The following is a 57,671-nucleotide window of genomic DNA, read 5'->3' as shown; positions in this document are numbered from 1 at the left end:
GTCAGGTTGAACGCGGGCGAAACGTCCAGCCGCACCGCGGCCGACACCGCCAGGCTGCGCGAGTCGCCCCGGTCCACCCAGCCGCCGGAGCGGCCGTAGCTGGCGTTGAAGCGGTAGGAGAGGGTCTCGTTGACCGCGCCGCCGCTGTCGAACGCCGCGCGCGCTGTTTTTTGCGTGCCGCCGGTGAGCTGCAGCTCGTTGGCGATCGGCGCGCGCATCGGCTTCTTGGGAATCACGTTGACCACGCCGCCGATCGCGCCCTCGCCAACCATGACCGAGGCCGCGCCGCGCAGCACTTCGATGCGGTCCACGGACCAGGTATCGAAGGGGAATGTGACGGTGCCGGAGGCCACGTAGAGGCGCGTGCCATCGTACAGCTGCATCACCGAGCCTTGTCCTGCAAAGCCGCGTGCCGCGAGCGCCGTGCCGCCGTTGCCGGGCGCGCCATTGGCGGTGATGCCGGTGGCGCGGGTCACGGCCTCGCGCACCGACAAATCGCCGCGTTCGCGAATGGTGTCGCCGGAGAGGACTTCCACGCTAGCGGGTGTTTCCCGCGGGGTCAGGCCAAGGCGGCTGCCGGTGCTGGTGGGCTCGGACAGCGCCAGCCCGGGCGGCTGAGAGGCGCTGCTGATTACCACCGGCGGCAGCACCGTGCTGTCGCTGCGCGATGGCTGCGATTGCGCTCGCTCTGATGGCCGCGCATCTTCCGCCGCCCAGGCGGCATCGGCGCCGAGGCCGGCGAAGGCCCCCAGCGACAGCGCGAGCGCGCAATGATGCGCGAGCTGGCGCGGCGGCTTGGGCGCATGACGACGTTGGCGTGGCTTGGCGGCCGCCGGCGAGGCGGTATGGGCAATGCGAGGGCGCGCGGACATGCGTTTTCCATCATTGGCCGCGGGCGACCCCGCCCGGCGGCAATAAACGAACCAGCCGCGGACGCGCGCGCAGTGACGGCCAGGCGCGTGGCCAGCCGTCTCACGCCTGGCCGCCCGTCCGCAGCCCCGGTGATCGGTCGAAGGCCGGTATCCGGGCTTGCAGGGGGACGCCTGCCGCAGGGGGCGCGTCCGGGGTGCCGCCTTCCCGCGCGATGATGCGCAGTGGCTGCCGCGGCCTGTTGGCGCGGCGTGACACCTTTGTACCTGCTGACCGTTGCGGGGGCAGCACAGGATTAGCCGCGGCATGGCCGGCGGCGCACCTGTTTCCCGTTTAACCCCCGCCGCGCGCTGCGCGCCGGAGGCACCTTCGAACCCTTGGCAGTCCACTAGCCAGGTAATTGCAAGTCAATTGCAATTACTGAGTGGAATGCGAGGCGCATTGTAGCCGTATTTGCGCCGCTTTCGGGGGCGGATGGCAGGCGTTTTTTTGGCACCGTGCGGGTGCGCGAGCGTTTCGGCCTGGCACAACCTGTCGCCATTTTGGTGCTTCATGCGACATTTTCTGCGCTTCGTGGCCTTTCGTGCGGTCCTGTCGCGCCTTTCGCTAAAGAAGGCGAGCCCGGCTCCGATATCCGGAGATGCCGCATGCCTCCTGCATGACCGGCCATTGCCCCGAGAAGCGAATGCCATGAATCGTCTGACCCTGCGAAAAAAGCTGTGGATTCCCCTTGTGCTGGCCTGGCTCGGCCTGCTGTTGCTGACCGTGATGCACGCCTTCCAGACCCGCCAGCTGCAAATGGCCGATCGCCGCGGCGAGCTGGCTAACATTGTCGACATGTCGCTCTCGCTGGTGCGCGACTATGCCGAGCAGGCTCGCCAGGGCAAGATGTCCGAGGCCGATGCCAAGGCCCAGGCCACGGCCCGCGTTGCCGCGCAGCGTTATGGCAAGGATGGCTACATCACCATCGTCGGCGCGGATTCCGTGCTGTTGATGCACCCCATCAACCCCAAGCTCAACGGCAAGAACATGAGCGACTTCAAGGACGCCAAGGGCAACGCCTTATATGCCGATATCGCGGCCCGCGGCGCATCAGCAGAAGGCGCAGGCCACCTGGACTACTGGTGGCCCAAGCCGGGCAGCGACCAGCCGAGCCCCAAGATCGGCTACGTGGCGCGCTTCAAGCCGTGGGGCTGGGACCTGGTCGCCGGCACGTACATGGATGACGTGCAAGCGCAGTTCCGCGCCTCGCTGTATCAATCGCTGGGGCTGCTGGTGCTGCTGGGCATCGTGATTTCCGCGGTGGCCACGCTGCTGATCCGCAGCATCCAGAGCTCGGTGGGCGGCGAGCCGGCTACCGCTGCGGCCCTTGCCTTGCGCATGGCCAGCGGCGACCTCACGGCGCGCGTCGAAACCCACCCGGACGACCGTTCCAGCCTGATGTACGCCATCGGCCATATGCGCGACCAGCTCGCCGGCACGGTGGCGGGCATCCAGCAATCGGCCGATTCCATCAGCTCGGCGGCCCAGGAGATCGCCTCGGGCAATAGCGACCTGTCGAGCCGCACCGAGCAGCAGGCGGCCTCGTTGCAGCAGACCGCTGCCAGCATGGAGCAGATTACCGCGACGGTGCGCCAGAACGCCGACAACGCCAAGGAGGCCAGCCAGTATGTGGCTGACGCCTCGCAGATCGCGCAGCAGGGCGGCAGCGTGGTCAGCCAGGTGGTGGACAAGATGCGCGGCATCACCGCCAGCTCGCGCAAGATCAACGACATCATCGGGGTGATCGACGGCATTGCTTTCCAGACCAATATCCTGGCGCTTAACGCCGCGGTGGAAGCCGCGCGCGCCGGCGAGCAAGGCCGCGGGTTTGCGGTGGTGGCCGGTGAGGTGCGCAACCTGGCGCAGCGCAGCGCGGGCGCGGCCAAGGAAATCAAGACGCTGATCGTCGAGTCGGTGGGCCAGGTCGACAGCGGCTCGGCACTGGTGGAGCAGGCCGGGCAGACCATGGCCGAGATCGTCAATGCGGTCGGCCGCGTGACGTCGATCATGGACGGCATCGCCTCGGCCACCGCGGAGCAGCGCACCGGCATCGAGGAGGTCAATCGCGCGGTGGCGCAGATGGACCAGATGACGCAGCAGAACGCGGCGCTGGTGGAGCAGGCGAGCGCGGCCGCCACGTCGCTGGAAGACCAGGCCGGCGCGCTGCACCATGCCGTGTCGGCCTTCCGCCTGTCGCCCGCCTGAGCGCTCAGCGCGCCTGGCCTTACAGCAGCGATTTGCCCTGCGCGAGGATCTTGTCGCAGACCTGCTTGGTGACCTGATCCTTGAGCCCGCCGCCGCTCAGGTCGAACTGCTTGCCATCGCTGCTGCTCAGGATGCCCTTGGCGCCGCTGGTGTAGCCGGCGTCCGATGTGGGCGAGTCGCCGCCGACCTTGCCCAGCAGCTTGTCTTTGACCGAGGTGGCGCCGCTGGCGCCGCCAAGGTAGTTGTTCTTCACGCAGTACTCCAGGATCCCGGCGACATTGCCGGTGCTGCCCGAACTCAGCGATTGCAGCGAGGGCATTCCACTCATCCCGCCCAGGCTGCTGCCCAGGCCGCTCAGGCCACCGGACGAACTCTCGGTGCCGCCCTGCGTGGCGCCTTTGAGCAGATCCCCGAGCTGCGCATGCGCGGCTGCCACCGGTAGCAGCGCGGCGATCAGGATTTTCACGGCGGTGGTGCGATAGAGGCTGGCGTTCATGCTGCATCCTTCTGGCGGCGTGGAAACAGTCTTCACTATAGTGCTTGCCGCATCGGCCATCGCCTTTCGCTGCAGTGACGCTTTCTTCTCTCCGCGCTAGCCGATTTGCATGACGCGCGCATTAAGCGAGGCTTCGCGCATGCGATCAGGTATTCTGTAAGTCAGAATGTCGTCTCGATGATACGAATTTTCCCAATTGAGTGTATCGATTTACTCAAATACTGGTTTTGTCGTCTTTGCGTCACCTCTGTGTCACGAACGCCAATCACTATCTGCGCCCACAAGAGCCTTGCCAGCGCGCCCGGACGAAAGACGCGCGGACCAGCCGGGTCAATACAAAACAGTGTCATCAGGGAAATCGAATCCAATGCGCCACACCAGATCCATCCTCGGCCTAGCGGCCTCCTTGTGCATCGCCGGCGGCTTCTACGGCTGCAACGGCAACGGCGAGCAGTCCGGCAACACCGCGCCGGCCGCACCGAGCACGCCCGTCACGCCCATCACGCCCATCACGCCCGTTGCCGAAGTCACCGGCAAGTGGACCACCGGCGACCTGCACGTCCACACCACCGAATCGAACGACGCGCAGAGTCCGCTCACCACGGTGCTCGACCAGGCCTTCACCGCTAACAACCATCGACTGGATGGCCTTGTCGAACCACCTGCGCGTGTCGGATCGCGATAGTACGGGCACGGCAATCCCGGGCGGCTCGATCCCGTTCTCGAAGGGCCTGGCCAACTACGAAGTCCCGGCCGTCAAGCAGCTGCAGGCCGATGGCCGCTACCCCGGCAAGCTGATCTTCTCGACCTTCGAGTGGGACATGCCCACCCACGATCACGTCAACGTGGGCATCTTCAGCGGTTCGCCCGCACTCGCAACGGCGGTCAAGGGCGCCAACGAATTCGAGTACTTTTTCACCAGCCGCCCCGACACCATGTTCGATCCGGTGGACGTGGCGGCCTGGAACGCCAAGGCACCGCGCACCGCCGCCTCCAGCCACGCCGATGCGGTGCAGGCGTTCACCTGGCTCAAGACCAACTTCCCCGATACCAGCTACGCGCTGATCAACCATCCGTCGCGCAATCCGGGCAAGTACACGGCCGCCGACTACCGCGAGTTCAATGACCTCGCACCGAACATCGCGTTTGCGGTGGAAGGCATGGTTGGCAATCAGATGGAACCCGATCGCGGCGGCTATAGCAGCACCTACGACCCGGCGAACCTGAAGTCGCGCACCTACGGCGGCGTGGACTACGTGGTCGCGCAGGTCGGCGGGATCTGGGACGCGCTGCTGGGCGACGGCCGCCGCTTCTGGAACATCGCCAATTCGGACCACCATTTCAAGACCGCCGGCGGGCTTTTCAGCAGCGGCTACTTCCCCGGCGAGTACGCCCGCAACTACGTCTGGCTGGAGGGGACCGGCATCAAGTCGGTGTTGGATGGCTTGCGCGCGGGCAAGGCGTTCTCGGTGTTCGGCGATCTCATCAACGCGCTGGACTTCAATGTGGCCGCGAGCGGCACCAAGCGCGAGATGGGCGGTGAGCTCAAGGCCCGCGCCGGCGACAGCGTGACCGTGACCATCCGCTTCAAGAGCCCGGACCGCAATAACTTCGAGTACCCGCTGGACAGCGGCGCCAACGTCAACGTCAAGCCCACGGTGGACCACATCGACCTGATCGCCGGTGACGTCACGCCGCGCGCCTTGCCCGGCACGCCCGGCTACAGCAAGGACACCAACGACTCCACCAAGGTCATCGCCACGTTCACCAAGGCCGACTGGAAGCTGGACAAGGACGGCTACAACACGGTGACCTACACCTTCAATGCGGCCAAGAGCCAGTACTTCCGGCTGCGCGGCACCAATCTTGGCATGAACGTGCCGGGCGAGACCGCCAACGGCAACCCGCTGCCCGACCTGAAGACGGACCTGACGGAAAACACGCCGCGCTTCAATGCCATCAACGCGCGCAACTATAACGACCTGTGGTTCTATTCAAATCCCGTGTTCGTGACTGTCGCCTCCAGCACCTGAAGCAAGGGACGCGCCCGCTGGCGGGGCAACGCGCGCTGATCCGGAGGATTTCGCGCGCGGTGTTCGGATCTTTGCGCATGGCCCAGCCACGCGGCGCCGCGTCTTGACGATCCGGGGGAAACGGTTTGCACTAGCAGTCCGGTTCGCGGCCCCCACCCTCGCCATGGGCGGGAACGCGCTCCAGCACCTCCCAGAGCGCCAACAGGGTAGGGTTGCTGGCATGGGCGGCACGATACGCGCAGATATCGAATGCCGAGCACCATGTGGCGTCTCCCGCCGGCACCAGCGTGCCCGCCGCGAGCGCATCGGCCGCGGTGGTGCGCGGCAGCCAGGCCACGCCGTGGCCTTCGCTGGCCATCTTCATCAACAGGATTGCCATGTCGGCCTCATAGCAACGCGCCAGCGCACGGCGTGGCGGCGCGTCCTCGAGGATCACCTCGACGATGCGGCCGAGCGTGGTGCTGGCCGTGTAGGCCAGGTAGGGAATCGGCTTGGCGCCACTGCTGCCTAGCGAGAACAGCGGGGCGCCGCGCGCATTGGGCGCGCACAGCGGCATCAGCACGTCGTGCCCGACCGTGAGGCTGCGGAACTTGTCCGGGTCCAGCGAGACCGGCACCCGCGTGTGGTTGTAGCCCAGCATCAGGTCGCAGTTGCCCTCCGACAGCGCCACCACGGCTTCGAGCACGTTGGCGGCCACGACCCGGGCATTGAACTGGCCGTAGCGCTTCTGGCATGCCTTGAGCCAGCCCGGCAGGAAGGTCAGCGACAAGGTATGCCCGGCGGCAATCTGGATCGCCTTGCCCGGCATGCGGCTTTCCTGGCGCAGCGTGGCACGTGCCTCCATCAGCAGCGTGAGTGCCTCGCGCCCGCTGGCGCAGAAGGTTTTGCCGGCCGGGGTCAGGTCCATGGGGAAGGTGTTGCGGTCGACCAGCACCGCGCCGGCCCAATCCTCCAGCGAACGGATGCGCCGCGACAGCGCCGACTGCGTGATATGCCGCAGCTCGGCGGCGCGCGAGAAGCTGCGCGTCTTCTCCAGGACCAGCAGGTCGTCGATCCATTTCAGCTGCATGGGATGTGTCTTCGGAAGCGGTGGAACGATGAGGGAAAGCCTGCCGCCGGCCTGGCCTGGCAAGGGCGCCAGGCCGTGGCCGCAATGCGTATTCCATTTTCGCATAGCTCTATGGCCGATCCGCATTCCGGTGGCCGCCGGGCGCGCCTAAAATCTGCGCTTCCCGTCAGTCAATATCGCCCCTAGGCGAAGCCAGATCCAGCATGACAGGGGCGCGCAAGCAAGCCGGCAGCCAAAGCGGCTGCGCCCCGGAACGTTCCGACTCTACCTCGGCAGTTAACGTCTTCGACGCTATCCGGAGCTACCCTGATCATGTTTATCCAGTCGCTTTACCGTACCCGCACGTTGCAGGGGCCAGCCCGTCTTTTCCGTGGGGGCAAGCAGGCACGAGCCGGCCTGCTGCTGGCCCTGGCCGCGGGCGCCGCTACCACCACCACGCCAGCCGCTGCAGCGGACTACCCCGACCACGCGGTCCAGCTGGTGCTGTCCTTTCCGCCGTCCGGCGCCACCGATGTGCTGGCGCGCGCGGTGGGCCAGCGCTTGTCCACCGTGCTCAAGCAGCCAGTGGTGGTGGACAACCGCCCGGGCGCTGGCGGGGCCATTGGCATGAGCTTCGCGGCCAAGGCCGCGCCCGATGGCTATACGCTTTACCTGGCCGCTGTCAGCAATGCCGCCATTGCGGCTGCCACGTATAGCAACCAGCCCGCCAGCCTCGCCCGCGATTTCGTGCCCATTGCCGGCATCGGCACCGTGCCGCATATCCTGGTGGTGCCGGCCTCGTTGCCGGTGCATTCGGTGCCTGAGCTGGTCAGCCTGCTCAAGGCATCTCCGGGCAAGTACAACTTTGCCTCGCAGGGCTCCGGCACGTTGTCGCACCTGGAGTCGGAGCTGTTCAAGCTGCGTACCGGCGTGGATGTGGTGCACGTGCCGTACAAGGGCAGCGCTTTCGCGCTGCCGGACCTGATGGCAGGCCGGGCGAGCATGATGTTCGACAGCATTCCCTCGGCCCTGCCGCACGTGAAATCCGGCAAGCTGCGGTTGCTGGCGGTGGCGTCCGAGCATCGTCTGAGCTCCTTGCCCGATGCCCAGACGGTGACCGAGGCCGGCATCCGGGACTTCCGTGCCGACAACCTGTTTGGCCTGGTTGCGCCCAAGGGCACGCCGCCGCAGGTGCTCAAGCAACTCTCCGCTGCGATGAGGGACGTACTGGCCTCGCCGGAGCTGGCCGCGGCCATGGAAGCACAGGGCGTGCAGATCAAGTACACAGCACCCGAGCCATTCGGCCGCATGATCGGCGACGAGATGCGCGCGTGGGAGAAGGTGGCGCGCGCGGCCAACGTCAAGATCGAGTAGCCACCGCGCAAGAACAACACACAAACGCATCTGGCCGGCGCTGCCGTGCAAGCCGCTGGCCAGATTCCCCAACCCTCGGAGCCTCGCAAACCATGACCAATTTCTGGAATTTCCCCTATCCCTCGCAACGCGTGCCCGTGCTGGCCGACAACGTGGTGGCCACCTCGCAGCCGCTGGCGGCCGCGGCAGGCCTGCGCATGCTGGCCCGTGGCGGCAACGCCGTGGACGCGGCGCTCGCCACGGCGATCGCGCTGACCGTGGTCGAGCCGTGCATGAACGGGATCGGCGGCGATGCCTTTGCGCTGATCTGGGATGGCAAGGAACTGCATGGCCTGAACGCTAGTGGACGGGCGCCGGCGGCGTGGACGCCCGAGTATTTCTCGCGCTACGGCAGCATGCCGGCCAACGGCTGGGACACCGTGACCGTGCCTGGCGCCGTTTCCGGCTGGCGCGCCACGTGGGAAAAGTTCGGCAGCCTGCCGTTTGCCGAGCTCTTCGAGCCCGCGCTGGAATACGCGCGCAACGGGTTCCTGGTCTCGCACACCGTGCACCGCCAGTGGCAGGCGCAGGTGCCCGTGCTGATCGACAAGCCGGGCTTTGCCGACGCCTTCGCGCCGAACGGGCGCGCGCCGCTGCCGGGCGAGCGCTTCATCTGCACGGGCCAGGCGCAGACGCTGGCGCGCATCGCCGAGACCAAGGGCGACGATTTCTATCACGGTGAGCTGGCCGGCCGTATCGCCGCGCATGCGCGCGCCACCGGCGGCCTGATCACCGAGGCCGACCTCGCCGCCCATCGCGCGGACTGGGTCCAGCCGATCAGCATGTCCTATCGCGACCTGGAGTTGTTCGAGATCGGCCCGAACGGGCAGGGCATCGGCGCGCTGATGGCGCTGGGCATCCTGGAGCATTTCGATGTCGCGGCCATGGGCGTGGACTCCGCCGCTGCCATCCATGTGCAGGTGGAAGCCATGAAGCTGGCGTTTGCCGATCTGCACGCGTACGTGGGCGACCCTACGGCAATGACCGAGGTGCAGGCCGCCCACCTGCTCGATCGCGGCTACCTGGCCAGCCGCGCCAAGGCCATCGACCCGGAGCGCGCGGCGGCAGCCGGCCCGGGCAAGCCCCACAGCGGCGGCACCGTGTACCTGACCACGGCGGACAAGAGCGGCATGATGGTGTCGTACATCCAGTCCAACTTCAAAGGCTTTGGCTCCGGCGTGGTCGTGCCCGGCACCGGCATCGCGCTGCATAACCGTGGCTGGGGCTTCAATCTCAAGCCGGGCCACCCCAACCAGGTAAGCCCTGGCAAGCGGCCGTTCCACACCATCATCCCTGGCTTCCTGATGCGCAAGGGCGCGCCGCTGGCCAGCTTCGGCGTGATGGGCGGCTCGATGCAGGCGCAAGGCCACCTGCAAATGGCCAGCCGGCTCGCGGATTTCGGCCAGAACCCGCAAGCCGCGTGCGATGCGCCTCGCTGGCGCGTGCTGGACGACAACGCCACCATCGCGGTGGAGTGGAATTGCCCGGCCGCCACCGTGGAAGGCTTGCGCGCGCGCGGCCACAAGGTGGACGTGGCGCCGCAGGGCAACCTGGAATTCGGCGGCGCGCAGATCGCGATGCGCCTGGAGGATGGCTACGCGGCGGCTTCGGACCACCGCAAGGACGGCTATCCGCTGGGGTTCTGAGCCCGTTCCCTGCCTGCGGGCTGGCGGCACCGGAGTGGCTCGCGCGCCAGCCACGGCGCAAAAAATTGCGCCGGTGCGTGGTCCAGGGCACATTAAACGGCCGTACCACGGGCCTACACTGGCGCCATCCCTTCGAGGAAGGCCGCCATGAACAAGCTAAGGTCCAGCCGTCTGCTCGATCGCATCTCGCCGTCCGTGCTGGCCGACCTGCGCCGCATGCGTGCCGCCGCCGAGGCCGAGCGTGCGCTGGCCGCGCAGGCTGCGGCAAGTGGCGCGGGTGCCATGGAATGCGATAACAACCCGCTAAACGATGCTAACTACATCGAAGTAGCGCGCTACGATCCAAGGCGCGGCAGGTTCGTGATGGAGCGCCGCCGCGCCAGCCAGCGCGTTAAATAGGCGCTCGCCAGCCGATCTGTGCGCGATGCCGCACGCACCAGGCCAGCGCAAGGCCCGGTGGCGCTGGCGGTGGCCTGCACGGCACACCCCCTCCAACCCCCTTCTTCGGCTGGCGGCTGAGCCCATGGCCGGAGTTGGTATAATCGCCCACTACCCCAAACATGCCGCCTGGCGCTGCGTGCCGGGCTGTGGCGACAAGCCAGGCCCAGGCAGCAAAGCAGCACGGCGGTCCAACGCGTGACGAGGAGTTACGTGGCCGGAACAGAAATCGCAGTGCAAACCGTCCCGCAAGCGGGCCATGCCGTATCGTCCGGCAGCTCATTCCATACCGCCCTCAAGATCCTGCCCGCCGCGCAACGCGAGGCGATGTTCGAGATCTATGGCTTTTGCCGTGCGGTGGACGATATTGCCGATGGCGATGGCCCGCGCGCCACGCGCCTTGCCGGACTCGACGCCTGGCGCGCCGATCTTGCCGCCTGCTATGCCGGCACGCCGCCAGCGGCATTGCGTGGGCTGGCTGCCCAGATTCAGCGCTTCGGTTTGCAGCAAGAGGATTTCCTCGCCGTGATCGATGGCATGGCCATGGACGTGCACGCGGATATCCGCGCGCCGGACAATGCTACGCTGGATCTCTATTGCGACCGCGTGGCCAGTGCGGTGGGGCGCCTTGCCGTGCGCGTGTTCGGCATGGAGCGTGATGCTGGCGTAGCGCTGGCGCATCATCTCGGCCGTGCATTGCAACTGACCAATATCCTGCGCGATATCGACGAAGACGCGGAACTGGGCCGTGTGTACCTGCCGGCCGAAGCGCTGCTGGGCGCGGGCGTGCCGATCGGCACGCCGCATGCCATCGTGGGGCATCCCGCCGTTGGCCGCGCGTGCCTGGAAGTTGCGCAGCAGGCGCAGGCGTACTACGACCAGGCATTCGCCATCATGAACGCGGCGCCGCGCCGCACGGTCCGATCGCCGCGCATCATGGGCGAGGTTTACCACGTGATCCTGCAGCGTCTGCTGGCTCGCGGCTGGGCCAACCCGCGGGCGCGGGTGCGCGTGCCGCGCGCGCGATTGCTATGGATTTTGCTGCGGCATGGCCTCGTGTGAGGTGAATCCGCCGATTGACTGCCGCCCATGGCCGCTCACGGCCGCGTGCGGCATTGCCGTAATTGCGTTGTTGAAAAGAGGACATCGAAACCGATGAGCCAAGTTGCACTATCCCCCAATTCGAATGAGCCCGCGCAAGATGAGCTGGAGGGCACGCTTGACCGCGCGCTTGACGCTTTGCTGGCGACCCAGCGGCCGGATGGCCACTGGGTGTTCGAGCTGGAGGCCGACGCCACGATTCCGGCGGAATATGTACTGCTGGTGCACTACCTGGGCGAGACCCCGGATACCGTGCTGGAAGCCCGTATCGCGCGCTACCTGCGCCGCATCCAGAATGCCGATGGCGGCTGGCCGCTGTTCCATCAGGGCCGCTCGGACATCAGCGCCAGCGTGAAGGCATATTTCGCGCTCAAGATGATTGGCGACGACACCGAGTCGGAGCCTATGCGCCGTGCCCGCGCCGCCATCCATGGGATGGGCGGTGCCGAGGCCAGCAATGTCTTCACCCGCACGCTGCTCGCGCTGTACGGCGTGATGCCGTGGCAGGCGGTGCCGATGATGCCGGTGGAGATCATGCTGCTGCCGCTGTGGTTCCCGTTCCACCTGTCCAAGGTCGCGTACTGGGCCCGCACGGTGATCGTGCCGCTGCTGGTGCTCAACAGCCTGCGTCCCCAGGCCAGGAACCCGCGTGGCGTGGGCATCGACGAATTGTTCATCCGTCCGTGCCAGGCGGCCAGGCTGGCCCCGCGCGCGCCGCACCAGAAGCGCGTGTGGTTCGGCTTGTTCCGCGTGCTGGACGCCGGTTTGCGCGTGGCGGAGCCGTTGTTCCCCCGCAGCCTGCGCGCGCGCGCCATCGCTCGCGCCGAGAAATTCGTGCGCGAGCGCCTGAACGGCGAGGATGGCCTGGGTGCGATCTTTCCGGCCATGGCGAATGCCGTGATGATGTTCGACGTGCTTGGCGTGCCGCGCACCGATCCCGATGTGGCGGTGGCCCGCGCCTCCATCGAGAAGCTGCTGGTGGTGCACGGCGACGAGGCCTATTGCCAGCCGTGCCTGTCGCCGGTGTGGGACACCTCGCTGGCCAGCCATGCCTTGCTGGAAGTGGGCGGCCCGCGAGCCGAGGCGGCCGTTGAGCGCGGCTTGCAATGGCTGCGCCCGCTGCAGGTGCTGGACGTGCGCGGCGACTGGATCGTGCGGCGCCCCGACGTGCGTCCCGGCGGCTGGGCTTTCCAGTACGCCAACCCGCATTACCCGGACGTGGACGACACCGCCGTGGTGGCGATGGCCATGGACCGCGCGGCGCGCACCGGTGCAGCCGCACCGGCCGTGGCACCGGCCAGCCATCTTTCACGCTACGAAGAGGCTGTCAGCCGTGCGCGCGAGTGGGTGGCCGGCATGCAGAGCGGCAACGGCGGCTGGGGCGCGTTCGAGCCCGAGAACACGCATGAGTACCTGAACAACATCCCGTTCGCGGATCACGGCGCCTTGCTCGATCCGCCCACCGCCGACGTGTCGGCGCGCTGCCTGTCGATGCTCGCGCAGCTGGGCGAGACCGCGGCCAGCTGCGAAGCCTTCCGGCGCGCCCAGCGTTACCTGCTCGACGAGCAGATGGCCGACGGCAGCTGGTATGGCCGCTGGGGCACGAACTACGTCTACGGCACGTGGAGCGCGCTGTGCGCGCTCAATGCCGCCGGCATGGCGCCCGAAGCGCCGGAAATGCGCCGCGCCGCCGACTGGCTGATCTCGATCCAGAACGCCGACGGCGGCTGGGGCGAGGACGGCAGCAGCTACCGCCTCGACTACCAGGGCTACGAGACCGCGCCGAGCGTGCCGTCGCAAACCGCCTGGGCGGTGCTGGGCCTGATGGCCGCGGGCCAGGTCGATCATCCGGCCGTGGCGCGTGGTGTGGACTACCTCATGCGCATGCAGCAGGCCGACGGCCTGTGGAGCGAGGCGCGTTTCACCGCGGTGGGCTTCCCGCGCGTGTTCTACCTGCGCTACCACGGCTACGCGCGCTTCTTCCCGCTGTGGGCGCTGGCACGCTACCGCAACCTGCGCCGCGACGGCACGCGGGCGGTGGCGTGGGGGATGTGACCGCGCCAAGCTTGCCGCAACGCCATGCCGGTCCCACGCTGGTGGTGACTGGCATGCGCTTCGAGGCTGGCATCGCCGCCGGCCCCGGCGTTGAAACCCTGCACGGCTTGCGCGCCGAAGCCTTGGCGCAAGGCCTGCGGCAACGCCTGGCGCGTCCCTGCGCCGGCGTGATCAGCTTTGGCGTGGCCGGCGGGCTGGATCCCGCGCTGTTGCCAGGCCGGGTGATCGTCGCCTCTGCCATCCATGATGGGAATCGATTGCGGCCCGTTGACGCCAGTTGGTCGCGCTCGCTTTCGCTTGCCTTGCCCGAGGCCATTTCCGGCGTGCTTGCCGGCGCTGACCAGGCTGTGGCCTCGGTGGCGGCCAAGACGGCATTGCATGCGGCCACCGGTGCGCTGGCGGTCGACATGGAATCGCATATCGCGGCGCGTGTCGCCGAGGAATTCGGGCTGCCGTTCGCTGCCTGCCGGGTGGTGATCGATCCCGCGCAGCGGGAAGTGCCGCCCGCCGCGGTGGCCGGCATGGGTCCCGATGGCAGCACCGACATCTGGGCATTGCTCAAGGCGCTGCTGGCGGGGCCAGGACAGGTGCCGGACCTGATCCGGCTGGGCAGGGATGCGAGGCTGGCCAGGCTTGCGCTGCTGGCCGCCAAGGGCAGGGTGGGGAAGGGGTTTGGCTTAAGCCCTGGGTTAAGGCCCGAGCCAGCCTGAGGCCTGTCTGAAGCCTGCCTGGCGCTGCATGCAGCGCCAGGCAGGGTCAAGTCAGGCTCAGGGCTTCTTCGCTTCGCCTTCCGGCGTTTTGTCTACCGTGCCAGCAGGCGCGGGGGTGGCTGCGGGCGCTCCGGGTGCGCCAGGCGCAGGCGCCGCGCTTTCAGCCGGTGCGTCGGTATCCTCATAATCCGGCAGTTTCCCTCCACCGCCCTGGATCAGGTATTGCCTGCGCTGGCGGTATGCATCGCGCACAAAGCTGTACTTATCCAGCGCCGCCAGCGACAGCAGATCGGTCGCGCCAAGCGCATTGGTCCGTGCGTCCAGGAAGCCCAGGCCCCACAGGCCCCACTTCACGTTTTCATCGTTTACCCACGTGGTTGGGGACAGCTGGAAGTTCACATACAGCCCAACGCCGTCGCGGATCGAGCTGGGGCCGAACAGCGGCAGGACCAGGTACGGGCCGGCAGGCACGCCCCACACGCCGAGCGTCAGCCCGAAGTCCTGGGAGTGCTTGCTGATGCCGGCGGGCGTGGCGATATCGATCAGGCCGCCAATGCCCAGCACGGAGTTCACCGCCACCCGCATGAAGCTCTCCGCCGCATCCACGCCCTTGCCTTGCAGCAGGTTGTTGACCGTATTGCCGACGTCGGCGAGGTTCGAATAGAAATTGGTGACCGCGGTGCGCACCGGTTGCGGCGTGACGGCGCGGTAGCCCTTGGCCAGCGGCGTCGCCACGTACTCGTCGGCCTTGTCGTTGACCTTGAAGACAACGCGGTTGAGCGGCTCCAGGGGGTCGTCGGGGCTGGCTTGCGGGCCGCTGGCGCAGGCTGTGACCAGCAGCGAGAACGAGAGCGCCGGCAGGAGGCGAGAGAGGCGAGAGTCGGGGTGATTCATTGTTCTATGGAGACGAGACATCAATGGGCCGGACCAGTGGGGGGGGCCGACCGCTCGCGCGGCCGCCCCATCAGGATCGGCTGAAAGAATACGGCACCGACCAGCGTGCATCCTAACGCGAGTGCCAGTAACTTGCCCATGCTGGCCGTGCCCGGATGTTGGGACAGCCACAGGCTGCCGAAGGCGGCGGCGGTGGTGGCGGCGCTGAACAGCACGGCGTGCGTCAGCGGGGATTGCAGCAGTTGGGTCTTGCCCTCGCGCCACGCGATCACATAGTAGATCTTGAAGGCCACGCCGATGCCGAACAGCAGCGGCAGCGCGATCACGTTGGCGAAATTGAGCGGAATGCCGAACACCACGCACAGCTCCAGCGTCACCAGCGCGGACACTAGCAGCGGCACCAGCGTGCGCAGCACATCGCCCACGCGGCGCAGCGTGATCCACAGCAGCAGCGTGATCGACAGCACGGCCCACACGCCGGCCTGGGCAAAGGCCGTCATGATGGTGTCGGCGGAGCCGCGGATCGAGATCGGGCCACCAACCGCGGTGGGCTCGACGCGCTGGACGGCGTCGATAAAGCGCGTGAGCGCGGCGTCGCGCGCATCGCTGTCGCTGGTGCTGGAGGCGTCTCCCGGCTTGGCCGCGACGGGAAGCTTGGGGCTCACGCTGACGAGCGCCTGGCCATCCGGGGCAACCCAGTCGCGCACCAGCGCCGGTGGCAGGGTTTCGCGGGCGATCGGCTGTGGCGCTAGCGCGCGCTGCAGGCGCGCCAGTGCCAGGCGCAGCGGCTGGGCGATGGCTTGCTCGGCGCGCTCGCGGCTGGCCGCGTCCGCAGCGGCCAGCTTTCGCAGCGAGGCCGCCAGGCGCGCCGCCTCGGCGGCGCCCGGGCCGGGGTGCTCGTCCGCGGCCAGCGCGAGCTGGCGTGCCGCGTTCTTGAGCGAATTGACTAGCCTGGCATCGTTGGCAGGGGTGGCGGTTGCCTGCGTGAGCACCGGCATCAGGCTGGCCGAGGCGGCGGCGATCAAGGCGAGCCGCGCCGGCTGGTCGTCGGGGATGAAGGTCTGCAGCGTGACGGTGCGCGAGACTTCCGGCAGCGCTGCCAGGCGGGCGGCGGCGGTCTGCGCGGCGGCCAGCGAGGGCGCCAGCACACTGACGTTGTCGGTGCCGGCCTGGGGCGCATCCTTGAGCGAGAGCAAGGTGGCCATCGACTCGGAATGCGGATCCTTGAGGTGCAGCGGATCGAAGTCGAAACGCAGGTGCATCAGCAGCGGCGAGCCCGCCAGAATCAGGGCGCCGGTTGCCAGCAGCACGGCCTTGCGATTGCGCTCGAAGAAATCGTCGGCGGGCGCCAGCCATTTGAAGCCAGGCACTTCGACCCTTCCCGCTTCGTCCTTCGGGCGGAACACCGTGATCAGGGCGGGCAACAGCGTGATGGTGGTGAGAAAAGCCACCAGCATGCCCACGCCGGCGATCTGGCCCAGCTCGGCCACGCCACGGTAGTTGGTGGGCAGGAAGCAGAAGAAGGCCGCCGCGGTGGAGGCTGCGGCCAGTGCCAGCGGCACGCCGACTGCCCGTGCCGTGCTGGCCAGCGCGTCCGGGATGTCGGTATGCACATGGCGCTCGGCGCGGTAGCGCACGCCAAACTGGATGCCGAAATCCACGCCCAGGCCGACAAACAGCACGGCAAAGGCCACGGAGATCATGTTAAGCGCGCCCACCATGGCCAGCCCGAAGGCAGCGGTGATGGCCAGCCCGACCGCCAGGCTGGCTAGCACGGCCAGGATCAAGCGCTTGGAGCGCAACGCCAGCCACAAGATCAGGATCACCACCAGCACCGTCAGCGCGCCATTGAAGGCCGCGCCTTCCTTGACCGAGGCAAACTCGTCGTCGGCCAGCGCCTGCGAGCCGGTCAGGCGTACCTGGGCGCCGTAGCGCTGCGCCAGGCCCAGCTTGGTGGCCGTGGCGCGGATGGCATCGGCGGCATCCGCGCCGGCCTGCAGGCCAGCGTAGTCAAGCACGGGGCTGAGCGCGACGAACGCCGTGGCGGGGCGGCCCGGGGCCGGCTCCTGGCTCGAATCCACCAGCCCGGTCCAGGACAAGGCGCCCGGCTTGCCAGCCAGCACCCGGTCGACCGTATCCGCGCTCTTGCCGAGCAGCTTGGCCATGTCGCCCAGCTTGACCTGCCCCAGTTGCAGCGGCAGCGACAGCGTGGTCGACAGCGTATCGGAAAGGCCGCGCAGGGTAGGGTCGTGCGCCAGCGCGTTCAGCAGCGGCCGCGCCTGGGTCAGTTGCGACGTAACGTCGCGCAGCTTGGCGGTATCGACAAAGAGCAGGCCGTTGCGCTCGAAGAACTCGCCGCCACCGGGCTGGCTGACGGCGCGAAAGAGCTTGCCTTGCTTGGCGAGCGCGCCGGCCAGCTCATTGGCGGCGGCGTCCGCCAGCTCGGGGGCCGGCGCCTGCACCACCGCCAGGATCATCTGGTCGCGCTGGGGAAACGCGGCGCTTACGGCGGCATCGCGGCGCGCCCAGGGCTGGTCCGACTCGAGCAGGCGGCTGATATCGGTATTGATGGCGAAATGGCCGGCCACATAGACGCCGCTGACGATGGTCAGCAGCAACGCCAGCGCGATGACGGGCCACGCGCGGCGGGTGGAAAACTGGACAATGCGGATGACCAACGACGTCAACATGGGCGATATAGGAAGCAGTAACGGTGTGGTGCGCAACGACGCGCGTAGTCAAAGGCGCAAAGCAGGGCGCAAAGTGGCAGCCGCGAGTATAACGGGACGGCGCGGTGCGGCGCTGCGCGGAGCGCGCGCGCCGGTACGCTATACTGCCCCGGCACGTGCGCGCGGACCGGGCTGCAGCCTTGCAGCGGCGCAGCGCGGCGCGTTTCCTGTTTGATTTTCCTGGCAAGTCCGCCGGGCGTTGCCGGCGGCGAACCGACTGGCATTTTCAGGTCCAAATTCGCATGAAGAAACACGGTATTGCTTTGCAGGCCCTCGTTCCCCTCGTTCCGCTTGCCGCAGTGGCCATGGTTTGCCCCGCGCAAGCGCAAACGGCCGACAGGTCCTCGCCGGACCGACTGGTACGCGCAGCGGTCGAGGGCGTGATCAGCACCATCCAGTCCAGCCCCGACACCCGCAACGGCGATCTCGCCAAGATCACCGCGGTCGTGCAGCGCCAGTTCCTGCCGTACACCGATTTTGAGCGCACCACCCGGCTGGCGGTCGGCAGCGCCTGGCGCAATGCCACGCCCGAGCAGCAAAAGCAGCTCTACGAGCAGTTCCAGACCTTGCTGGTGCGCAGCTACGCGGTGTCGCTGTCGCAACTGCGCGAGCAGAACGTGAAGTTCAGCTACAAGCCGACGCTGGCCGCCAGCGGCGCCACGGATGTCGTGGTGGAGACGCGCGTGCTGAACAACGGCGATGAAATGCAGATCGATTACCGCCTGCAACGCAGCGGCAACGGCTGGAAGATCTACGACATCAACATGATGGGCGCCTGGCTGATCGAGGTGTACCGCCGCCAGTTCGCCGACATCGTCGCGCGCAACGGCATCGATGGCCTGCTCAAGTACCTGGCCAACCACAACGCACGCCAGTCCGCCGACGCCTGAGCGCCTGGCCTGGGCCAGCGCATCAGCGACAGCGTCAGACACAAAAGGCTCGCTCCCGGGTACGCGCGGTACCCGGGAGCGAGCCTTTTTGCCAGCCAGCCTTCGGTTTAGTGCGCGGCGGCCTTGCGTGCCGCGGCGTCGTTGGCTGCCTTGGAAGGCTTCGAGCGGCCGATCTCTTCGAGCTTGATCTCGACGTGCTTCGAGAACACGTACTCGGCCGGGCGCTGCTTGGTCAGGTCGATATCCGGTGCCATCGGGCCCGACGTACGTACGCCGCGCAGGCTCACGCCCAACGCCTTGAGCGGGTGGGCGATGGTGTCCGCCACCGCGGTGGCCTCGAAGCCGCTATGGACCATGCAGTCAGCGCACTTCTCGTAGTTGCCCACACCATAGGCGTCCCAGTCGGTGCCTTCCATCAACTCCTTGAAGGTGTCGACGTAGCCTTCACCGAGCAGGTAGCACGGACGCTGCCAGCCGAACACGGTGCGCGCCGGATTGCCCCAGGGCGTGCACTTGTAGGTCTGGTTGCCGGCCAGGAAGTCCAGGAACAGCGTGGACTGGCTGAACGCCCAGTTCTTGCCGGCGCGGCCACGCGACAGGATGTCGCGGAACAGCTGGCGGGTCTTGCCGCGGTTCAGAAAGTGCTGCTGGTCGGGCGCGCGTTCGTAGGCGTAGCCCGGCGAGACGGTGATGCCGTCCACGCCCATGGCCTTCACGGAGTCGAAGAAGCGGGCGACTTTTTCCGGCTCGGCATCGTTGAACAGCGTGCAGTTGATGTTGACGCGGAAGCCGCGCTTCTTGGCCGCGGCGATGGCTTCGACGCAACGGTCGTACACGCCTTCCTGGCTCACCGAGCGGTCATGCATCTCGCGGTCGCCGTCCAGGTGCACCGACCAGACGAAGTACGGGCTCGGCTCGTACTGGTCCAGTTTCTTTTCCATCAGCAGCGCATTGGTGCACAGGTACACAAACTTGCGGCGCGCAATGATGCCCTTGACGATGGTGGGCATGTCCTTGTGCAGCAGCGGCTCGCCACCGGCAATGGACACGACCGGTGCGCCGCATTCGTCGACCGCGCCCAGGCACTGCTCGATGGACAGGCGCTGGTTCAGGATGGGATCCGGATAGTCGATCTTGCCGCAGCCGTTACAGGCCAGGTTGCAGCGGAACAGCGGCTCGAGCATCAGCGCGAGCGGATAGCGCTTGTTGCCCGAGAGGTGCTGCTTGACGACATAGGCGCCCACGCGGGCAACCTGCAAAAAGGGAATGGCCAAAATGTACTTCCTTGTTATAGGGGCGCCCGGGCGTTAGCCAGCGGCGGTTTGCGGGTCTGGCTGCGGCGCGGCTTCGGCGGTGGCCGTGCCGGCTGCCTGCCTGCGTGGCGACGAATCGGCCAGCTCGGCCGGCAAGCGGAATTCGGCGTGTTCCTCGCGGCCATCCATGACCGACAGGTCCACCGGCCCGAGCTGGCGCAACGTGGCGATCACGTCATTGACCATTTCCTCGGGGGCGGAGGCGCCGGCCGTGATCCCAACGACTTCGACGCCGCGCACCCACTCGGGGTTCAGTTCGCTGCCATCGGCAATCAAATAGCTGGGCACACCGCTCTCCGTGCCGATTTCACGCAGGCGGTTGGAGTTGGAACTATTGGTGGCGCCGATCACAAGGATCACTTCCACCTGCTTGGAGAGCTCGCGCACGGCGCTTTGACGGTTTTGCGTTGCGTAGCAGATGTCACGCGTATCCGGCCCGACCAGATTGGCAAAACGCCGGCTCAGGGCGGCAATTATATTACGTGTGTCGTCCACGCTGAGCGTAGTCTGGGTCACGTAGGCAACCGGGGTGTCCGCGGGCAGGTCGAGCAGTGCGACTTCCGCTTCACTCTGCACCAGGATCACCTTGCCAGGAATTTGCCCCATCGTGCCCTCGACCTCCGGATGGCCGGCATGGCCGATCAGGATCACGGTGCGGCCACTGGCGGCGTACTGGCGCCCCTGGGTGTGGACTTTGATCACCAGCGGGCAGGTCGCGTCGATCGAGTGCAACTGGCGGGCCTTCGCATCGCTCTCGACATCCTTGGAGACACCATGCGCGCTGAAGATGGTGACGGCGCCGGTCGGCACTTCGTCCAGTTCTTCCACAAATTGCGCGCCCTTGCGTCTCAACCCTTCGACCACGTGCTTGTTGTGCACGATTTCGTGTCGCACAAACACCGGGGCTCCGTGTTTGACGAGGGCACGGTCTACAATCTCGATCGCGCGCACCACACCAGCACAAAAACCGCGGGGTTGAGCAAGAATCACCTGCATAAAGATAGGCCCCCCGACCCAGTCAACGGGTTCAGCATAAGTTGATATTCCGGAATCACTTTCCCGTCATACGGTGGTTACTATATACCGGTGCCGCAACCTTTGCCTGGCACCTGGCTACGGCCAGCAACACTTTGAGGTTTTTTCGGTGGGTGATATGAGTTCAGGGGACTACGTCCTGGTAACGGGCGCATCCGGCTTTCTCGGCTCGGCAGTGGCGCGGCAGGCACTGGCGCGCGGTTTTCGCGTGCGGGTGATGGTACGCGCCGGCAGCCCGCGCCGCAACCTGGAGGGCCTGCCCGTGGAGATCGCCGAGGGCGACATGCGCGACGCGCGCGCCATGGAAAGCGCGCTCCGAGGGGTGCGCTATCTCTTCCACGTGGCGGCGGACTACCGCCTGTGGGCGCCGGATCCCGAGGAAATCGTGCGCACCAATGTGGCTGGCACCGAGACGGTGATGGGGGCGGCACAAGCTTGCGGGGTCGAGCGCATCGTCTACACCAGCAGCGTGGCCACCTTGCGCGTCGCGGGCGCCACCGCGCCGGTGACGGAAGAGGCCGCCATGGCCGGCCATGAGGCGATTGGCGCCTACAAGCGCAGCAAGGTGCTGGCCGAACGCGTGGTGGAGCGCATGGTGGCCCGCGACGGGCTTCCTGCCGTGATCGTCAACCCCTCCACGCCGATCGGCCCCCGTGACGTGCGGCCCACGCCCACCGGGCGCATCATCGTAGAGGCCGCCACCGGCAAGATTCCCGCCTTCGTCGATACCGGCCTCAACCTGGTGCATGTGGACGACGTGGCCGAAGGCCATATGCTGGCGCTGGCGCGCGGCGTGACCGGCGAACGCTATATCCTCGGCGGGCAGGACGTGGGCCTGCAACAGATGCTGGCCGATATTGCCGCCATGACGGGGCGGCGTGCCCCCACCATGCGCTTGCCGCGCTGGCCGCTTTACCCGCTTGCCTACGCGGCGGAGGCGGTGGCGCGCATGACCGGCAAGGAGCCTTTCCTGACGGCGGACGGCCTGTCGATGTCGAAGTACCGGATGTTCTTCAGCTCGGAGAAGGCCCGCCTGGCGCTAGGCTACCAGGCGCGGCCATATCAACAAGGGCTGAGCGAAGCGCTCGACTGGTTCCGTAGCGCTGGCTACCTGGGGTAAGCGCCGACGGTCAGCGCCGACGGTCAGCCCCGTTGGGGCGCCTGCGCGCGTCCCTTCCACTGGCCGCCTTTGCGCAGCCAGTAGCGGCGCGCGGAGTCGACCGTGGCGCCGAGGTAGAACAACGCCGTCACCGGCAGCAGGGGGGCCAGCCAGAGCGGCTGGCGGTATTCACGCAGCATGGGCACGTAGGCCAGCGCCATGGCCAGCCAGGCGGCCCATGCCGGCCACAGCCGCAGGCCGCCGCCGAGCGCCAGCAAGGGAGGCGCCAGGTAGGTGAGGACCATGCCGGCCACGGCGCCGGCCAGCAGCAGCGGCGAGTAATGCAATTGGGTGTAGGCGCTGCGGGCAATCATGTCCCACAGGCTGCGCCAGTCATCGTAGGGGCGCACGGAAATGCTGTCGTCGGCCAGGTCAAGGCGGATCGAGCCGCCTTGCTTGATGCAGGCAGCCAGGCTGCAGTCATCGATCAGTTCGCCCCGGATCGCGGCAAATCCGCCAATGCGGGCCAGCGCGGTACGGCGCGCCAGCATGCAGCCGCCAGCGGCCGCCGCCACGCCGCTGCGCGGATTGTTTACCCGTGCAAACGGGTAGAGCTTGGCAAAGAAGAACACAAAGGCCGGGACGATCAGGCGCTCCCACCACGATGCGCAGCGCAGCCGCACCATCAACGACACCAGGTCCCGCTGCTCATGCGCGGCACGCGCCACCAACCGGGCCAGCACGCCATTGCCGTGATGGATGTCGGCGTCCGTCAGCCATACCCAGCCGGCTCCGGGCGCTGCCTTGTCGGCGGCGGCGAGGCCCTCGGACTGCGCCCAGACCTTGCCGCTCCAGCCGGCCGGCAGGTCGCGCGCCGTGATCACGGTCAGCGCATCCGCCTTGCCCAGCGCTGCCGCGGCGCTGCGCGCGAGGTCGGCGGTGCCGTCGGTGCTATGGTCATCCACCACCACCAGCCGCAGCGCTGCGGGATAGTCCTGGCCCAGCACGCTAGCCACGGCGCCGCCAATCACGTCCGCCTCGTTGCGAGCCGGGATGATGGCGACCACCTCGGGCCATTGCGCGGGCGCGGGCGCGGGGCCGGGCTTGCGCACTCGCCAGAAGCCGGCACGGCCGGCAAGCAGCACGCACCAGATGGCGAGCGAGATCAGGGACAACACAAACATCTCAAAAAACTCCAGGACGGGATGGGTAGGGCAGCGACGGCATCAGCGCATCACGCATCAGTGCAACAGGCGCCGGGCAAGCCGGGCAAGCTTGGGTACGGTTTCAGGGCGCAGCAGGCGCGGATCGTAGCCGGCCATGCGGCGATCGTTCTCGGCCAGGCAAAGCTCGATCATCGCCCGCGGCGACAGGGCTTCGGCTAGCGAGGACGTGCTGTTCATGGGGAAATTGGCGTCCTTGGCCACGCCGTCGGCATCGATGCCGCGCGCAATGCCAACACGCTCCCAGATCAGGAAGGCCCACACCCGCATCACCTTGAGCGTGTAAAGCGGGCGCCGCCACCAGGGCAGGTTGCGGCGATACCATGCCGCCCAGTTGACGAAGAACAGGATGTGGCGGCCTTCCTCCTGGATGACCGGCTCGAACGTTTCCACCAGTTCCGCGGGGAAAAAGCCCGAGCGCTTGGCCGCGGCAAACAGGCCAAAGGCAAAAAAACTATCGATGCACTCGCTGTAGCCGGTGACCAGCCAGCCCCACTCCAAGTCATCTGGCGGGCGGTACTCAGGCTCGGGGGCCAGGGCGATGCCGTAGGCTTCCACCAGTTTCGATAGCACCACCTTGTGGCGTGCCTCCTCGCCGCCATCCATTTCCAGCGCGCTGCGCAGCAGGGGGGTGGTCACGGTATCGGCGAAGGCCTGTACCCGCACGGAGGCACGGCCTTCGGTCTGTACCGCGATATCCCATATCGGCAGCGAGGTCACCCGGTGCAAGGCATCCGGGTCAAGCCTGGGCCAATCGATGACGGCGGGTTTGTAGGGGTTGTGGGTTTGCAGCAGCATATTGCAGAACATGCGCAAATGCTGCGGCGAGCCAATGCGGACCGGCCCTGGCTCGGGGTCGGTCCAGTTGCGCATGGCATGGTCGGCCTGGTCGATCTCGGCCTTGGCGAGGGCAGCGACCACGGCAGCGGCCTTGGCCTCGGTGCTCGCCTCGCTGGTCCTGCTGGGTGTGGCAAGCGCGTCTGACATCCTGCTCCCCTGGCGGTTGATGGTCCGGGGGTAATTCTAGCGTGGCCGGCGCGCTTGCGCGTGCCGCACCCGCATCACGGCACGCGCAAGGTACTGCATGGAAAGGCAACGCTGGAGGGGACTTAGCCCTGGTACTGGACCGCCGAGCGGGACTGCATGCCCAGTTTGTAGTACAGCACCGTCAGCAGGATCAGCCAGGCCGGGCCCACATACAGCGCGATGCGCGTATCCGGGAAGTACGCCATCAGCGCCACCACCAGCCCCAGGAAGGCTAGCGCAATCCACGAGCCATAAGGCCAGAACGGCATGCGGAAGGCCAGCTTGCCGCGCTCGGCCGGGGACAGGCCGCGGCGGAAGTTCATCTGCGTGACCAGGATCACGGCCCAGGTCCAGACCGCGCCGAAGGTGGAGATCGATGTCACCCACACGAACACCTTCTCGGGCACCAGGTAGTTCAACAGCACACCGCACAGCAGCGCCGCGATCGAAACCAGCAAAGCGCGCCGGGGCACGCCGTTGCGATCGACCACGGCAAAGGCGCGCGGTGCCTGGCCTTGCTGGGCCAGGTTATAGAGCATGCGGCCGGTGCTGAAGATGCCGCCGTTGCACGACGACAGCGCGGCGGTCAGCACCACGAAGTTGATGATGCCGGCGGCGGTCTTGATGCCCAGGCGCTCAAACGTCATGACGAAGGGGCTGCCCTGGGTGCCGATCTCGCTCCAGGGATAGATGGCGAGGATCACGAACAGTGCGCCCACGTAGAAGATCAGGATGCGCCAGAACACCGAGTTGATGGCGCCGGGGATCGATTTCTGCGGGTTCTTGGCCTCACCGGCGGTCAGGCCGATCATCTCCACGCCGAGGTAGGCGAACATCACCATCTGCAGCGACATCAGCACGCCGGAGGCGCCGTTGGGCATGAAGCCGCCGTGCTGCCACAGGTTGGAGATGCCGACCGCCACGCCGCCGTTGCCGAAGCCGGCCACGATCATGCCGGTGCCGCCCACCAGCATGAGCACGATGGTGACGACCTTGATCATGGCGAACCAGAACTCGAATTCGCCGTAGGCCTTGACCGTCATCAGGTTGATCGAGCCCATTGCCGCCAGCGCTGCAAGCGCCCAGATCCAGCGGGGCACGTCGGGGAACCAGATGCCCATGTAGATGGCTACGGCGGTGATTTCGGCGATGCAGGTCACCAGCCACAGGAACCAGTAGTTCCAGCCGGTCAGGTAGCCGGCGAGCGGCCCCATGTAGTCCTGCGCGTAGCGGCAGAAGGAGCCTGCCACCGGGTTGTGCACGGCCATCTCGCCCAGTGCCCGCATGATCAGGAAGATCATGGCGCCACCAATGATGTAGGCCAGCATGATGGCCGGGCCTGCCATCTTGATGGCGGTGGCCGAGCCCAGGAACAGGCCCACGCCGATGGCCGAGCCCAGTGCCATCAGCCGGATCTGGCGCTCACCCAGGCCGCGGTGCAACGCTTCTGCGTTTTCTTTCATCTTTTTGTCTCCGATCGGTAATTGTCCGGAAGCCGCCCCTTTTGGGGGCGGCCCGGTGCTCTTCCTGCTTCCGTGGCCACGCTGCGCAGATGATGCGCAACGGGGCAGGTGCCGCATGTTTTCAGGGATTGCCGGATGGGCGCGTCTTACTGAAAATCTGGCGATCAGCGCAATTGTTTGCCCTTAAATACAAGGTCAGGAAATCAAGCAGGCAGTCAGGTGCCGCACCATTGAACGGAAGTGGCGTGCAGGTTAAAGACAATCGATCAGCATTTGTTTGCGAAATATCGCTATTTGGCAGGAATAATGACTGCCCGATTCCAGCAGCTAGCGCGATGCCGGCAAGGCGATATTCGCCACCCCGAGGCCCGCACGCCATGCCCCTGGCGGCATGCCGAAGCGCTGGGTGAAGCTGCGCGTAAAGGTGGTCTGGTCTGGAAAGCCTAGGGCCAGCGAGATTTCCGCCAGCGGCTGGGCCCGGTCCGCCAGCAGGCGCGCGGCCTGGTCCAGCCGCAGGCGTGTCTGGTAGCGATGCGGCGTATCGCCAAAGGCGTCGCAGAACAGGGTATGGAAGCGCCGCACGCTCCAGCCGAACTGCGCCGCGAGCTGCTCGGCCCGCAGCGGCGCGTCCAGGTGCTGGCGCAGGTAGGCGTCGATTCGCGCTAGCGGAAAATGCGTGGGCTGGGCTTGGCCGCCCACGCCCAACGCCTGCGCCAGGTCGGCGGCAAGGGTAGCGGCCAGTTGCCAGTGATGTTGCCGGGAGCTGGTTGCCTGAGGCAGCGTAGCCAGGCGCCGCACGCGTTCGCTCCAGCCGTCCGTGATGGCAAACGCCTTGGGCCGGTCCATCAGCGCGGCCGGCAACGCGAGCGAGCCCGGCGGAATGTCCAGCACCAACTGCCGGTTGTCGTCCAGCCCGAGGAAGTCGTGACGCTCCCCGGCGGGCACGATCAGCCCGCCGCAGGGATGGAGCCGGTGCAGGTGGCCGCCGATTTCCAGCTCGCAGGCACCGTCCAGTCCGAACAGGACCTGATGGTAGTCATGGCGATGCCACTCCCGCTCTGGCTGATAGACGCGGGTCTCCACCAGCGGCGCCGGCCGGCCCGCCTGGGCTAGCAGCACAGCATCTTCATCGTGCGGCGGCATGGCGGGTTTTGCGAGGGATCCCGGCGCCCTGGGCGGCCTGGCATAGCCAGACCCCAATGCCGGCAACGAGCAGGCCAAGTAACTGCAGGACCCCGAGCTTGTCGCCAAACAGCAGCCAGGCCTGCAGCGCCGCCAGCGGCGGCGCCAGGAACATCAGCGACGCGGCGGTGGCAGCCTGCCCGCGCCTGACGATGCGCACCAGCAGATAGGTGCCCAGGCCCGACAGCACCAGCGTGGCCCAGGCCAGTGCGGACCAAAGCGCCATGCCCGGCTGCCAGATCGACTCGCCCAGCAGCCATGCCAGCGCGCCGGCCACCAGGGCACCGCCCACGTTCTGCCAGGCCATGCTGGCGCGCAGGTCGGCCGCGGCAATCGAGGTTTTCTGCAGAATCGTGCCCATGGTGATGGAGAGGATGGAGATGACCGCCACCAGTACCACCCACGGCGAAACGGGGCTGGGTGCGCTGGCCAGGGTGGCGGGTGCCACCACCAATACTACGCCCAGGGAGCCCAGTGCAAGCCCGCCCCAGCCCTGCCGGGACGGAAACTCCCCCAGCAACGGGATTGCCAGCAGCGCGGTCAGCAGCGGTTGCAATGCACCGAGCAAGGCCATGGCCGACGGCGCAAGGCCATGCGCAATGGCCCAGTAACCGCCACCCAGGTAGCTGCCGTGCAGGAGCGCGCCCGCCAGCAAGTGCCGCGGCACTTCGCGCGGCGCCGGCCAGCGCGCTGCGCCGGCCACGGCCACGGCCGCGAACAACACGGCCGCCAGGGAGAAGCGGGCCAGCAGGAACAAGCTGGGCTGGGCCACCGGCACGATGGCCCGGCCAACGATGAATCCGGTCGACCAGATCAGGACAAAAGCCAGGCTGGACAACCAGGCGGCCGAGGCGGGGACGCTGAAGCGGGATGAGGGCATGGTGTTTCAGCGCGCCGGCGGCGCGCGGGGGCGGCAATGATCGACAATGGGCTGCAGGCTAGCCGCCCGATGCCGTCCTGTCTTGGCAAATCCGGCAACGCGTGGCCGAACCGTCACGGCTTCGGTTTATAGTCTGGCGTTAGCCCCGGCTGCCATGCCGCACGCAGCGTGCCGCGCAAGGCAGCGCAGCATTCGTCAACCTACGGTCCTCTATCACCATGTCCGAACCCTTATTGGAACGCGTACTCCTCACCAACGATGACGGCATCGACGCCCCCGGGCTGGCCGTGCTCGAAGCCGTGGCGGCAACGCTGGCGCGCGAGGTCTGGGTGGTCGCGCCCGAGCATGACCAGAGCGGCACCTCGCACTCACTGAGCCTGCACGCGCCGCTGCGCATCAGCCAGCAGGGCGAGCGCCGCTTTGGCGTGAGCGGCACCCCGGGCGACTGCGTCGTCATGGCCGCCCGGCATCTGATGGCCGACACCCCGCCGAGCCTGGTCCTGTCGGGCATCAACCGTGGCGCCAACCTCGGCCTCGAAACCGTGTTCTCCGGCACCGTGGGCGCCGCCATGACCGGCGTGCTGCTGGGCATCCCGGCCATTGCGCTGAGCCAGGCCTTCACCGATCGCAACGCGGTGCGCTGGGAAACGGCGCGCGCGCTGGCGCCCGGCGTGATCCGCCGCCTGCTTGCCGCCGGCTGGAACCAGCAGGCCTGCCTGAACATCAACTTCCCCGATGTGGAGCCCGGGTCCGCCGGCCCGCTCACCGTCACCCGCCAGGGCGTTGGCCTTGTCAAGGATCTTGCCGTGCGGGCCCATGTCGACCCGCGCGGCATCCCGTATCACTGGCTGCAGTTCTCGCGCGGCCCGCAGCCGGACACCGACGACAGCGAGGCGGTGGTGGTCGGCCGGGGCGCTATTTCGGTGACGCCGCTGCGCTTCGAGCGCACCGACGAGGACGCGGCCGCGGAGCTGGCGGGGCGTCTTTGAGGTAATGACCGGTGGTGCCGCCCGGGGGCGGCACCCCACCACACGGCGCCCGCGTCGCGCTCCGCTGCCTCGATGATCGGCCATGAGCTGGATCCTGCGATGGCATTTCTCTCCTGCACCCGTCTGATAGCATCTCTCTTCGAGGGAATCCGGCGTTTGCCCTCACGCCGGAAGATCGGACCATCACGGCATGGTTTTCCTTGATCGGACTCGACGAAAGCACTTCACACAGATAGCGCGATGGATCTCGATTGGAAGCAACGCACGCAGCAGTATGTCCAGGCCCGGCGCCAGCATCCGGCTTGGCAATTGCTTGCGGCGCGCAGTTCACCGCTGGTTCTAAGCTGTCTGCAGACCCTGTTTGAGAGAAGTCACGACGGGATCGTCTTCGAGGAGGCGCAGCAGGCCTTGGCGGCGCTGCTGGAGCAGCATGCCAATAGCGATGAATTCGGCGTCGAAGCCGACGACAGCGCGGCAGCAGCGCGCAAGGAGTTGCGCGCCTGGATCCGGCGCGCGCTGGTGATCGAGCGGGAGGGGCGTTTGTATGCTACGGATGCGCTGGAGGAAGCGCTGAGGTTCGTAGCCGGACTCGAAGGCCGGCTGATGACATCAACCGCATCGCGCTTGTCCATCGTGCAACGGGAGATCGAGAATCTGGAGTCAAGCCTCAATCCGGACCCGCGCAGCCGCGCCAGATACTTGCAGCGCAAGATCGCCGAACTTGAGAGCGAACTGGCCGCGGTCAACGCAGGTGAGGTCAAGGTGCTGAGCGATGCCGAGGCAGCCGAGGGCATTCGCGAAATATTCAACCTGGCCACCAGCTTGCGGGGGGACTTCCGGCGGGTGGAGGACTCCTATCGCGAGGCGGACCGGCGGCTGCGGCAATCGATTGTCAGCGAGCGCAACCACCGGGGCGAGGTTGTCGACAAGCTGCTGAATAGCCATGATGGCCTGCTGGAGACGCCGGAAGGCAAGGTGTTTCATGGTTTTCAGCAGCAGTTGGGGCGCTCGGCGGAACTGGATGCGATGAAGCATCGCTTGCGTTCGATCATCAGGCATCCAGCCACCCGTTTGGCCTTGAATTCGCAGCAGCAAGGTGAGTTGCGCTGGTTGATTATTCGCTTGGTGGACGAGTCGGCAGCGGTGATTCGCGCACGCGCCCGCAGTGAGCGTGATGTCAAGGGGTTCCTCAAGACGGGCCTGGCTGCCGAGCATCATCGGGTAGGAGAACTGGTCAATGACATTCTGCAGCAGGCCCTGGCGGTGGACTGGGGCAGCGCTGCGGTACGCCGCCAGGCCGGCCCTTTGCCGCCAGTCGCCATCGCGGTGTCGGGGCTGCCACTAGTGGAGCGGCTTCGCTTCAAGGCCAGCGAGGACGATGAGCAGCAGGGCCTCGAACTTGGCGCCCGCGGCATGGATCCCACGCTGATCGATGAGGATTTCTGGGATGCGTTCGATAGCCTTGATCGCCAGGCATTGATCGAGCGGACGCTGGCCGTGCTGGAAGAGAGCGGGGAGGCTATGGGCATTGCCGAGCTGGCGCGGCATTTGCCGCCGACCCATGATCTGGAGTCGATCGCGTTGTGGTTGGGCATGGCGAGGGAGGCTGACGCCCCGGTGCATCCGCAGCGTGAGAGCGTAGATGTGCTTGGCCGTGACGGAATTGCCCTGCGTTTCCAGGTGCCACAGGTGGAATTGGGCGCCGGACATCTGCGCGGCTTGGACATGGAGATATAGCATGGCGAGCATTTTTGATGACCTGACCGCGGCGGATGAGTCCGCCGCAACCGTGGATTCGTCTTCGCGAGACAGCGAAGAAGAGGTTCCGCTCCCATCCTCCGTGCAAGCCGGGGCAGAGGGTGGGCTTGCCATCACCCCGCGCCAGGTCAAGGATGCCTGCCAGGAGTTGCTCAAGCTCGGCCTGCTGGAGGCCGCGAGAAAGCCCAATCTCTATCGTATCGCTATCACCCATGCGGCCGATATCGATCGCCTCCTGGAGCCGCTGGATCTGGCATTGAAGATCGACGACGTGCGAGGGCTGGCCTTCCTGGTGGTGTCACAACCTTTGTTCGCGCAGGCGGAGGACGAGTGGTCGCATCCTCTGGTGCGCCGCCAGCGCCTGACGCTCGAGCAATCACTGCTGGTGGCCTTGTTGCGCCAGCACTATGTGGCGCATGAGCAGGAGGGCGGGATTGGGGCCGGAGATGCCCAAGTGGCGCTGGAAGACCTGCTGCCACAGGTGCAGCTCTACCTGGGCAACCTGGGCAGCGACGCGCGCGAACAGCAGCGTTTGCGCACCTTGCTGGAGAAGCTAAAGCCGCATGGCCTCGTTTCCGAGGTCGATCCACACGATCAGGTCTCCATCCGGCCCATCGTCGTCCATCTTGCCAATCCCGAGAACCTGCAAAGCCTGTTGCAGGCCCTTAGGCTCGCAGCGCAGCCTGCGGGTGGCGACGAAGGCGGTGCGTCGAGCGATCCGGAGGACGCTATATGAAGCCTCCCCAGACAGGGCATCCATCAATCGAGGAATTGCTGCCCTGCGCGGCCTATGTGCTGACGCATATCGACGTCTACAACTGGGGCCCGTTTGGGGGACGGCACCATGCCGAGATCGATATCGAGGGTACCGCCATCATCGGGCAAACCGGCAGCGGCAAGACAACGCTGGTCGATGCCCTGATGACATTGATCGCGGCCCAGCCGCGTTACAACCTGGCCTCGACCGGCGGGCATGAAAGCGATCGCGATCTGGTGTCCTATGTACGCGGCGTGTCCGGGGCGGGACGAGGTGGCGATACCGACCATATTGCCCGGCCGGGCAAGACCGTGTCGGCGATCGCCGCAAGCTTCGGCAATGGCAACGTGCGCTTGACCATTGCCGGCATCTTTACGTTGGAGGGGAGTAGTTCGGCGGCCGCTGACCTTGACAGGATCTGGTTGATTTCCCGGCAGGAGCAGCAAGGGCTGGACGAGTGGCTCGAAGCGCATCACGCCGGCGGCAAGCGCGCATTGAAGCAGCTTGGGCGCGAGCTTGCCGATCTGCAGGTATTCGAGAACAAGAAGGCTTACGTCGCGCAACTACGCCGCTTCTTCGAGGTGGGCGAGAACGCTTTCACCTTGCTGAATCGTGCCGCCGGCCTCAAGCAGTTGAATAGTATCGACGAATTGTTTCGCGAGTTGGTGCTCGATGACCGCTCAGCGTTCCAGCGCGCGGCCGAAGTAGCGTCCGAGTTCGACGACCTGGCGGCGATCCATCAGGAACTGGAGATTGCGCGCAGGCAGCGGGAGTCCCTGCTGCCGGTCGAGAAGGGGTGGCAGTCGCGTGGCGAGTACCGTCAACAACAAGATGTCCAGCTCGCCCTGGTTGCCATGCTGCCGGTCTGCTATGCGCTGCGCGCCCACCAGCTTTGGCATGGGCGCGCCGACGATTTAACGAGGCAGATCGGATTTTGCACGCAGCGTGTCGATGCGCTGTCCACGGAGATTGGTGAGCAAGAGGCGCAGGAGCAAGCTCTGCGTGACCGCTACCTGCAGACCGGGGGCAGCAACGTCGAATTGCTGGAGGAGCAAATAGAAAGGCAACGCAAGCACTGCGAGACGCTTCAACGCTATGCGCGGGACTATCAGCAACTGATGAAGTCTTTGGCGCTCGATGTCACCCTGACAGCCGAGGCTTTTGGAGAGGGGCAGCGGCAGGCTGGCCAGCAGAAAGTCCAATATGAAAAGTCGCTTGCAGGGCAGGAAGGCGAGGCTTTCGCGCTCGGGGTCAAGGTCGAGGCCAGCAAGGTGGTTGCCTCGGAAGTGAGGGAGTCCTTGCGGCAGGTCCAGGCACGACCCGGCTCCAACATTCCGGGGCCATATCAGCAATTCAGGAGCGAACTCGCCGCACATCTCGGTCAGCCTGAGGATGCCTTGCCGTTTGTCGCGGAGATGGTGGAAGTGCGCGCGAATCAAGCCCAATGGAGAGGTGCCATTGAGCGGGCCATTGGGGGGCATCGACTTCGTCTGATGGTGCTGCCACAAGCGATGAAAGCGGCGTTGTCGTGGGTAAATGGCCGCGATAACCGGCTGCACGTTCGCTTGCTGGAGGTGAAGGAGCCGGCGCCGGCCCCTGGCTCTTTTGAGGACGGTTTCACCCGGAAGCTGAATTTCAAGGACCACGCTTACGGGGAAGCGCTCAGGCAATTCCTGACTGAGATCGACCGTCATTGTGTTGCCTCACCCGAGATGCTGAAAAGTACCCCGCACGGCTTGACGGCGCAGGGCTTGATGTCAGGTAAGACTGGCTTTTTCGAGAAACAGGATAAGACGCCTCTGCATCAGGGGTGGATGACCGGATTCGATAACAAAGACAGCCTGGCGGAGCTGGAAGAACAGTTGCGTCAGGCCACGGCGGCGCTTAAGCGGCATGAGGAACTGTTCGAGTTGGGCAAGGCGGCAGTGGGTCAAAGCCGCGTACGCCTGGGCCTGCTTGAGCGCTTGCTGGGTCTGCAGTTCCAGGACATCGACCTACCCGCGGCGCAAGGCGAGCTCGCTGATTTGCGGCGGCGCCTGATTGATCTGACCGATCCGGAGTCGGATACTGCTAGGGCGCAGCAGCGATGGCAAGAGGCCAAGACGCTGCTGAGGCAAAGGTCTGAGGGGTGGCAAAAGGCTCGCATGGTCCAAGTCGCCTTGCAGAAAGACCTCGAGGTTGCGATAGCACAGCGGGAACGCGCCTACCGACGCAGCGGCGAGGGGTTGAGCGCTGCGCAGCTAGCGCTGGCACAGCAGCATTTCGACCTGTCCGGCGTGCAACAGGTCGATGCGCTGGAGGATCACGAGACCGGGGCGGAAGGGCGGTTGCGTGAGCAACTTCGACGGATTTCCGAATCGCTTGTTCGTTGCGAGAAGGATCTGATTCGCGCCATGGGACACGCGAAGCGTGAGGATACCGGCGCCCTGTCCGATGTCGGCACCGAACTGGAGGACGTGCCGCAATACCTGGCGCGCCTGAAGATACTGAACGAAGAGGCCCTGCCAGAGAAGCTGCAGCGCTTCCTGAACTATCTCAACCAGTCCTCCGACCAGGGCGTAACCCAGTTGCTCGGCAGTATCGAGAACGAGGTGGCGATCATCGAGGAACGCATCGAAGATCTTAACAACACCATGCGCCGGGTGGATTTCCAGCCCGGGCGGTATCTGCGGCTGGATCCGCGCCGTGTGGTTCATGAGAGCTTGAAAACGCTGCAGCAGGCGCAACGCGCGCTGCGCTCGGCGGCATTGCAGGATGATCAGGGCGAAAGCCACTTCCGGGCCCTGGCGCAGGTGGTGACGCTGTTGCGAGAAGCCAGCGAGCGCCGGACCACGGTTGGCGCGCGGGCGCTGCTGGATCCGCGCTATCGCCTGCAGTTCGCCGTGTCGGTGATCGAGCGCGGCACGGGCGCGGTCATGGAAACCCGCACCGGCTCGCAGGGCGGAAGCGGTGGCGAGAAGGAAATCATCGCCAGCTATATCCTGACAGCCTCGCTGAGCTATGCCCTGTGCCCGGATGGCGGGAGCAAGCCGCTATTCGGCACCATCGTGCTGGATGAGGCATTCTCGAAAAGCTCGCAGGCCGTGGCCGGGCGGATTATTTCGGCGCTGCGGGAGTTTGGCCTGCATCCGCTCTTCGTCACACCGAACAAGGAAATGCGTCTGCTGCGCGCACATACCCGCTCCGCGATCCTGATTCACCGCAGAGGGCAGCAGGCCACCATGACATCGCTGAGTTGGGAAGAGCTGGATGTGCTCGCTCGCTCTAGACAAAACAGCCAAGATGAAGTCACCGGATGAGTTGGCGGCGAAGCTCGCCAGGCATTGGCAATCCGCGGATGTGCGCGTGGCTCGATTGCTCCAGGCCGATAGCTGGCCGCTGAGTCTGTCGATAGGCAGGCCGAGCGCGAGGGCTTTTGCCGACGAGACCGGCCTGGTCAGGCGGCATGTGCAGCGCTGGCGTGAGATGCAAGTCGGAACGGTTGTCTGGCAGGATGTGGCCTACCGAGCCGGCAATGCGCCGGTTGAAGTACCACTGAGTTGGGAATTGCGCACGCCGTCGGAATGGGTCTTAGCCACTGGGGATGCAGCGATCCAGGCTGAGTATCGGGCGCTGGGCCAGCTGGTACAGGCAGTCGATCCGCGCTTCCATCCCTTGATTCTGCGCCAACGGCGCCTTGTGGTAGACCGCCCGGCAGGCGAAGTCGCCAAGGCGAGCGAGGTCGCCCTGGCCTTGACGCCTGGCTGTGCGGGGGGACGGCCGCTGCGGGCATTGACTGTCTGCAATATTGATAGCAAGTTCATCGAACGCAATCGCACCTTGTTGATCCAGATGCTCGATGTGCGCTTTGACGGACTGGCGAGCGAGCTCGGGCTGGAGTCCTTCCTGGGTGCAGCCGATGATAGCGATCATTGGCTCCTGTTGGTGCCGCTGGCGCCTGGACTGCTGCCGTTTTCGCAGCAGCGCGTGCGCGTCAGCGAGCTTGCTCTGTTGCCGGAGTCCGTCAGGCATATCCTGGTCGTGGAAAACGAGCGCTGCCTGCATCAATTGCCGGCGTTGGCCGATACCGTCGCCATCCTCGGTGCGGGTTTGAACCTAGGCTGGATGCGAGCCGAATGGCTGGCGCGCAAGCATGTTGCCTATTGGGGCGACATGGACACCTGGGGGCTGACGATGCTGGCCAGGGCACGGCAGGCCCTGGCTGATGTGACTGTCGTGCAGATGAATCGAGCCTGCTTCGATCAATACGCTGTGGGGTTGGCTGTGGCGGAGCCTGTGCCGGCCGGTGTCGAGCCGCCGGAGGGCCTCACAGTCGTTGAAAGGGACTTCTATCAGTATTTGCGCCGGCAGGAGCGCGGGCGCATTGAGCAGGAGTTCCTGCCGCCAGACCCGGTAGTCGCAGCGCTGATCGCGTGGCGCTGGGGCGCGCTGGATTGACCTATTGCGCGGCCCCTCATGCCGCCCCAAGGGGCAGCCCTGCCGCAAACGGATTACGAATACGCAAGCCCTCTTCGATCAGTATCCCGTCCTGCATATCCTCGGAATACAAGATCTCGCAGTCGGACCGCAGCGCCGCCGCTATGATCATCGCATCGCAGAGGCTGAACCCGTAACGTTCGGCAATCTGCCTGCCTTTGTCATGTGTTTCCACGGTGAGTGGCTCCACGGGACACAGGGACTGAATCAGTCTCACAACCTCGTTCACGTCTGGCCACGGCATAGCCAGCTTGCGGCGAGCCACGTTGGTGATTTCGTTCAAGACCTGCACGCTGATCCTGGCCCCGGCCTGGACGATGGCTTCGGCGCGATCCGCTTTTGCCGTGTCGGCGGACAACAGGTACAACAGTACGTTGCTATCGATAAACGCTCTACGCGCGGTCATTGATATCGTCCCGGTCAAATTTGAAATCTGCCGGCAGGCGCCCGCGGAACTGTCGCAGTTTCGCCAGATAGTCGGCGCTGCCGGGCTTCTTCCTGACCTGGAAAACCCGTTCGTCGGCGATCACGACTTCAATGTCGTCGCCTTCATGCAGCTCCAGCGCATCCACCACGGAGGCGGGCAGACGGATGGCCAGGCTATTTCCCCATTTGCTGACTTGCATGATCTGTTTCTCCCATGGCACTCGAGGATGATATACGTTGTGAAATGTATATCCTCGCGTGCGGGGCATCAAGGAGTAGTCGATTTTGTGGCGCATTGTCCCTTTTTTCTTTCTTTTCGCGCGACGTGGCTGGAGTCGTCCTTGTGGCATGCACACTAGGGTTTGATAATCTGCCATTACATGCCGATTTAATCAAACCTGCTTTGAATGTACTCCCTAGACGACCTGAAACTCTTTGTTCGCACTGCCGAGCTTGAAAACCTCTCCGCGGCCGCGCGCGAACTGGGCCGGACCGCCGCCACTGCCAGCGCCGCCCTGATCCGCCTGGAGCAACGCCTGAGCGCGCGCCTGTTCGCCCGCACCACCCGCCGCATGCGCCTGACCGAGGAGGGGCGGGTGTTCCTGGAGGCAGCGCGCAAGGCATTGGCGGCGCTGGAAGAGGGCGAGGGCGCGCTGGCGGAGCAGCGGGAGGAACTGGCCGGGCCGCTGCGGCTGTCGGCGCCCGCCGACCTGGGACGCGCCTTGCTGCGTGGCTGGCTGGACGATTTCCTGGTGGCGCATCCGCAGCTTTCGCTTGAGCTGTCCATTGGCGATACGCTTGCCGACCTGTATCGCAGCAATGTCGACCTGGCGGTGCGGGTGGGCTGGCTGGAGGATTCGGGGCTGGTGCGCCGGCAGCTTGCGCTGACGCGCCGCGTGGCGGTGGCCGCGCCGGCGTACCTGGCGCGTTGCGGCACGCCCGCGTCGCCCGAGGCGCTGGCGCAGCACCAGATGCTATGCCTGGCGCCGGGCGGGCAGGCGCGCATGCGCTGGCCGTTTCGCTCGCGCCAGTCCCGGCTGGAAGTGGAGGCGAACGGACGGCGCACCAGCGATGACGGCGCGGTGGTGCGCGACTGGGCACTGGCGGGCCATGGCATCGCTTTCAAAAGCTGGTTCGATGTCGCGGCCGACGTCAGCGCCGCCCGCCTGGTGCTGCTGTTTCCCGAGTGGTACCAGGACAGCGTGCCGCTGCAACTGGTGTTCCTGCAGAGCCGGTTTCCGTCTTACCGGCAGCGCCGCCTGATCGAGTTCCTGCAGGCGCGTTTCGCGGCGTTCGACGCGGACTATCCTTTCCCGGGCTAGCCGCGTCGGTGCAGGCTTGCGTCGTGGCTACTCGTTGACGGCAAGCTCGCCGCCGGCAAGCACGGCCACTTTGCCCGCGCCGCGGCTGGCTCGCCACGCGGAGTAGGTGACCCCGGTCAGCAGCAGGGCTGAGAGCACGACGAAGACGCAGCTGATCGGGCGATGCACGAACACCATCATGTCGCCGCGCGACAGCAGCAGCGAGCGGCGGAAGTTCTCTTCCACCATCGGCCCGAGCACGAAGCCCAGCAGGATGGGCGCCACCGAGAACCCGAGCCACATGAGCACTGCCCCGATGACACCGAACGCCAGTACTTCCCAGATCTCGAACAGGCTGTTCTGCGTGCTGAACACGCCGACCACGATGAAGAACATGGCCGAGGGGAACAGGTAGCGGTAGGGCACCTGCAGCAGCTTGACCCACACGCCGATCAGCGGGACGTTCAGCACGATCAGCAGCAGGTTGCCAATCCAGAAGCTGGCGATCAGGCCCCAGAAGATGTCGGGGTGATCGCTGATCAGCTGCGGCCCCGGGGCGATGCCCTGGATCATCAGTGCGCCAAGGATCAGCGCCATCACGGCGTCGCCCGGAATGCCGAGGCTCATGGTGGGGATGAAATCGACCTGCGTCTTGGAGTGCGCGGAGGCTTCCGGCCCGGCGACACCCGCGATCATGCCCGTGCCGAACTTCTCCGGCGTCTTGGAGATCTTGCGCTCCAGGGCATAGGCGACGAAGGTCGTGATGGTGGGGCCGGTCCCGGGCATGGCGCCGAACACAGTGCCTACCGCGGTGCCTCGCACCATGGGCCAGAAGGCGGTCTTGAGCTCGGCCAGGCTGGGCCGCATGTCGCGGATGCGCAGCTTGGCCTTGCTGGCGATCACGCTCATCCGGTTGACATTGAGCAGGAAGTCCGCCACGCCGAACAGGCCCATGGCGATGGCGACCAGTTCCAGCCCGTCGCTAAGCTCGGGGATGTTCATCGCCAGGCGGAAGGTGCCGCTGTTCACGTCGGTGCCGACACAGCCGCAGATCAGGCCGAACAGGGTCATTGCCACGCCTTTCAGCGGTGAGCCGCGCGACATGGTGGAGCCTGCCAGCAAGCCCAGCAGCATGATCGAGAAGATCTCCGTGGGGCCAAACTTGAAGGAAATCTCGGTGAGCAGCGGCGAGGCGAAGATCATCACGATGATGCCCACCGACGCGGCGAAGAATGAGCAGATCATGGTGATGCCCAGCGCCGTGCCGCCCTTGCCGGCGCGCGTCATCGGATAGCCGTCCAGGCAGGTGACCGCATGCGGCGGGTGCGAGGGCAGGTTGAGCAGGATCGCGCCGATGGCGCCGCCATATTGCGAGCCATAGAAGATCCCCGCCAGCATCAGGATGGCGGGTACCGGGTGCATGGCATAGGTCAGCGGCAGCAGGATGGAAATGGCCGACAGCGCGCCCATGCCGGGCAGCACGCCAATCAGGTTTCCCATCAGCACGCCGAAGAAGGACCACATCAGGTTGGAACCCTGGAAGGCAACGCCAAAGCCGAACCAGAGATCATGCAGAGCGTTCGCGGTCATGATGTTCAGACTCCCCAGGCAAACAGCGGCAGCTGCAACTGCAGCGCCCACCAGAACACGACCGTGGCGATGACGCACATCGCCAGTGCCAGGATGGCGGCTTGCTTCACGGTATTGCTCCGGTCGCCCAGCGCCGAGATGAACACGATGGCGAAGGTGGCGGGGATCAGGCCGCCATATTTGCCCAGCAGCAAGAAGGCGAGCACGCCCAGGATGATGCAGGCACATCCGCGCAGATCCGGCAGGCCGGCGCCATGTCCGTGTCCGGATGCCTGGGCTTGCGCCGGTGGCTCCTTGCGCGCCGAGATGGCGATGAGCACGCCGACGATCGCCAGCAGCGTGCCTACCGCCGCCGGGAAGAACCCAGGTCCCATGTGGCTCAGGGTGCCGGTGCGATATTGCAGGCCGGCCACTAGCGTGGCGAGCCCGATCAGCGTCATCAGTCCGCCGCCGTAGTAGTCCTTCTTGAAACGCGAGGGGGTGTTCATTGCAGATCCCCTCTGGTCCGGCTACCCGAACGGTAGCGTGCGTTGGTGTGTTCATGCATGAGGTGGTCTCTCCGTCTCCTGTTTTTACGCCCTTGCCTTACCGCGACTTCATCGCGGGCGTGAGCGGGTGTCGAGACTGTAGGAACGGCATCTTCCAAACGGCTTTCCGACGGCTTGCAATCGGCTTTCGGGGCAGAGATGTTGAAGAGAATTCCTCGTGGCTACGCGTAATCCCTAGCGCTGAAAATCCCTGTAGCAGGGAACTTCCGCGGTGGATCTCAAGCCATGCAGCAGCCAAGTGGTGCACTGCTCACCCGCAGCCGGCGACCCGCGCAATTCCATTTGCATCACGTTGTGCTATATCCCGCCGGATCGCTGCAGCGTGGGGGCGTGCCTGGATGATTGCAATTGCAGTCATGCAGACATGTAGCCATGCAAAGCGACATCAAGCTTTCACATAAGGCATCGACAATGCGGTCTGCCGCCACGGGTGCGGTTCATGGCGTCTATCGCATGGTTGCCCGTGGCTGGCAGAAGACTGCCTCATCCATCCATAAGACAGAGAAAATCAGTGAAGAAAGCTCTCCTTGCAATGACTGCCGCGGCGGCTGCCGCAGCCTCCGGCGCAGCGTTCGCCCAAACCTCCTCGTCCAGCGTCACGCTGTACGGCATTGCCGACGTTGGCATCGAAGTCATCAACCACATGCCGGCCACTGGCTCCGCGGGTGGCACCGTTACCCGCATGAACTCCGGCAACCTGTCGGGCTCGCGCTGGGGCCTGCGCGGCAGCGAAGACCTGGGCGGTGGCCTGAAGGGTATCTTCGTGCTGGAAAGCGGCTTTGATATCGATACCGGCGCCTCGGGCCAGGGCAACCGCCTGTTCGGCCGCCAGTCGTACGTGGGCCTGCAGGGCAATTTCGGCGCCGTGACGCTGGGTCGCCAGCAAAACGCGCTGTACGACCTGTTCGGCGCCTATGACCCGATGGCCGTCGGCCCGCGCTATTCGCTCAATAGTGTCGACTCGCTGTTCAACGGCCGTGCCGACAACGCCTTCAAGTACACGGGCAAGTTCGGCGGCCTGACGGCTACCGGCTTCTACAGCACCGGGCGCGATGCCACGGTGACCAACGGCAGCGAAGTCCCGGGCGCAAGCAAGGTGGGGCGCAACTACGGCGCGGGCCTGGCCTACGCGGCGGGTGGCTTCTCCGTTGGCGCCGCGTACGACCAGTTCCAGGGTTCGTCGGTGGCGCTGCAGGATCGCACCGCCAAGCGCGCGGCCATCGGCACGTCCTATGCCTTTGGCGATGCCAAGGTGTTTGCCGGCTACCGCTGGCTGCGTGACGACGGCACGGCAAGCGCCACGGCCACCGTCACCCGCAGCAATGTGTACTGGGCAGGTGCGCAGTACAAGTTCACGCCTGCGTTCCAGCTGACCGGCGCGGCGTACTACACCGACCTGAAGAACAGCGGCGCGGATTCGTGGATGTACGTGCTGTCGGGCGACTACTCGCTGTCCAAGCGTACCGATGCCTATGTGAACATTGGCTACGTGAAGAACAAGTCGGGCTCCACCCTGGGCCTGAACGGTGCCGGCACGGCACTGCCGGGCGCGAACCAGACCGGCGCTACCGTCGGCGTGCGTCACCGCTTCTAAATCACACCTGAGCCGCATCTGAGCGGCAACTGAGCAGCACCTGGGCGGCATCCTGCGCACGGAGGATGCCGCCAACAATCATATCGACCTTGCTTTGCGCGAGGATCGCTTGGCCGGTCAGATCGACCGGCCTTTTTTCTCTTCTTCGCCAAGCCGCGTGAAGTGAGCAAGGCTGCCGTCGCCATAGACGCGCTCCACCTTTGACACCACGACGTGATAGCCGTCATACCACTTGCGGTACTGGCGCTTGGCGTCAAGGTGCCGTGGATGGGCAGCGAAGGCCCGCAGGGCTTCCTGATCCCGCCAGTAGTAGCTGGCGTTGGCCAGCTTTCCGTCGGGCGAACGCCAGGATTCGGCCCCCAGGAAGCCCGCGATGCTGGCCGCCACGTCGTCAATGACCGCGCTTAGCCGCTGGAACTCTTCGTCGATCTTGCCGGGCTTGTAGATAAAGGCTGCGATGTACATCTCGTGTTGTCCTTCTTGTATTGTCTTTTCAGGATCTGGATGGAAGTGCCCGCCATCTTCGCCGGCTAGGACACCCTCGGCATGGCAAGCAGCCTCAGCGCCAGCAGCGCCAGCACCACGGCAAGCCCGTATTTCTGGAACACGGCGGCACGCGGGTTGCGGCTCAGGAACCGCCGTGCCGACCCGCCAGCCGCGCCCAGCAGGCCGTGGAACACCGTGCTGATCGCCGTCAGCAAGCAGCCCAGGACAATCAGCTGCCGGGCCACGTTGCCCTTGCCGGGGTCCACGAACTGCGGCAGGAAGACCATGAAGAACAGCAACGCTTTCGGATTCAGCAAGCTGTTCAGCGCAGAGCGGAAAAACACCGATTTCAACGAGGTCTGCCGGGTCACCGCGCCCAGCGGCAGCAGCGGGCGGCGCAGCGCTTTCCAGGCCATCCACAGCAGGTACAGAGCCCCCGCATACCGGATCAGGTCGAAAGCCGGGGGCCACGCGGCAATCACGGCGGTGATGCCGGTTGCCGTCAGGACGGTCAGCACGAGGTCCGCCGCGGCAATGCCGAGCGCGGCCGCCGCGCCGCCGCCGAGGCCGTAGGTGACGCCGTGCGCCATGACGAAGGCCATGTTTGGCCCGGGTGACAGCAGCAGCACCATCACGGCCGCGGCGAACACCGACAAGGTAGCGAATTCGATCATGCCCAGGTTTCCAGAAAGCTCCGCGGAGCCCTTTACGTTGTCGAGGCTGGTAGCGTAATCTCTGTGTCTGATACAAACAAAAAATTGTTCTAGATACAAAGAACAATCCGATGAAGGCGCGCAGGCCAAGGCATGATCCCAGCCCGATACAAAACCATCATGGACGAGATCGCGGGGCGCATCCGCGAAGGGGGGCTGCCGCCAGGCACGCAATTGCCGACCGTTCGCGCCTTGATGAAACAGCATGGCATCGCCCTGGCCACCGCATCGCGCATCTACCGGGAGCTGGAGTCCATCGGGCTTGTCGTCGGCGAGACCGGCCGGGGCACCTTTGTGCGCGACACCTCGCTGCCGCGCGGCCTGGGCCTGGAGCAGCACCCGTTGCGTTGCGGCGCGGTCGATCTCACCTTCAACTATCCGTCCTTGCCCGGCCAGGCCGAGATGCTGCGCGACGGCCTGCGTACCATCGCGGCCTCGGGGGACCTCGATGCGCTGCTGCATTCGGCGCCCCAGGGCGGGCGGGCGCACGAGCGGCAGACCGCGGCCAGGCACCTGCGCAACCGGGGCATCCGGGTGGGCGGAGAGCAGGTGCTCATCGTCAATGGCGCGCAGCAGGGCCTGGCCGTGACGGTCATGGGGCTGCTCAAGCCGGGCGATGTCCTGGCTGTGGATGCGCTGACCTATCCCGGCATGAAACGGCTCGCACAGGCGCACCGTCTTGACCTGGAGGCGGTGCCGCACACGGTAGAGGGCATGGACCTGGAGCACCTGGCAGCACTATGCAAACGGCGTCCGGTGCGCGCTGTCTATGCCATGCCAACGATGCACAATCCGCTGGGCACGGTGATGGCTGAGCCGTCCCGGATCCGGCTTGCCGAGCTTGCCGGGAAGCATGATTTCCTGATCATCGAGGATGGCGCCTATGCCTTCCTGGCCGAGCCGGCACCCAAGCCGGTCTTCACCTACGCGCCCGAACGCACGATTTATGTTTCGGGGCTGTCCAAGAGCGTCGCGTCCGGCTTGCGCGTGGGCTTTGTCGCCGCGCCCCTTGCGCTGGTGCCCGCGCTGGAGGGCGCGATCCGCGTCTCGACCTGGAACACGCCCACGCTGACCGTGGCGCTGGGCTGCCATTGGATCGAAGCCGGACTGGTCGACGAGCTCGAGGACCGCAAGCGCAAGGACGCGCGGCTGCGGCAAAGCCTGGCGCGCCGCGTGCTGCGCGGTTGCGATGTCAAAGCGCATCGCGCTTCCTATTATCTCTGGCTGACCTTGCCGGAGGACCTGCGCGCGGACCGCGTCGCCGCTGGCCTGGAGCGCGAAGGCGTCCTGGTGACGACGGCCCAGCCGTTTGCCGCCACACCAAGCGCGCCGCATGCGCTGCGCCTGGCGATCGGCTCCATCTCGCATGAAGCGCTGGAGGACGCGTTGGTCAAAGTGCGCCGGGCGGTGCTCGGCTAGCGGGATAGCTTTCTCCAACCGTGATTCCAACGGTGCCGGTCTATAGTGCAACTGGGGGGCGACGCGGTGGCGTGGCCCCTCAAAAAAGTAGCACATGGGTGGGGCGGGGGGGCCAGCTGCCGCGTGCAGCGGGGCGGTCCGCCCTTGCGACACCTGCGGCCAATGTCCAATGTTCAAGGAGCAGCATCATGTTGATAGCCAGGTGGCAGATCGATGCCCGTTTCGGGCACAAGCAAGAAGTCATCGAGCGCCTGCAGGCATGGGCGCGCGAGATCGCCCCGCAAGTCGGCCTGGTCACCGGGCGCTTGCTGACCGGCTCGATTGGCGCGCTCGAGGCCACGGTGATCCACGACTGGGAGGTGAGCAACCTCGGCGAACTGGATAGCGCCTGGGCCCGGCTCGCGTCGATTCCTGCCCACGCGCAATGGGGCAAGGAGCTGGAACCGTTCGTCGTCTCCGGCACCGCGCGCTGGGAAATCTATCGCGTGGTCTGACATTGCAAGTGATGCTGGCTTCGCATGTTTGCCGCCGCGCTGGCCGGCGCGCCTGCGTGATTGTTCCCATTGTCGGCTCACGGGCTTTCCATTAGGCTTTGCAACCACCTTCGAGGCCTCCGGCGCGTTCCCTGCATGTTCCCCGCATGTTGCCCAGACACCGCCGGCTACTGGAGATGTCCTGATGCCCGCAGCGCAGCCCCTGCAGCAGACGCCGGCGCGGTTGACCACCGTGACCTTCGATCAATGGCGCGAAGCCATCGACACCAGTTTCCTGCCGCTCGATTATTCGCGCCAGACGCGCGGGGGCTTTCATTGCCACGTCAGCTATGCGCGCTTCGGCGCCAGCGCGGTGGCGGACATGGATGTCGACGCGCACCGTGTTGCGCGCGAGTCCCGGCACGTGGCGGCATCCGACGCGGGCTTCTTCAAGATCTTCTGGCAGCTAAGCGGGCGCAGCCGCGTGGCGCAGCGCGGCAACGAGGCCTCGCTGGAGCCAGGCATGTGGTCGATCTACGATACCGCGCAGCCCTATAGCATCGAGATGGCGGACCGCTGCCGGGTGCTGGTGCTGCTGGTGCCGCAGGAACGCGCCTTCGGCTGGCGCCAGGCGGCGACCAGCCTGGGCGGCCGGGCGCTGCGCGGGGAGGGCGCGGCGCGCATCGCGCTGTCGGCGCTGGGCGCCATGCTGCATGACACCTGCGCGGGGCACCTGCTGGATCGTCAAGGCCAGATCGTGCTGCAGGATTCCGTGGTCTCATTGATGGAGACGGCGCTGCAAGGCGCCGGCACGCCGCCGCCGCCGGCCCTTGGCGATGGCGGGGACGCTGCCGTGGCGCGGCATCTTGGCGAAGCGCGCATGCGCCGGCTGGCCGAGTTCATCGATGCGCATCTGCACGATCCGGCGCTTTCGGCGCAACGGCTGGCGGCAGTGCTGAACGTGTCGCGCCGCACGTTGTACAACCTGTTTCGTGAGTCCGGGCAGACCCCGCATGCCTATATCCTGTCGCGCCGGTTGCGGCAGGCGGCGGCGCGGCTGGCGTGCAGTGGCGACGCCGGGCGCAGCATTACCGAGATTGCTTTTGCGCTGGGCTTTGGCGATGCGGCGCATTTCAGCCGGGTCTTTCATGAGCGGTTCGGGATGAGTCCGACGCAGTGGCGGCAGCAGAATGCGGGGGGTGGGGGGATTGTTTTGCGGCATTAGATTGGGGGAGGGGGGCTTAACTTCAACTTCAAAGGCAACTGCAGTTTCACCACCCCTGCGGGGCGGCGACCTACTTTTTTGTCTTGCCAATAGAGTAGGCAAGAAAGGCGCGCCATACGGCCTTGGCACACCTACACGGCTCGCTTCGCATCGCGCTGGGGTGTTTCCCGCCCCTTCGGGCGGGAAACACGGCTACCACAGTTGGTAGATCTTGCCGCTGGTTGGCTCCCCTCTCCCACTTGTGGGAGGGGCCGGGGGAGAGGGCGGGCGCGCGTTGCGGCGTTGTGGTGCCAAGGGCCATTGGCTTCAGCTTTAGCCTTTCCCACGCTTTGCACGCATCGACAAGCTTTGTGCACGGCCAGACAAGCCATGATCAGGCCGTAGTGTTAACTTCGATCTCCATAACAAGGCACCAGCCAAGACCAACCGGAGACGAAGATGAATGCACCCAAGGAAGCCCGCAGCGGCCTGAACCAGGCCATCCGCAATGCCATGCTGATCGACGGCGAGTGGCGCCAGGCCGAGTCCGGCGAGACCTTCGCCGTGTTCGATCCCGCCACCGGCGAGGAGATCGCGCGCGTGCCTGCGGGCGGCGCGGCAGATATCGATGCGGCGGTGGCCGCGGCCGGGCGCGCCTTTGCCGGTGGCACGTGGCGCGCCATGATGCCGGCCCAGCGCGAGCGCCTGCTGCTCAAGCTGGCCGACCTGGTCGAGCAGCACGGCGACGAACTAGCCCGGCTTGAAACCCTCAACAACGGCAAGCTGCTGGCGTTCTCGCAAGGCCTGGAGGTGGGCGGCAGCGCACAATGGCTGCGCTACATGGCCGGCTGGGCCACCAAGATCGAAGGCAGCACGCTGGACGTATCGGTACCGTTTCCCCCCGGCACGCGCTATAGCGCCATGACCCGGCGCTCGCCGGTCGGCGTGGTGGGCGCCATCGTGCCGTGGAATTTCCCCTTGCTGATGGCGGTCTGGAAGATCGCTCCGGCCCTGGCCTGCGGCTGCACCGTGGTGCTCAAGCCGGCAGAGGAAACGCCGCTCACCGCGCTGCGGCTGGCCGAGCTGGCGCTGGAAGCGGGCTTCCCGCCGGGCGTGCTGAACGTGGTGACCGGCGACGGCGTGCCCGGCGCGGCGCTGGTGGCGCATCCCGGCGTCAACAAGATTACCTTCACCGGATCGACCGAAGTGGGGCGCCTGATCGGTGCGCGCTGCGGCCAGGATATCCGCCGCGTGTCGCTGGAGCTCGGCGGCAAGAGCCCGGTCATCGTGCTGGATGACTGCGATCCCGCGCATGCCATCCAGGGCGCGGCCGGTGCCATCTTCCTCAACCAGGGCCAGGTCTGCACGGCCGGCTCGCGCCTGTACGTGGCGCGCCGCCACTATGACCAGGTGGTCGAGGGGCTGGGCAAGGTGGCCAATGCCACGGTGCTGGGCTCCGGGCTCGATCCCGCCAGCCAGATGGGGCCGCTGGTGTCGTCGCGTCACCGCGACAAGGTCATGGGGCTGATCGGCACCGGGCGCAGCGAAGGCGCGGACATCGTCGCGGGCGGCACTGCGCTGGACCGCCCCGGCTATTTCGTGCGGCCCACCGTGGTGGCCAACGCCGCATGCAAGGACCTGACGCTGGTGCGCGAGGAAGTCTTCGGCCCGGTGGTGGTGGCCATGCCGTTTGACGACCCCGAGGCCGTGCTGGCCGAGGCCAACCGGTCCGAGTATGGCCTGGGCGCCAGCATCTGGAGCAATGACCTGCGTGCGGTGCAGCGGCTGGTCGATGGCCTGGATGCCGGCACGGTCTGGGTCAATACACACAACATCGTGGACCCCAACATGCCTTTTGGTGGATACAAGGCCTCCGGGGTCGGGCGCGAGCATGGCCGCTCCGCCATCGAGGCCTATACCGAGATCAAGTCGGTCTGCATGGCTTACTGAGCGGCATCGCCGCGCGTGGTGGGGGGCGCTTGCTCTGCGGGTAATCCCGAGTGGGTAAAACCTACCCCTGCGGCCATTCTTAGGTCTGCTGTAATCCGGTGGCGCGACGGGCGATGTCCGTCGCGCCATTGGCCAGCCGCTGGCATAGAACCAGCCTGGCTTCCCCCGAAGAAGAAGCAAAAAAAGAGGAGACACAATGAGCCAAGGACCCGAGCGGGTTTTCTCCTGCTGGCCGCGCGTTGCGCAGCGCGCTGGCAATCAAGCAGGCCTGTCACGCAAGGTGGCAGTGCTGGTCGCGGGGCTGGCGGCGTTCTCGCTGGCGGCGGCGCAGGCCAAGCCGCCGGCCAAGGTGGCCAGCGCCGATCACATCCGTAGCGTCACCCGAAGCGTCGACGGCGCCTTCATCGAAGGCAACGCCGCCAAGACACCCGACTGGCCCAGCTACGGCCTGGACTACGCGGAAACCCGCTTCAGCCGGCTCTCGCAGATCAATGCCGACAACGTGAAGGACCTCGGGCTGGCCTGGTCCTACGATCTCGAATCCACGCGCGGGGTGGAAGCCACGCCGCTGGTGGTCAACGGCATCATGTACGTCAGCGCGTCGTGGAGCGTGGTGCATGCCATCGACACCCGCAGCGGCAAGCGCATCTGGACCTTCGACCCGAAGGTCGACAAGTCGATCGGCTACAAGGGCTGCTGCGACGTGGTCAATCGTGGCGTGGCGCTGTACCAGGGCAAGGTCTTTGTCGCCTCCTATGATGGCCGCCTGATCGCGCTCGATGCCGGCACCGGCCGCAAGCTGTGGGAGAAGGACACCATCATCGACCGCACCCACTCGTACACCATCACTGGCGCGCCGCGGGTGTTCAAGGGCAAGGTCATCATCGGCAACGGCGGCGCGGAGTACGGCGTGCGCGGCTATATCACCGCCTACGATGCCGGCACCGGCGAGCAGAAATGGCGCTGGTTCACCGTGCCCGGAGACCCCAGCAAGCCGTTCGAGGACGAGTCGATGGCCAAGGCGGCCAAGACCTGGGATCCGGCCGGCAAGTACTGGGAAGCCGGAGGCGGCGGCACCGCATGGGACACGCTGGCCTTCGACCCCGAGCTCAACCTGATGTACGTGGGCACCGGCAACGGCTCGCCCTGGTCACGCAGCAAGCGCAGCCCGGCCGGCGGCGACAACCTTTACCTGGCCTCCATCGTCGCGCTGGATCCGGATACCGGCAAATACGTCTGGCACTACCAGGAGACGCCCGGCGACAACTGGGACTACACCTCCACCCAGCCCATGATCCTGGCCGACCTGAATATTGGCGGCAAGGCGCGCAAGGTCATCCTGCACGCGCCCAAGAACGGCTTCTTCTTCGTCATCGACCGCACCAATGGTCAGTTCATCTCGGCCAAGAACTTCGTCGATGTGAACTGGGCCAGCGGCTACGACCAGAACGGACGCCCGATCGAGCTGCCGGAGGCACGCGCCACCGACAAGCCCTATGACGCCATCCCTGGGCCCTACGGCGCGCACAACTGGCATCCGATGTCGTTCAACCCGCAGACCGGCCTGGTCTACCTGCCCGCGCAGCATGTGCCGCTCAACCTGATGGACGACAAGAACTGGACGTTCAACGGCAAGCAGCCCGGCCAGCCGCACGGCAACGTGGGATGGAACACGGCCAAGTTCCTCAATGCCGAACCGCCCACCAGCCAGCCCTTCGGGCGCCTGATCGCCTGGGACCCGGTGCAGCAAAAGGCGGTCTGGACGCAGGAGCAGGTCTCGCCGTGGAACGGCGGCACGCTCACCACCGCCGGCAACCTCGTGTTCCAGGGCACGGCCGATGGCCGCTTCATCGCCTACAACGCCGCCACCGGCGCGAAGCTGTGGGAATCGCCCACGGGCACCGGCGTGATCGCTGCGCCCGTGAGCTATCTGGTGGACGGCAAGCAGTACGTGTCCGTCGCCGTCGGCTGGGGCGGCGTCTATGGGCAGGCCCAGCGCGCCACCGAGCGGCAGGGGCCCGGCACGGTCTACACCTTCGCGGTTGGCGGCAAGGCGCCGATGCCCGCGTTCGTGCAGTACCGCGCGGGTGAACTGCTGGCGGGCGTGAAGTACGACCCGGCCAACGTCGCGGCCGGCACGGCGCTCTATGTCAGCAACTGCGTGCTCTGCCATGGCGTGCCCGGCGTGGATCGCGGCGGCAATATCCCCAACCTCGGCTATATGAATACTGCCTATATTCAAAATCTCGACAAGTTCATCTTCAAGGGACCCGCCATGGCGCGCGGCATGCCGGACTTCACCGGCAAGCTGAGCGCGGACGATGTCGAGAAGATCAAGGCGTTTATCCAGGGCACCGCGGACGCCATCCGGCCCAAGGCCCAGGCAATGGCCAAGTAGCGACCGGGCGGGCCGCCCGCACAGCAGCAAAGGAAGTCATCAACAAACTCAGGGCAGGGATATGGCAGGCAACAAGGGCGGTGGGCGAAGCAGGAAACCGGTTTCCGCAGAGGCTTCGCACCGCCTGTGCTGCCTGGCGGCGGCGATGCTTGCCGCTGCGCCCGGCGCGGCTTTAGCCGAGGAAACGCTGCCGGACGTGGTGGTGAGCGTCAGCCGTGCCGAGCAAAAGCGCTTTGACGCGCCGGCCGCCATCGACAGCGTTCCCGTCGATTCGCTGAGCACGCCCAGCCCATTGATCAACCTGTCCGAGCTGCTGCCGCTCGTGCCCGGCGTGACCGCGCGCGAGCGGCAGAATTACGCGCAAGACTTGCAGCTAGCGGTGCGCGGCTTTGGCAGCCGCTCTACCTTCGGTGTGCGCGGCGTGCGGTTGTTTGTGGACGGCATTCCCGCCACCATGCCGGACGGGCAGGGCCAGGCCTCCACCGCCGATCTCACCAACGCCAGCCGCATCGAGGTGTTGCGCGGCCCCTTTGCCCAGCTCTACGGCAATGCGTCCGGTGGTGTCGTGCAGATTTTCACGCCCGATCCGCCCAAGGCGCCGATGGCGCGCGCCACCAGCGGATTCGGCTCCGACGGGCAGTGGATGGCCGGCGTGACGGTGGGCGGCGGTAACGACAAGATCGGCGGCGTGCTGGATGCATGGACATTCGAGACCGACGGCTACCGCGACCACAGCGCGGCCCGGCGCCGCCAGCTCAACGCCAAGGTGGTGGCAGAGCCGGTCACCGGTACCCGCGTCACGCTGTTGTTCAATGCCTTCGACCAGCCCCAGGCGCAGGACCCGCTCGGCCTCACGCGTGCCCAGGCCGGCGCCAACCCGCGCCAGGCCGTGCCGCTGGCCACGCAGTTCAATACCGGCAAGACCGTGCGGCAGAACCAGGGCGGCGTGCTGGTGGAGCAACGGCTAAGTGAGCAGGACAACCTTGAATTCCGCCTCTATGGCGGCACCCGCGAGCTCACCCAGTACCTGGGCTTTAGCGGCATCGCGCCCTCGTCGGCGGGCGGCATCGTGGATATCGACAGATCCTACGGCGGCGGTGCGATGTCATGGCACCACAACACCACGGTAGCCGGACTGCCTTTGCTATGGAGCGCTGGCGTGGACGCCGACGGCATGCGCGATGCGCGCACCGGCTTCGTGAACCAGAACGGCACGCAGGGCGCGCTGCGCCGCGACGAAACCGACAAGGCCGGCAGCCTGGGCGCCTTCGCCCAGTTCGACTGGACCTGGAATCCCTCCTGGCGGCTGGTCGGCGGCGTGCGCGCCAGCCAGGTCAAGCTGCGCATCGACGATCACTACATCACCGCCGCCAGCCCCGACGACAGCGGCACCGCCACCTACAACAACGTCAGCCCGGTGCTCGGCGTGGTCTGGCAGGCGGTGGAGTCGCTCAATGTCTACGCCAACCTTGGCCGCGGCTTCGAAACCCCGACACTGACCGAAGTCGCCTACGGCCCCGGCGGCGTCGGCACCAACCTCGGGCTGCAGCCCTCCACCAGCCGCCAGGGCGAGATCGGCGTCAAATGGCAAGGCAAAGGGCAACGGCTGGAAGCCGCGGTGTTCGACGCCGGCAGCCACAACGAGATCGTGCCGCTGTCCAACGACAACGGCCGCTCCGTCTACCAGAACGTCAACGGCGTGCACCGGCGCGGCCTGGAACTGGGATGGCGCGGCACCTACGGCCCCGGCGAGCGCTACGGCACCGGCCTGGCCTACACCTGGCTCGACGCCTATTTTGGCGACGCCTTTCGCAATGCGCAGGGCGCAACGGTAGCCTCTGGCAGCCGCCTGCCTGGCACCGCTCGCCACAGCCTGTTCGCCGAGGCCACGTACAAGCCGGTGGCCGATCTCACGCTGGGCGTGGAGATGCGCGTGGAAGGGCGTGTGTTCGCTGACGACCTCAACACGCAATATGCGCCGGGCTACGCCACCTTCAACCTGCGCGCCGGCTACAACTTCCGCGTGGGGCGCATGCGCTGGTATGCCTATGGCCGCATCGACAATATTGCCGACCGGCATTACATCGGGTCGGTGATCGTGAACGAGAGCAATGGCCGGTATTTCGAGCCGGCGCCGGGGCGGCGGTTTTTTGTGGGGCTGCGGGCGGAGATCTGAGCGGTGGCTGGGCTGTTCGCCCAGCCAGCGTGCGATCAGGATGCTGCTTGCATCGGTACCAGACGCCATTCCAACGCGCGGCCATGTGTCATTGAAATGCTCGGGCTATCGTCAAGTCACAGGCGGGCATGCACAGCCGGGGTGGTCTGGCCTAAAACTCAACGCCGATCTGCGCCGCGATATTGGGCGCGTGCGTGCGGAAGAACGCAGGCTTCCTGAGCGGCCTGCCGAGCGTCACCTCGTAGGTCAGGGCGGCGTAGCCACCCATGGCCCAGCGTCCGCGCGCCCCGATCACGGCACCCATCAGCGTCTGGCCCACCAGGAACCCGGCGGATGGGCCGCTGACATGTCCCATGTCCAAGCCCACGAAGGCTTCCTGGCCCGTATTGGCAAGTTGCCAGGCCAGGTCGTTGCGCCAGGTGATGCCGTTCTCGGCGGCAAGGGTGAGTTGTTCATCGAAACCGCGCACTGAGTAGCGGTTGCCGATGACGAAGTAGTCGGACGGCAAGATGCGGGTGCGGGCGTACTGCATGCGCAGGCTGCCCTGGTAGCGCAAGCGCTCCCCGGCGACCTGGAATGGCACCATCAGGCCGGCATTCGCCAGCACGATCTCCGACTTGCCATCCCAGCCGGGCTCGCCCAGCACAAAGCCAGGCGACCTGGAGTGCGCGGGCAGCGACGCGCGCCATGCCGCGCTGACATCCAGCACCGTGTTGCCGAGGTACTGACGGTGCGCGGCGCCGGCCTCGAAGCCGACGAAATCGCGGTGCTGCACGGCGATGTCGATGCCGTCCAGGGTGGAGCTGGCGGTCTTGCGGAACACCTTGGCATACAGGCTCGTCTTGCCCGAAGCGTTGCGCAACGGCACGTAGCCAAGTCCTGCCTCGATCTGCGTGCTGCGCCCGCCGTAGACGATTTCGCTCTCGAAACCCGCCACCGTCTGGTGGTAGCGCGACTGGTTAGCGCTGAAGAAGGCGTTCCAGTAACCGAAGGGAATGCTGTAGTTGATCGCAGAAGAGCGCGTCCCCGCCGCGCCGTTGCCGGCATTGGCATTGGTGCTGCCGGAGAGGGTGAGGCTGTCGTAGAGGAACAGTGGCGAGTCCACCGTCAGCGTGCCGCCCATCTGGTCGCGCCCGGTGTTATCCAGTCCGGCGTTATCGCCCGTCACGAGGACATGCCAGCGCTTGCCGGTGCCCGGCTTGATGATCAGTTCCGTGTCGCCGGGGTTCTCGCCAGGGACCAGATCGATGCCGGCATCGGCCTGCCCCTGCAGGCGGCGCATGTTCTCCGTGCCCTGGTCAAGGTCGCGCTGGTTGACCAGCCCGCCGGGGCCGGTGGGCAAGACCATGCGCCACCAGCCGGGCGCACCCTCGGCCCTGACACCAGAGAGGCGTCCCGCCACCACGCGCAGGCGCAATTCACCGCTGGCGAGATTCTGCTCCGGGATCACCACGCGCGTGGTCATGTAGCCTTGGGCGGGCAGCCGCGCCGAAAAATAGTCCTGGATGGCCTCCAGCCCCTTGCCCCCAACGCATTGCGTGGGCAGGATGCCCGCCTCGGCCTGGAGCCATGCAAAGTCCTCGGCACCCTCCCAGCGCACCGTCCCGATGCGGAAGCAGGGCGACTCGGCAGGCAGGATCAGCGGTCCCGCGATGCCCGCGTTGGCGGGGGAGGTCGTCAGCACATCGGGACGGGCCAAGGCACGCTCGCGCGCGGCCTCCTGCTGCTGTTCCTGGCGGCGCTCGATGGCGGCGTTCGGGGTGACAGGCGGGAACGCGGGCGGGAAAGCAGGCAGGGCCTGGGCAACCGCGAATGTGGGCAGCGTCAGGATGAGCGGGGCAAAAGGAGGGACGCCACGCGCCTTGCGGCGCGCGTTGCGGAAGTTCATCGGCATGGATTGACGCGGCTTACATGTCAGGCAATTCGACGCGGAGGCTAAGGATCTGGCCGGGTTAAATTGCTATAGGTTCATGAGGGGTGCAATCGAGTGCACAGAAAACACACGCATTGAGGATCTGCGAGCGAGAACAAACAGACCAGATCTTCGCGGTATCGAAAGGCGATGCCGGTGTGAAAAAATAAGCCAGATCATTTTCTCCACCCCAGATTTCAGATGGCATTGTTGACGCCAGCGCCGCTGGCCTCGTTGCCAATACCTTCATCATGCAAGCAGCGCTGCTGCATGAGTGAGGCTGGACTACGCCAAGGCCAGACGGACGATACCGAGTTTTTGTGCTGATTGAAATCGGACAAATCCTAAAATGAGGGGCGAAATTTCCTATTCAATCGATTCGGAGCTGAATTTGGCTAGGTGCTGGATAGTCTGTAGCCCTGGGGGGGGCATTGCTGGTAGGCGGCCTGCTTCTGCAGGCGGCAAGTCACTTGCCGACGACGCATTGGGTGGGCAATTTGGCTAGATAGGCTTGTCCGTAGTCGACGTAAGGGCTGACCGAGCCGGGTTGATGATTACAGCACCCGCTGTCCATATATCCACTCGATACTGCCGTATGGAGCGACACGATTGAGGTCATCCAGCATCGTTCGTGCGCTTACCGCATCGCCTTTGACAAACTTCGCATAGGCCGCGCCATGGAACAAGGCTTCCGCAAACGCTTCCTGCTGCTCGGAGCCGGACATCTGTCCGATCAGCGCAGCCGCTTCTTTCTGCGTGTCCTCTCCCTGCCACATCCGCAGCAACGCACCGTAGTGGCCCCTGTCCTTCTGGACGTAGTACGTCGCCATCTCTTCCAGTTGAGGGTTCGCCAGCGCGTTGTCTTTGGCCCGGCTCATGATGTAGCGATAGACGAGGCTTCGGTAGGCATAGAAGCTCGGCCCTTCAAGGGGTGCCTCAGCATTGGCCAGCGTTGCGATAGCGTCACGCCACTGCTCGAGCTGGATATGCGCAAAGGTGGCTGTCACAAAGTCCTCCGTGAATGTTCCGAGCGCGAGGGTTCGCCCGGCGGCAGCCTGGCTCGCGGCGTACTCCCGTGTCGCCTCCAGTTGCGGCGCCAGCAATGCCAAGGCACCTCGGGGTCATTCATGCTGAACAGGATGCTGGCCTTGGTAGCGATGAAGTCCTTATCCTTTTCAGGTTTGATCAAGCTCAGCGCCCGGTCGATGACGGTAAGCGCTTCCGCCGATTTGCCCATCGAGTCCAGTTCCGCCGCTTGCTGGCGCAGGGCGAACGCCTTATCCCAAGTCGACTTGGCCGCCGACTCTTCAAAGCGTGCTTTCTCCAGGCGCTGTTTGTGAGAGGCAAGTAGATAGTTTTCCGCTGCCATGGCGGGAATTGCCGCGAGGCTCAGCACGGTGAGGGCGACAAGGTGCAAGGTACGTATGTGATTCATGGTGATCAATAATCTCGTTTTTGTGGCGTCAATTGTTGGGGGCGGGCGCAGTCGGACACTTCTGCGCCAGTTCCAGGCGAATGGACTCATCCGCGCCTTGGTCATCGATACGTCTGGCGGCAACCCAACAGCGGTTGCCGGCGGTTTGCATGAAGACGTCATAATCCCTGCCCGGCTCGGGAACGAACGTAACCGCCGGCGGCGTACAGGAGAACGACTGCGGGTTGAGCGACAGCCTCACCGTGACGGGCTTTGCTGCCGGGACGACGTATTCCTTGATGAGGTCCTTGAAGGAAAGGCCGTCGACGCGCATGTAAGGGCGCGGGCTTTGAGGCATACCGATCGTTACGCTGTTGGACGAGTACTTCCACGACGCGAGAAAGCCATCGTTGACATCGACGCGTTTTTCATCCTGCAGGTAGCTATCCTTGTAGCAAGACTCGCCGGGCCGGAAAGCCGCACTGCCAGTGCCATTGCCAGAAAGGAATCGGATGCGTGCAGAAACGGTGGGATCGTACGTTGGGGTAGCGACGGTGACGCTGTGTGTGGGTTGAGGCAGGATTGAGCAGGCCGTAGTCAGCAGCGCGGCGAGCACAGCTAGGGCGAGGGTTTTTTCCGAGAACGGTACGTGGTTCCTTGTCACGAGAGTCCTTGATAGGTTGATGTTTGCACGCCTGGCGTCGGTAGGAGGGACGAGGGGCCCAGAGGTATCGCGTCAATTCTGCGAAGACCGGAGGCGGAGGTGCCGGAAGTCCGACACAAAGGTGGCGGACTTCCGGCTGGCCATGTGGCTGTTGGTATGCGAGATGCCCTCGCTGGCCGAGTTGCCCTTCGCCATGGAAGCGGAGGCTGAGACGCCGAAGCCGGCGTTGCCGTTGGCAAGGCCGTACGGCACACCGGCTGTGAATTTTTTCATGCCGGCTCGCGAATCCACGAAGGCCATCTATGATTTTTGTCTTTCAAGAATCTCTCTTATTAATCTCCCGAGTCTTCTTCCACGCGTATAAGAACCAAAGCGCGAATACTATCGTCCAAATCAGGCATAGGACAGAAACAAGATAATAGTGCTTGCGCGTGACGTTGAAGCCAAGAAATTTAAATATGGTGAGTGGAATCAACATAATCCAGGGGGAAAAAATACCTTGAAATGCGATCCATATTTTTTCAATTTTTGTCATTTTTTTGTTTCTGTGGGGGGGTGACAGAAGATCCTAAACCCTGAACCACGTTGCCAACTCCAACTCCGATAAGAGGGGCCGTCATACTTGGCTTCTGAAGTAGAGCCGGGACGCTTGAATTCACATACGTTGGAAATAACGATGTTAGGCTTTTTTGAGCGCGAGCCCCAACCTTTGCGCCAAATGATCAGAAGCCGTAACCCACTGTTGCAGCACCCAAGAGACTATTCGTGTCTCCATAGAGTATGTTCTGGAACTGAGCGTTTGCTATGGCATTAACGCTGCCCAATACGGCATTGCCGTACGCTCCAGCATTCATGCCTATTGGTGTCAGAATTGCACCACTGACCGTTGCCATCGCTGTTTGTCCTGGCCGAATACTCCCGGTTAGGAAGATCTGTCCTACCATATCCATCGAACCACTCACAATACCGCCAATTCCTGCGGCTGAAGTACATGCGGTGGGATTGATTGTGCAGGCAGTTGCGGTACTTGTCACTAAGCCGGGAACGGTTGTCGCGATAGCGGGCCCTGTTGCCAGCAGCGCTGCACCACCAACTACATTGACTACGGCACCGGCGAGCCTACTTCTCTCGGCATCGCTCATTGCCCCGGTGGTTGCCGCTTGAATAGCTCCCGGTTGCTTGAGTCCATTTGTGTAGTAGAACGCGGCTGAATCGCCCAATGTCTTACCGTACATAGTTGCATCGTTCTTCTGCGACGGGGGCGTATAGAACATATAGCCCGGTCCACTTGCACCATCTGCTGGCAGCATTCCATGTGCCTGACTGAGAAATGCGCGCGCGCCAGCGTCCTCCTCGCCGCCCACGCCCGCTTGGACTTGCCGGAATCCCTGCTGCGCAAGGCGCATTTCTGCGTCCGATTCGGAGATACCTTGTTGCTTTGCGAAAGCCTTGGCATTGGCCTTGATCCACTTCTGTTCATCCGGATGCAACTGCCGATTGAACCGATCCACATTCGCTGCCGTCGCTGCCCCCGATCCACCACCCACGACGGCACCAAAGCCACCCGCTGCAATGTTCGCCGCCACGTTGCCGAGCGCTTCATTCAACCCCGCATTGCCGGTATCGATGCTC

General features: G+C 65.6%; 47 protein-coding genes, 1 pseudogene and 1 riboswitch (1 of these 49 running past the window's edge). Of the genes and pseudogenes, 24 read left to right on the top strand and 24 right to left on the bottom strand.

What is annotated here, in order from left to right; genetic code table 11:
* On the bottom strand, positions 1-872 hold the 5' portion of the coding sequence (locus tag AC1DQR_RS17375; protein WP_477133435.1) for a TonB-dependent receptor. 1,393 nt of this gene lie to the left of the window's left edge; the window shows 872 of its 2,265 coding nt (coding positions 1-872); the start codon lies at positions 870-872; the stop codon falls past the left edge of the window.
* A gap of 125 nt (positions 873-997) precedes the next feature.
* Positions 998-1,256: riboswitch (cobalamin riboswitch) on the bottom strand.
* 304 nt (positions 1,257-1,560) lie between these two features.
* On the opposite strand from AC1DQR_RS17375, the gene AC1DQR_RS17370 reads away from it, so the two are divergent.
* Positions 1,561-3,117 (top strand): methyl-accepting chemotaxis protein, encoded by a 1,557-nt coding sequence (locus tag AC1DQR_RS17370; protein ID WP_416053075.1) that lies wholly within the window; start codon positions 1,561-1,563, stop codon positions 3,115-3,117.
* 19 nt (positions 3,118-3,136) lie between these two features.
* On the opposite strand, the gene AC1DQR_RS17365 is transcribed toward AC1DQR_RS17370, so the two are convergent.
* Positions 3,137-3,613, bottom strand: a complete 477-nt coding sequence (locus AC1DQR_RS17365) for a YjjA family protein (RefSeq protein WP_416053074.1) — start codon at positions 3,611-3,613, stop codon at positions 3,137-3,139.
* A 367-nt stretch (positions 3,614-3,980) separates the two neighbouring features.
* Between AC1DQR_RS17365 and AC1DQR_RS17360 the strand changes: the two genes are divergently transcribed.
* Positions 3,981-4,298 (top strand): hypothetical protein, encoded by a 318-nt coding sequence (locus AC1DQR_RS17360; RefSeq protein ID WP_477133434.1) that lies wholly within the window; start codon positions 3,981-3,983, stop codon positions 4,296-4,298.
* The gene (locus AC1DQR_RS17355) at positions 4,258-5,646 is read left to right on the top strand and encodes an S-layer protein (protein ID WP_477133433.1); all 1,389 of its coding nucleotides are present in this window, start codon (positions 4,258-4,260) and stop codon (positions 5,644-5,646) included. Before AC1DQR_RS17360 ends, AC1DQR_RS17355 begins: the two co-directional genes overlap by 41 nt.
* A 130-nt stretch (positions 5,647-5,776) precedes the next feature.
* Here the strand turns inward: AC1DQR_RS17355 and AC1DQR_RS17350 are convergent, their stop codons facing one another.
* Positions 5,777-6,715 (bottom strand): LysR substrate-binding domain-containing protein, encoded by a 939-nt coding sequence (locus tag AC1DQR_RS17350; protein WP_477133432.1) that lies wholly within the window; start codon positions 6,713-6,715, stop codon positions 5,777-5,779.
* A gap of 312 nt (positions 6,716-7,027) precedes the next feature.
* On the opposite strand from AC1DQR_RS17350, the gene AC1DQR_RS17345 reads away from it, so the two are divergent.
* The 6 genes from AC1DQR_RS17345 to AC1DQR_RS17320 all read left to right on the top strand — a co-directional run bounded on the left by AC1DQR_RS17345 (position 7,028) and on the right by AC1DQR_RS17320 (position 14,057).
* Entirely contained in the window at positions 7,028-8,068 is a 1,041-nt protein-coding gene (locus tag AC1DQR_RS17345) for a Bug family tripartite tricarboxylate transporter substrate binding protein (protein WP_477133431.1), read from the top strand.
* Positions 8,069-8,160: 92 nt separating this feature from the next.
* Complete coding sequence (locus AC1DQR_RS17340) at positions 8,161-9,753, top strand: gamma-glutamyltransferase family protein (protein WP_416053070.1); 1,593 nt, start codon at positions 8,161-8,163, stop codon at positions 9,751-9,753.
* 147 nt (positions 9,754-9,900) lie between these two features.
* Positions 9,901-10,152 (top strand): hypothetical protein, encoded by a 252-nt coding sequence (locus AC1DQR_RS17335; RefSeq protein WP_477133430.1) that lies wholly within the window; start codon positions 9,901-9,903, stop codon positions 10,150-10,152.
* A gap of 252 nt (positions 10,153-10,404) precedes the next feature.
* Entirely contained in the window at positions 10,405-11,253 is an 849-nt protein-coding gene (gene hpnD / locus AC1DQR_RS17330; RefSeq protein WP_477133429.1) for a presqualene diphosphate synthase HpnD, read from the top strand.
* A gap of 93 nt (positions 11,254-11,346) precedes the next feature.
* Positions 11,347-13,347: a squalene--hopene cyclase gene (gene shc / locus AC1DQR_RS17325; RefSeq protein ID WP_477133428.1), complete on the top strand. Its 2,001-nt coding sequence runs from the start codon at positions 11,347-11,349 to the stop codon at positions 13,345-13,347.
* The gene (locus AC1DQR_RS17320) at positions 13,344-14,057 is read left to right on the top strand and encodes a phosphorylase (RefSeq protein WP_416053066.1); all 714 of its coding nucleotides are present in this window, start codon (positions 13,344-13,346) and stop codon (positions 14,055-14,057) included. The genes shc and AC1DQR_RS17320 overlap by 4 nt, the downstream gene beginning before the upstream one ends.
* Positions 14,058-14,114: 57 nt before the next feature.
* Here AC1DQR_RS17320 and AC1DQR_RS17315 read toward each other — a convergent pair whose 3' ends face one another.
* Complete coding sequence (locus AC1DQR_RS17315) at positions 14,115-14,951, bottom strand: MlaA family lipoprotein (RefSeq protein WP_416053065.1); 837 nt, start codon at positions 14,949-14,951, stop codon at positions 14,115-14,117.
* 20 nt (positions 14,952-14,971) lie between these two features.
* Positions 14,972-17,641, bottom strand: a complete 2,670-nt coding sequence (gene hpnN, locus AC1DQR_RS17310; RefSeq protein ID WP_477133427.1) for a hopanoid transporter HpnN — start codon at positions 17,639-17,641, stop codon at positions 14,972-14,974.
* 281 nt (positions 17,642-17,922) lie between these two features.
* Between hpnN and AC1DQR_RS17305 the strand changes: the two genes are divergently transcribed.
* Positions 17,923-18,570, top strand: a complete 648-nt coding sequence (locus AC1DQR_RS17305; protein WP_477133426.1) for an MlaC/ttg2D family ABC transporter substrate-binding protein — start codon at positions 17,923-17,925, stop codon at positions 18,568-18,570.
* A 107-nt stretch (positions 18,571-18,677) separates the two neighbouring features.
* Here AC1DQR_RS17305 and hpnH read toward each other — a convergent pair whose 3' ends face one another.
* The gene (gene hpnH / locus AC1DQR_RS17300; protein WP_183031845.1) at positions 18,678-19,844 is read right to left on the bottom strand and encodes an adenosyl-hopene transferase HpnH; all 1,167 of its coding nucleotides are present in this window, start codon (positions 19,842-19,844) and stop codon (positions 18,678-18,680) included.
* A gap of 33 nt (positions 19,845-19,877) precedes the next feature.
* Complete coding sequence (gene ispH, locus AC1DQR_RS17295) at positions 19,878-20,879, bottom strand: 4-hydroxy-3-methylbut-2-enyl diphosphate reductase (RefSeq protein ID WP_416053062.1); 1,002 nt, start codon at positions 20,877-20,879, stop codon at positions 19,878-19,880.
* A gap of 157 nt (positions 20,880-21,036) precedes the next feature.
* On the opposite strand from ispH, the gene hpnA reads away from it, so the two are divergent.
* Positions 21,037-22,038 (top strand): hopanoid-associated sugar epimerase, encoded by a 1,002-nt coding sequence (gene hpnA / locus AC1DQR_RS17290; RefSeq protein WP_416053061.1) that lies wholly within the window; start codon positions 21,037-21,039, stop codon positions 22,036-22,038.
* 23 nt (positions 22,039-22,061) lie between these two features.
* Here the strand turns inward: hpnA and AC1DQR_RS17285 are convergent, their stop codons facing one another.
* From AC1DQR_RS17285 to AC1DQR_RS17265, 5 genes are all read right to left on the bottom strand, one after another.
* Positions 22,062-23,201, bottom strand: coding sequence for a glycosyltransferase (locus AC1DQR_RS17285; protein WP_477133425.1), 1,140 nt, complete (start codon positions 23,199-23,201; stop codon positions 22,062-22,064).
* A 57-nt stretch (positions 23,202-23,258) separates the two neighbouring features.
* Complete coding sequence (locus AC1DQR_RS17280; RefSeq protein WP_477133424.1) at positions 23,259-24,227, bottom strand: ferritin-like domain-containing protein; 969 nt, start codon at positions 24,225-24,227, stop codon at positions 23,259-23,261.
* Between the two features lie 122 nt (positions 24,228-24,349).
* Complete coding sequence (locus AC1DQR_RS17275; RefSeq protein WP_477133423.1) at positions 24,350-25,729, bottom strand: amino acid permease; 1,380 nt, start codon at positions 25,727-25,729, stop codon at positions 24,350-24,352.
* Between the two features lie 327 nt (positions 25,730-26,056).
* A complete protein-coding gene (locus tag AC1DQR_RS17270; protein WP_477133422.1) occupies positions 26,057-26,872 on the bottom strand; it encodes a helix-turn-helix transcriptional regulator in 816 nt (271 codons plus the stop codon).
* The gene (locus tag AC1DQR_RS17265) at positions 26,856-27,791 is read right to left on the bottom strand and encodes a DMT family transporter (protein ID WP_477133421.1); all 936 of its coding nucleotides are present in this window, start codon (positions 27,789-27,791) and stop codon (positions 26,856-26,858) included. Before AC1DQR_RS17265 ends, AC1DQR_RS17270 begins: the two co-directional genes overlap by 17 nt.
* 218 nt (positions 27,792-28,009) lie before the next feature.
* Between AC1DQR_RS17265 and surE the strand changes: the two genes are divergently transcribed.
* The 5 genes from surE (at position 28,010) to AC1DQR_RS17240 (ending at position 35,732) form a co-directional block, all read left to right on the top strand.
* Positions 28,010-28,780: a 5'/3'-nucleotidase SurE gene (gene surE, locus AC1DQR_RS17260; RefSeq protein WP_477133420.1), complete on the top strand. Its 771-nt coding sequence runs from the start codon at positions 28,010-28,012 to the stop codon at positions 28,778-28,780.
* 240 nt (positions 28,781-29,020) lie between these two features.
* Positions 29,021-30,517: a DUF3375 domain-containing protein gene (locus AC1DQR_RS17255; protein WP_416053056.1), complete on the top strand. Its 1,497-nt coding sequence runs from the start codon at positions 29,021-29,023 to the stop codon at positions 30,515-30,517.
* 1 nt (position 30,518) lies between these two features.
* Positions 30,519-31,274 carry a DUF4194 domain-containing protein gene (locus AC1DQR_RS17250; protein ID WP_416053055.1) on the top strand — a complete coding sequence of 252 codons (756 nt, stop codon included), beginning with the start codon at positions 30,519-30,521 and terminating at the stop codon, positions 31,272-31,274.
* Complete coding sequence (locus AC1DQR_RS17245) at positions 31,271-34,594, top strand: ATP-binding protein (protein ID WP_416053054.1); 3,324 nt, start codon at positions 31,271-31,273, stop codon at positions 34,592-34,594. The genes AC1DQR_RS17250 and AC1DQR_RS17245 overlap by 4 nt, the downstream gene beginning before the upstream one ends.
* Positions 34,578-35,732 (top strand): Wadjet anti-phage system protein JetD domain-containing protein, encoded by a 1,155-nt coding sequence (locus AC1DQR_RS17240; RefSeq protein ID WP_416053053.1) that lies wholly within the window; start codon positions 34,578-34,580, stop codon positions 35,730-35,732. Before AC1DQR_RS17245 ends, AC1DQR_RS17240 begins: the two co-directional genes overlap by 17 nt.
* A 16-nt stretch (positions 35,733-35,748) precedes the next feature.
* Here AC1DQR_RS17240 and AC1DQR_RS17235 read toward each other — a convergent pair whose 3' ends face one another.
* Together AC1DQR_RS17235 and AC1DQR_RS17230 are read right to left on the bottom strand one after the other, a co-directional pair.
* A complete protein-coding gene (locus AC1DQR_RS17235; RefSeq protein WP_416053052.1) occupies positions 35,749-36,177 on the bottom strand; it encodes a PIN domain-containing protein in 429 nt (142 codons plus the stop codon).
* Positions 36,164-36,397 (bottom strand): AbrB/MazE/SpoVT family DNA-binding domain-containing protein, encoded by a 234-nt coding sequence (locus AC1DQR_RS17230; RefSeq protein WP_174428675.1) that lies wholly within the window; start codon positions 36,395-36,397, stop codon positions 36,164-36,166. The genes AC1DQR_RS17235 and AC1DQR_RS17230 overlap by 14 nt, the downstream gene beginning before the upstream one ends.
* Positions 36,398-36,604: 207 nt before the next feature.
* Here AC1DQR_RS17230 and AC1DQR_RS17225 point away from each other — a divergent pair, with 207 nt between their 5' ends.
* Positions 36,605-37,519 (top strand): LysR family transcriptional regulator, encoded by a 915-nt coding sequence (locus AC1DQR_RS17225; protein ID WP_150991297.1) that lies wholly within the window; start codon positions 36,605-36,607, stop codon positions 37,517-37,519.
* A gap of 27 nt (positions 37,520-37,546) precedes the next feature.
* On the opposite strand, the gene AC1DQR_RS17220 is transcribed toward AC1DQR_RS17225, so the two are convergent.
* The gene (locus AC1DQR_RS17220) at positions 37,547-39,088 is read right to left on the bottom strand and encodes a tripartite tricarboxylate transporter permease (RefSeq protein WP_477133419.1); all 1,542 of its coding nucleotides are present in this window, start codon (positions 39,086-39,088) and stop codon (positions 37,547-37,549) included.
* Positions 39,089-39,093: 5 nt separating this feature from the next.
* Complete coding sequence (locus AC1DQR_RS17215) at positions 39,094-39,576, bottom strand: tripartite tricarboxylate transporter TctB family protein (protein WP_416053049.1); 483 nt, start codon at positions 39,574-39,576, stop codon at positions 39,094-39,096.
* 571 nt (positions 39,577-40,147) lie between these two features.
* Between AC1DQR_RS17215 and AC1DQR_RS17210 the strand changes: the two genes are divergently transcribed.
* Positions 40,148-41,230, top strand: a complete 1,083-nt coding sequence (locus AC1DQR_RS17210; protein WP_416053048.1) for a porin — start codon at positions 40,148-40,150, stop codon at positions 41,228-41,230.
* A 117-nt stretch (positions 41,231-41,347) separates the two neighbouring features.
* Here the strand turns inward: AC1DQR_RS17210 and AC1DQR_RS17205 are convergent, their stop codons facing one another.
* Both AC1DQR_RS17205 and AC1DQR_RS17200 read right to left on the bottom strand, forming a co-directional pair.
* A complete protein-coding gene (locus AC1DQR_RS17205; protein ID WP_416053047.1) occupies positions 41,348-41,695 on the bottom strand; it encodes an antibiotic biosynthesis monooxygenase family protein in 348 nt (115 codons plus the stop codon).
* A 65-nt stretch (positions 41,696-41,760) separates the two neighbouring features.
* Positions 41,761-42,390: a LysE family translocator gene (locus AC1DQR_RS17200; RefSeq protein WP_416053046.1), complete on the bottom strand. Its 630-nt coding sequence runs from the start codon at positions 42,388-42,390 to the stop codon at positions 41,761-41,763.
* 132 nt (positions 42,391-42,522) lie between these two features.
* Between AC1DQR_RS17200 and AC1DQR_RS17195 the strand changes: the two genes are divergently transcribed.
* The 6 genes from AC1DQR_RS17195 (at position 42,523) to AC1DQR_RS17170 (ending at position 52,049) form a co-directional block, all read left to right on the top strand.
* Positions 42,523-43,848, top strand: a complete 1,326-nt coding sequence (locus tag AC1DQR_RS17195; RefSeq protein ID WP_477133418.1) for an aminotransferase-like domain-containing protein — start codon at positions 42,523-42,525, stop codon at positions 43,846-43,848.
* A 188-nt stretch (positions 43,849-44,036) separates the two neighbouring features.
* Complete coding sequence (locus tag AC1DQR_RS17190; protein ID WP_416053044.1) at positions 44,037-44,342, top strand: hypothetical protein; 306 nt, start codon at positions 44,037-44,039, stop codon at positions 44,340-44,342.
* A gap of 184 nt (positions 44,343-44,526) precedes the next feature.
* A complete protein-coding gene (locus AC1DQR_RS17185) occupies positions 44,527-45,546 on the top strand; it encodes a helix-turn-helix domain-containing protein (RefSeq protein WP_416053043.1) in 1,020 nt (339 codons plus the stop codon).
* A 438-nt stretch (positions 45,547-45,984) separates the two neighbouring features.
* Entirely contained in the window at positions 45,985-47,475 is a 1,491-nt protein-coding gene (gene styD / locus AC1DQR_RS17180) for a phenylacetaldehyde dehydrogenase StyD (protein WP_043355940.1), read from the top strand.
* A 196-nt stretch (positions 47,476-47,671) separates the two neighbouring features.
* Positions 47,672-49,873, top strand: coding sequence for a PQQ-dependent dehydrogenase, methanol/ethanol family (locus tag AC1DQR_RS17175; protein WP_477133417.1), 2,202 nt, complete (start codon positions 47,672-47,674; stop codon positions 49,871-49,873).
* Between the two features lie 61 nt (positions 49,874-49,934).
* Positions 49,935-52,049 carry a TonB-dependent receptor family protein gene (locus AC1DQR_RS17170; protein WP_416053041.1) on the top strand — a complete coding sequence of 705 codons (2,115 nt, stop codon included), beginning with the start codon at positions 49,935-49,937 and terminating at the stop codon, positions 52,047-52,049.
* A gap of 151 nt (positions 52,050-52,200) precedes the next feature.
* Here the strand turns inward: AC1DQR_RS17170 and AC1DQR_RS17165 are convergent, their stop codons facing one another.
* From AC1DQR_RS17165 to AC1DQR_RS17140, 6 genes and pseudogenes are all read right to left on the bottom strand, one after another.
* A complete protein-coding gene (locus AC1DQR_RS17165; protein ID WP_416053040.1) occupies positions 52,201-53,943 on the bottom strand; it encodes a ShlB/FhaC/HecB family hemolysin secretion/activation protein in 1,743 nt (580 codons plus the stop codon).
* A gap of 572 nt (positions 53,944-54,515) precedes the next feature.
* The gene (locus AC1DQR_RS17160; protein ID WP_477133416.1) at positions 54,516-54,968 is read right to left on the bottom strand and encodes a hypothetical protein; all 453 of its coding nucleotides are present in this window, start codon (positions 54,966-54,968) and stop codon (positions 54,516-54,518) included.
* Positions 54,965-55,396: a hypothetical protein gene (locus AC1DQR_RS17155; RefSeq protein WP_477133415.1), complete on the bottom strand. Its 432-nt coding sequence runs from the start codon at positions 55,394-55,396 to the stop codon at positions 54,965-54,967. The genes AC1DQR_RS17160 and AC1DQR_RS17155 overlap by 4 nt, the downstream gene beginning before the upstream one ends.
* Positions 55,397-55,424: 28 nt before the next feature.
* Positions 55,425-56,039 carry a hypothetical protein gene (locus tag AC1DQR_RS17150; protein ID WP_477133414.1) on the bottom strand — a complete coding sequence of 205 codons (615 nt, stop codon included), beginning with the start codon at positions 56,037-56,039 and terminating at the stop codon, positions 55,425-55,427.
* A gap of 72 nt (positions 56,040-56,111) precedes the next feature.
* The gene (locus AC1DQR_RS17145) at positions 56,112-56,339 is read right to left on the bottom strand and encodes a hemagglutinin repeat-containing protein (protein WP_477133413.1); all 228 of its coding nucleotides are present in this window, start codon (positions 56,337-56,339) and stop codon (positions 56,112-56,114) included.
* Positions 56,340-56,761: 422 nt separating this feature from the next.
* Positions 56,762-57,671, bottom strand: a pseudogene (locus tag AC1DQR_RS17140) (hypothetical protein); the annotation flags it as partial.

It is taken from the genome of Cupriavidus sp. 05L411 (assembly GCF_056398045.1).
This window is presented reverse-complemented; position numbering and strand designations above follow the sequence as displayed.

Coding starts and splice junctions, on each gene's coding strand:
- AC1DQR_RS17370 (WP_416053075.1), top strand. CDS start 1,561: ATGAATCGTCTGACCCTGCGAAAAAAGCTGTGGATTCCCCTTGTGCTG.
- AC1DQR_RS17365 (WP_416053074.1), bottom strand. CDS start 3,613: ATGAACGCCAGCCTCTATCGCACCACCGCCGTGAAAATCCTGATCGCC.
- AC1DQR_RS17360 (WP_477133434.1), top strand. CDS start 3,981: ATGCGCCACACCAGATCCATCCTCGGCCTAGCGGCCTCCTTGTGCATC.
- AC1DQR_RS17355 (WP_477133433.1), top strand. CDS start 4,258: ATGGCCTTGTCGAACCACCTGCGCGTGTCGGATCGCGATAGTACGGGC.
- AC1DQR_RS17350 (WP_477133432.1), bottom strand. CDS start 6,715: ATGCAGCTGAAATGGATCGACGACCTGCTGGTCCTGGAGAAGACGCGC.
- AC1DQR_RS17345 (WP_477133431.1), top strand. CDS start 7,028: ATGTTTATCCAGTCGCTTTACCGTACCCGCACGTTGCAGGGGCCAGCC.
- AC1DQR_RS17340 (WP_416053070.1), top strand. CDS start 8,161: ATGACCAATTTCTGGAATTTCCCCTATCCCTCGCAACGCGTGCCCGTG.
- AC1DQR_RS17335 (WP_477133430.1), top strand. CDS start 9,901: ATGAACAAGCTAAGGTCCAGCCGTCTGCTCGATCGCATCTCGCCGTCC.
- shc (WP_477133428.1), top strand. CDS start 11,347: ATGAGCCAAGTTGCACTATCCCCCAATTCGAATGAGCCCGCGCAAGAT.
- AC1DQR_RS17315 (WP_416053065.1), bottom strand. CDS start 14,951: ATGAATCACCCCGACTCTCGCCTCTCTCGCCTCCTGCCGGCGCTCTCG.
- hpnN (WP_477133427.1), bottom strand. CDS start 17,641: ATGTTGACGTCGTTGGTCATCCGCATTGTCCAGTTTTCCACCCGCCGC.
- AC1DQR_RS17305 (WP_477133426.1), top strand. CDS start 17,923: ATGAAGAAACACGGTATTGCTTTGCAGGCCCTCGTTCCCCTCGTTCCG.
- ispH (WP_416053062.1), bottom strand. CDS start 20,879: ATGCAGGTGATTCTTGCTCAACCCCGCGGTTTTTGTGCTGGTGTGGTG.
- hpnA (WP_416053061.1), top strand. CDS start 21,037: ATGAGTTCAGGGGACTACGTCCTGGTAACGGGCGCATCCGGCTTTCTC.
- AC1DQR_RS17285 (WP_477133425.1), bottom strand. CDS start 23,201: ATGTTTGTGTTGTCCCTGATCTCGCTCGCCATCTGGTGCGTGCTGCTT.
- AC1DQR_RS17280 (WP_477133424.1), bottom strand. CDS start 24,227: ATGTCAGACGCGCTTGCCACACCCAGCAGGACCAGCGAGGCGAGCACC.
- AC1DQR_RS17275 (WP_477133423.1), bottom strand. CDS start 25,729: ATGAAAGAAAACGCAGAAGCGTTGCACCGCGGCCTGGGTGAGCGCCAG.
- AC1DQR_RS17270 (WP_477133422.1), bottom strand. CDS start 26,872: ATGCCGCCGCACGATGAAGATGCTGTGCTGCTAGCCCAGGCGGGCCGG.
- AC1DQR_RS17265 (WP_477133421.1), bottom strand. CDS start 27,791: ATGCCCTCATCCCGCTTCAGCGTCCCCGCCTCGGCCGCCTGGTTGTCC.
- surE (WP_477133420.1), top strand. CDS start 28,010: ATGTCCGAACCCTTATTGGAACGCGTACTCCTCACCAACGATGACGGC.
- AC1DQR_RS17255 (WP_416053056.1), top strand. CDS start 29,021: ATGGATCTCGATTGGAAGCAACGCACGCAGCAGTATGTCCAGGCCCGG.
- AC1DQR_RS17250 (WP_416053055.1), top strand. CDS start 30,519: ATGGCGAGCATTTTTGATGACCTGACCGCGGCGGATGAGTCCGCCGCA.
- AC1DQR_RS17245 (WP_416053054.1), top strand. CDS start 31,271: ATGAAGCCTCCCCAGACAGGGCATCCATCAATCGAGGAATTGCTGCCC.
- AC1DQR_RS17240 (WP_416053053.1), top strand. CDS start 34,578: ATGAAGTCACCGGATGAGTTGGCGGCGAAGCTCGCCAGGCATTGGCAA.
- AC1DQR_RS17235 (WP_416053052.1), bottom strand. CDS start 36,177: ATGACCGCGCGTAGAGCGTTTATCGATAGCAACGTACTGTTGTACCTG.
- AC1DQR_RS17230 (WP_174428675.1), bottom strand. CDS start 36,397: ATGCAAGTCAGCAAATGGGGAAATAGCCTGGCCATCCGTCTGCCCGCC.
- AC1DQR_RS17225 (WP_150991297.1), top strand. CDS start 36,605: ATGTACTCCCTAGACGACCTGAAACTCTTTGTTCGCACTGCCGAGCTT.
- AC1DQR_RS17220 (WP_477133419.1), bottom strand. CDS start 39,088: ATGACCGCGAACGCTCTGCATGATCTCTGGTTCGGCTTTGGCGTTGCC.
- AC1DQR_RS17215 (WP_416053049.1), bottom strand. CDS start 39,576: ATGAACACCCCCTCGCGTTTCAAGAAGGACTACTACGGCGGCGGACTG.
- AC1DQR_RS17205 (WP_416053047.1), bottom strand. CDS start 41,695: ATGTACATCGCAGCCTTTATCTACAAGCCCGGCAAGATCGACGAAGAG.
- AC1DQR_RS17200 (WP_416053046.1), bottom strand. CDS start 42,390: ATGATCGAATTCGCTACCTTGTCGGTGTTCGCCGCGGCCGTGATGGTG.
- AC1DQR_RS17195 (WP_477133418.1), top strand. CDS start 42,523: ATGATCCCAGCCCGATACAAAACCATCATGGACGAGATCGCGGGGCGC.
- AC1DQR_RS17190 (WP_416053044.1), top strand. CDS start 44,037: ATGTTGATAGCCAGGTGGCAGATCGATGCCCGTTTCGGGCACAAGCAA.
- AC1DQR_RS17185 (WP_416053043.1), top strand. CDS start 44,527: ATGCCCGCAGCGCAGCCCCTGCAGCAGACGCCGGCGCGGTTGACCACC.
- styD (WP_043355940.1), top strand. CDS start 45,985: ATGAATGCACCCAAGGAAGCCCGCAGCGGCCTGAACCAGGCCATCCGC.
- AC1DQR_RS17175 (WP_477133417.1), top strand. CDS start 47,672: ATGAGCCAAGGACCCGAGCGGGTTTTCTCCTGCTGGCCGCGCGTTGCG.
- AC1DQR_RS17170 (WP_416053041.1), top strand. CDS start 49,935: ATGGCAGGCAACAAGGGCGGTGGGCGAAGCAGGAAACCGGTTTCCGCA.
- AC1DQR_RS17165 (WP_416053040.1), bottom strand. CDS start 53,943: ATGCCGATGAACTTCCGCAACGCGCGCCGCAAGGCGCGTGGCGTCCCT.
- AC1DQR_RS17155 (WP_477133415.1), bottom strand. CDS start 55,396: ATGAATCACATACGTACCTTGCACCTTGTCGCCCTCACCGTGCTGAGC.
- AC1DQR_RS17145 (WP_477133413.1), bottom strand. CDS start 56,339: ATGGCCTTCGTGGATTCGCGAGCCGGCATGAAAAAATTCACAGCCGGT.